This is a genomic window from Mesorhizobium ventifaucium (assembly GCF_935822925.1).
Lineage (GTDB): Bacteria > Pseudomonadota > Alphaproteobacteria > Rhizobiales > Rhizobiaceae > Mesorhizobium > Mesorhizobium ventifaucium.
In genome coordinates, this window is sequence record NZ_CAKXZS010000012.1 from 168663 (window position 1) to 225922 (window position 57260).

At 62.5% G+C, this 57260-nt stretch carries 50 protein-coding genes and 1 pseudogene (1 of these 51 only partly in view); 20 read left to right on the top strand and 31 right to left on the bottom strand.

Annotated features, from left to right (window positions below; translation table 11 throughout):
• The first annotated feature begins 129 nt into the window (after window positions 1-129).
• Window positions 130-483 carry a hypothetical protein gene (locus NMG70_RS11830; RefSeq protein ID WP_254024686.1) on the top strand — a complete coding sequence of 118 codons (354 nt, stop codon included), beginning with the start codon at window positions 130-132 and terminating at the stop codon, window positions 481-483.
• A 236-nt stretch (window positions 484-719) separates the two neighbouring features.
• On the opposite strand, the gene NMG70_RS11835 is transcribed toward NMG70_RS11830, so the two are convergent.
• Both NMG70_RS11835 and NMG70_RS11840 read right to left on the bottom strand, forming a co-directional pair.
• Window positions 720-1295, bottom strand: coding sequence for an NADPH-dependent FMN reductase (locus NMG70_RS11835; RefSeq protein WP_254022005.1), 576 nt, complete (start codon window positions 1293-1295; stop codon window positions 720-722).
• Window positions 1296-1905: 610 nt separating this feature from the next.
• Complete coding sequence (locus NMG70_RS11840) at window positions 1906-3225, bottom strand: alpha/beta hydrolase (protein ID WP_254024687.1); 1320 nt, start codon at window positions 3223-3225, stop codon at window positions 1906-1908.
• A 213-nt stretch (window positions 3226-3438) separates the two neighbouring features.
• On the opposite strand from NMG70_RS11840, the pseudogene NMG70_RS11845 reads away from it, so the two are divergent.
• A pseudogene (locus tag NMG70_RS11845) lies at window positions 3439-3900 on the top strand (VOC family protein).
• Between the two features lie 750 nt (window positions 3901-4650).
• Here the strand turns inward: NMG70_RS11845 and NMG70_RS11850 are convergent.
• The 3 genes from NMG70_RS11850 to NMG70_RS11860 form a co-directional block, all read right to left on the bottom strand.
• Window positions 4651-5685: an AbiV family abortive infection protein gene (locus NMG70_RS11850; protein WP_254024688.1), complete on the bottom strand. Its 1035-nt coding sequence runs from the start codon at window positions 5683-5685 to the stop codon at window positions 4651-4653.
• A 620-nt stretch (window positions 5686-6305) separates the two neighbouring features.
• Window positions 6306-8123, bottom strand: a complete 1818-nt coding sequence (locus NMG70_RS11855; protein WP_254024689.1) for an ATP-binding protein — start codon at window positions 8121-8123, stop codon at window positions 6306-6308.
• A gap of 70 nt (window positions 8124-8193) precedes the next feature.
• Window positions 8194-9573: a DNA sulfur modification protein DndB gene (locus tag NMG70_RS11860; RefSeq protein WP_254024690.1), complete on the bottom strand. Its 1380-nt coding sequence runs from the start codon at window positions 9571-9573 to the stop codon at window positions 8194-8196.
• On the opposite strand from NMG70_RS11860, the gene NMG70_RS33255 reads away from it, so the two are divergent.
• Together NMG70_RS33255 and NMG70_RS11870 are read left to right on the top strand one after the other, a co-directional pair.
• On the top strand, window positions 9560-10063 hold the full coding sequence (locus tag NMG70_RS33255) for a hypothetical protein (RefSeq protein WP_436798373.1): 504 nt from the start codon (window positions 9560-9562) through the stop codon (window positions 10061-10063). The two genes, NMG70_RS11860 and NMG70_RS33255, sit on opposite strands and share 14 nt — an antisense overlap.
• A gap of 242 nt (window positions 10064-10305) precedes the next feature.
• A complete protein-coding gene (locus tag NMG70_RS11870; RefSeq protein ID WP_254024691.1) occupies window positions 10306-10539 on the top strand; it encodes a hypothetical protein in 234 nt (77 codons plus the stop codon).
• A 72-nt stretch (window positions 10540-10611) separates the two neighbouring features.
• Here the strand turns inward: NMG70_RS11870 and NMG70_RS11875 are convergent, their stop codons facing one another.
• Window positions 10612-10911, bottom strand: a complete 300-nt coding sequence (locus NMG70_RS11875) for a hypothetical protein (RefSeq protein ID WP_254024827.1) — start codon at window positions 10909-10911, stop codon at window positions 10612-10614.
• Between the two features lie 205 nt (window positions 10912-11116).
• Entirely contained in the window at window positions 11117-11620 is a 504-nt protein-coding gene (locus tag NMG70_RS11880) for a MarR family winged helix-turn-helix transcriptional regulator (RefSeq protein ID WP_254024692.1), read from the bottom strand.
• A gap of 132 nt (window positions 11621-11752) precedes the next feature.
• Between NMG70_RS11880 and NMG70_RS11885 the strand changes: the two genes are divergently transcribed.
• A complete protein-coding gene (locus NMG70_RS11885; RefSeq protein WP_254024693.1) occupies window positions 11753-12235 on the top strand; it encodes a methyltransferase family protein in 483 nt (160 codons plus the stop codon).
• A gap of 26 nt (window positions 12236-12261) precedes the next feature.
• On the opposite strand, the gene NMG70_RS11890 is transcribed toward NMG70_RS11885, so the two are convergent.
• From NMG70_RS11890 to NMG70_RS11935, 10 genes are all read right to left on the bottom strand, one after another.
• Window positions 12262-14109, bottom strand: a complete 1848-nt coding sequence (locus NMG70_RS11890) for an ABC transporter ATP-binding protein (protein WP_254024694.1) — start codon at window positions 14107-14109, stop codon at window positions 12262-12264.
• Window positions 14106-15050: an acetamidase/formamidase family protein gene (locus NMG70_RS11895; protein ID WP_254024695.1), complete on the bottom strand. Its 945-nt coding sequence runs from the start codon at window positions 15048-15050 to the stop codon at window positions 14106-14108. The genes NMG70_RS11890 and NMG70_RS11895 overlap by 4 nt, the downstream gene beginning before the upstream one ends.
• Window positions 15040-16635 carry an ABC transporter substrate-binding protein gene (locus NMG70_RS11900; RefSeq protein ID WP_254024817.1) on the bottom strand — a complete coding sequence of 532 codons (1596 nt, stop codon included), beginning with the start codon at window positions 16633-16635 and terminating at the stop codon, window positions 15040-15042. Before NMG70_RS11900 ends, NMG70_RS11895 begins: the two co-directional genes overlap by 11 nt.
• Before the next feature lie 91 nt (window positions 16636-16726).
• Window positions 16727-17647 carry an ABC transporter permease gene (locus NMG70_RS11905; RefSeq protein ID WP_254024696.1) on the bottom strand — a complete coding sequence of 307 codons (921 nt, stop codon included), beginning with the start codon at window positions 17645-17647 and terminating at the stop codon, window positions 16727-16729.
• Entirely contained in the window at window positions 17644-18552 is a 909-nt protein-coding gene (locus NMG70_RS11910) for an ABC transporter permease (protein ID WP_419695393.1), read from the bottom strand. Before NMG70_RS11910 ends, NMG70_RS11905 begins: the two co-directional genes overlap by 4 nt.
• The gene (locus tag NMG70_RS11915) at window positions 18530-19129 is read right to left on the bottom strand and encodes an ANTAR domain-containing response regulator (protein WP_254024697.1); all 600 of its coding nucleotides are present in this window, start codon (window positions 19127-19129) and stop codon (window positions 18530-18532) included. Before NMG70_RS11915 ends, NMG70_RS11910 begins: the two co-directional genes overlap by 23 nt.
• Complete coding sequence (locus tag NMG70_RS11920) at window positions 19126-20253, bottom strand: transporter substrate-binding protein (RefSeq protein ID WP_254024698.1); 1128 nt, start codon at window positions 20251-20253, stop codon at window positions 19126-19128. Before NMG70_RS11920 ends, NMG70_RS11915 begins: the two co-directional genes overlap by 4 nt.
• 430 nt (window positions 20254-20683) lie before the next feature.
• On the bottom strand, window positions 20684-21460 hold the full coding sequence (locus NMG70_RS11925; protein ID WP_254024699.1) for an ABC transporter substrate-binding protein: 777 nt from the start codon (window positions 21458-21460) through the stop codon (window positions 20684-20686).
• 117 nt (window positions 21461-21577) lie between these two features.
• Window positions 21578-23323: a hydantoinase B/oxoprolinase family protein gene (locus NMG70_RS11930; RefSeq protein WP_254024700.1), complete on the bottom strand. Its 1746-nt coding sequence runs from the start codon at window positions 23321-23323 to the stop codon at window positions 21578-21580.
• A gap of 1 nt (window position 23324) precedes the next feature.
• Complete coding sequence (locus NMG70_RS11935; protein ID WP_254024701.1) at window positions 23325-25412, bottom strand: hydantoinase/oxoprolinase family protein; 2088 nt, start codon at window positions 25410-25412, stop codon at window positions 23325-23327.
• A 220-nt stretch (window positions 25413-25632) separates the two neighbouring features.
• Between NMG70_RS11935 and NMG70_RS11940 the strand changes: the two genes are divergently transcribed.
• From NMG70_RS11940 to NMG70_RS11960, 5 genes are all read left to right on the top strand, one after another.
• Window positions 25633-26460, top strand: coding sequence for a ferredoxin--NADP reductase (locus NMG70_RS11940; protein WP_254024702.1), 828 nt, complete (start codon window positions 25633-25635; stop codon window positions 26458-26460).
• A 550-nt stretch (window positions 26461-27010) separates the two neighbouring features.
• On the top strand, window positions 27011-28075 hold the full coding sequence (deoC, locus tag NMG70_RS11945) for a deoxyribose-phosphate aldolase (RefSeq protein ID WP_254024703.1): 1065 nt from the start codon (window positions 27011-27013) through the stop codon (window positions 28073-28075).
• A gap of 228 nt (window positions 28076-28303) precedes the next feature.
• Window positions 28304-30676, top strand: coding sequence for an aldehyde dehydrogenase family protein (locus NMG70_RS11950; protein ID WP_254024704.1), 2373 nt, complete (start codon window positions 28304-28306; stop codon window positions 30674-30676).
• Window positions 30677-31041: 365 nt separating this feature from the next.
• Window positions 31042-31773 carry an SDR family oxidoreductase gene (locus tag NMG70_RS11955; protein ID WP_254024705.1) on the top strand — a complete coding sequence of 244 codons (732 nt, stop codon included), beginning with the start codon at window positions 31042-31044 and terminating at the stop codon, window positions 31771-31773.
• Between the two features lie 161 nt (window positions 31774-31934).
• Window positions 31935-32780, top strand: coding sequence for a fumarylacetoacetate hydrolase family protein (locus NMG70_RS11960; RefSeq protein WP_254024706.1), 846 nt, complete (start codon window positions 31935-31937; stop codon window positions 32778-32780).
• 166 nt (window positions 32781-32946) lie between these two features.
• On the opposite strand, the gene NMG70_RS11965 is transcribed toward NMG70_RS11960, so the two are convergent.
• The 6 genes from NMG70_RS11965 to NMG70_RS11990 all read right to left on the bottom strand — a co-directional run bounded on the left by NMG70_RS11965 (window position 32947) and on the right by NMG70_RS11990 (window position 39298).
• The gene (locus tag NMG70_RS11965; protein ID WP_301555149.1) at window positions 32947-33945 is read right to left on the bottom strand and encodes an ABC transporter ATP-binding protein; all 999 of its coding nucleotides are present in this window, start codon (window positions 33943-33945) and stop codon (window positions 32947-32949) included.
• 58 nt (window positions 33946-34003) lie between these two features.
• A complete protein-coding gene (locus NMG70_RS11970) occupies window positions 34004-35065 on the bottom strand; it encodes a Gfo/Idh/MocA family protein (RefSeq protein WP_254024707.1) in 1062 nt (353 codons plus the stop codon).
• Window positions 35062-35901 (bottom strand): carbohydrate ABC transporter permease, encoded by an 840-nt coding sequence (locus NMG70_RS11975; RefSeq protein WP_254024708.1) that lies wholly within the window; start codon window positions 35899-35901, stop codon window positions 35062-35064. The genes NMG70_RS11970 and NMG70_RS11975 overlap by 4 nt, the downstream gene beginning before the upstream one ends.
• A gap of 9 nt (window positions 35902-35910) precedes the next feature.
• On the bottom strand, window positions 35911-36834 hold the full coding sequence (locus NMG70_RS11980; RefSeq protein WP_254024709.1) for a carbohydrate ABC transporter permease: 924 nt from the start codon (window positions 36832-36834) through the stop codon (window positions 35911-35913).
• Between the two features lie 245 nt (window positions 36835-37079).
• Entirely contained in the window at window positions 37080-38339 is a 1260-nt protein-coding gene (locus tag NMG70_RS11985; protein ID WP_254024710.1) for an ABC transporter substrate-binding protein, read from the bottom strand.
• 2 nt (window positions 38340-38341) lie between these two features.
• The gene (locus tag NMG70_RS11990; RefSeq protein WP_254024711.1) at window positions 38342-39298 is read right to left on the bottom strand and encodes an N-acetylmuramic acid 6-phosphate etherase; all 957 of its coding nucleotides are present in this window, start codon (window positions 39296-39298) and stop codon (window positions 38342-38344) included.
• 200 nt (window positions 39299-39498) lie between these two features.
• On the opposite strand from NMG70_RS11990, the gene NMG70_RS11995 reads away from it, so the two are divergent.
• Genes NMG70_RS11995 through nagA form a run of 4 tightly spaced genes read left to right on the top strand, consistent with a single transcriptional unit; the run spans window position 39499 to window position 43362 of the window.
• On the top strand, window positions 39499-40380 hold the full coding sequence (locus NMG70_RS11995; protein ID WP_254024712.1) for a glucosamine kinase nucleotide-binding domain-containing protein: 882 nt from the start codon (window positions 39499-39501) through the stop codon (window positions 40378-40380).
• Window positions 40377-41159 carry a GntR family transcriptional regulator gene (locus NMG70_RS12000; RefSeq protein WP_254024713.1) on the top strand — a complete coding sequence of 261 codons (783 nt, stop codon included), beginning with the start codon at window positions 40377-40379 and terminating at the stop codon, window positions 41157-41159. The genes NMG70_RS11995 and NMG70_RS12000 overlap by 4 nt, the downstream gene beginning before the upstream one ends.
• Window positions 41156-42187 carry an SIS domain-containing protein gene (locus NMG70_RS12005; RefSeq protein ID WP_254024714.1) on the top strand — a complete coding sequence of 344 codons (1032 nt, stop codon included), beginning with the start codon at window positions 41156-41158 and terminating at the stop codon, window positions 42185-42187. The genes NMG70_RS12000 and NMG70_RS12005 overlap by 4 nt, the downstream gene beginning before the upstream one ends.
• Window positions 42184-43362: an N-acetylglucosamine-6-phosphate deacetylase gene (gene nagA / locus NMG70_RS12010; RefSeq protein WP_254024715.1), complete on the top strand. Its 1179-nt coding sequence runs from the start codon at window positions 42184-42186 to the stop codon at window positions 43360-43362. The genes NMG70_RS12005 and nagA overlap by 4 nt, the downstream gene beginning before the upstream one ends.
• Before the next feature lie 144 nt (window positions 43363-43506).
• Here the strand turns inward: nagA and NMG70_RS12015 are convergent, their stop codons facing one another.
• Entirely contained in the window at window positions 43507-44886 is a 1380-nt protein-coding gene (locus tag NMG70_RS12015; protein WP_254024716.1) for a malonyl-CoA decarboxylase, read from the bottom strand.
• Between the two features lie 172 nt (window positions 44887-45058).
• Complete coding sequence (rpe, locus tag NMG70_RS12020) at window positions 45059-45736, bottom strand: ribulose-phosphate 3-epimerase (protein ID WP_254024717.1); 678 nt, start codon at window positions 45734-45736, stop codon at window positions 45059-45061.
• A gap of 366 nt (window positions 45737-46102) precedes the next feature.
• Between rpe and dnaK the strand changes: the two genes are divergently transcribed.
• The 6 genes from dnaK (at window position 46103) to NMG70_RS12050 (ending at window position 51903) form a co-directional block, all read left to right on the top strand.
• On the top strand, window positions 46103-48019 hold the full coding sequence (gene dnaK, locus NMG70_RS12025) for a molecular chaperone DnaK (protein WP_254017693.1): 1917 nt from the start codon (window positions 46103-46105) through the stop codon (window positions 48017-48019).
• A 308-nt stretch (window positions 48020-48327) separates the two neighbouring features.
• Entirely contained in the window at window positions 48328-49458 is a 1131-nt protein-coding gene (gene dnaJ, locus NMG70_RS12030) for a molecular chaperone DnaJ (RefSeq protein WP_202365162.1), read from the top strand.
• A 142-nt stretch (window positions 49459-49600) separates the two neighbouring features.
• Entirely contained in the window at window positions 49601-50206 is a 606-nt protein-coding gene (gene pmtA, locus NMG70_RS12035; protein WP_254024718.1) for a phospholipid N-methyltransferase PmtA, read from the top strand.
• Window positions 50207-50297: 91 nt separating this feature from the next.
• Window positions 50298-50894: an NADPH-dependent FMN reductase gene (locus NMG70_RS12040; protein ID WP_254024719.1), complete on the top strand. Its 597-nt coding sequence runs from the start codon at window positions 50298-50300 to the stop codon at window positions 50892-50894.
• Between the two features lie 20 nt (window positions 50895-50914).
• Window positions 50915-51598: an orotidine-5'-phosphate decarboxylase gene (pyrF, locus tag NMG70_RS12045; RefSeq protein WP_254024720.1), complete on the top strand. Its 684-nt coding sequence runs from the start codon at window positions 50915-50917 to the stop codon at window positions 51596-51598.
• A 17-nt stretch (window positions 51599-51615) separates the two neighbouring features.
• Window positions 51616-51903, top strand: coding sequence for a DUF1330 domain-containing protein (locus NMG70_RS12050; RefSeq protein WP_077374344.1), 288 nt, complete (start codon window positions 51616-51618; stop codon window positions 51901-51903).
• A gap of 23 nt (window positions 51904-51926) precedes the next feature.
• On the opposite strand, the gene NMG70_RS12055 is transcribed toward NMG70_RS12050, so the two are convergent.
• The 6 genes in view from NMG70_RS12055 to NMG70_RS12080 are tightly spaced (at most 25 nt apart) and all read right to left on the bottom strand, a layout consistent with a single transcriptional unit that may run on beyond the window.
• Complete coding sequence (locus NMG70_RS12055; protein WP_254024721.1) at window positions 51927-52280, bottom strand: cupin domain-containing protein; 354 nt, start codon at window positions 52278-52280, stop codon at window positions 51927-51929.
• A gap of 25 nt (window positions 52281-52305) precedes the next feature.
• Window positions 52306-53691: an NAD(P)/FAD-dependent oxidoreductase gene (locus NMG70_RS12060; RefSeq protein WP_254024722.1), complete on the bottom strand. Its 1386-nt coding sequence runs from the start codon at window positions 53689-53691 to the stop codon at window positions 52306-52308.
• A gap of 24 nt (window positions 53692-53715) precedes the next feature.
• Window positions 53716-54825 (bottom strand): ABC transporter ATP-binding protein, encoded by a 1110-nt coding sequence (locus tag NMG70_RS12065; protein WP_254024723.1) that lies wholly within the window; start codon window positions 54823-54825, stop codon window positions 53716-53718.
• Between the two features lies 1 nt (window position 54826).
• Window positions 54827-55612, bottom strand: a complete 786-nt coding sequence (locus NMG70_RS12070) for an ABC transporter permease (RefSeq protein WP_254024724.1) — start codon at window positions 55610-55612, stop codon at window positions 54827-54829.
• Window positions 55612-56502, bottom strand: coding sequence for an ABC transporter permease (locus NMG70_RS12075; protein ID WP_254024725.1), 891 nt, complete (start codon window positions 56500-56502; stop codon window positions 55612-55614). Before NMG70_RS12075 ends, NMG70_RS12070 begins: the two co-directional genes overlap by 1 nt.
• Before the next feature lie 10 nt (window positions 56503-56512).
• Window positions 56513-57260, bottom strand: partial view of an extracellular solute-binding protein gene (locus tag NMG70_RS12080; protein WP_254024726.1) — the 3' portion only. 323 nt of this gene lie beyond the right edge of the window; only the last 748 of its 1071 coding nucleotides appear in the window; its start codon lies beyond the right edge, outside the window — the gene reads right to left on this strand; it ends in the stop codon at window positions 56513-56515.

Sequence of the window (57260 nt, forward strand, 5' to 3'; positions counted from 1 at the left end):
AGCTGCATCTAGGCCGTGAACCTGAAAACTGACTTCGCGATATCCGGACCAATCCTCGTAAATTGCGAATCTTGGCTCTCCTCCAGCTCTGGTCCAGCGACTATAGCCGCAAGGCGAGGGAGAGCCCAGGTGATCTCAAGTGATCTCAAGTGGCAGATCGCAGCGTTCGTCGAGTATTACAACCCTGCCGAGCGCGGCGACATCATCACGCTGGAAAGGAAAGAGATCAAACGCGAAACCATCAGGAAACGCCCCTTGCTTCATCGAGAAGCGGCCGCCCCTGATGACTGCTCATCGACGGCCTCCGGGTGCCACCGCCACCGGCTCGCCCCGGTACAGGCCGGGACCGGTGATGACCAGCTCGTCGAGGAACCGGTTCGCCGAGACCAGCGCAGCGTCGGTCAGCCGGCGGGAGTGGGCGAAATCCCAGAGCGCGGGCCAGGCCACGACCAGCGCGATCGTTCCGCCGGCACCGTCGTCTAGAACTGTCTTAACGGACCGACTGGAAAGCATCAGTCTTAACTTTCGCTGCGGCACCTCAGACCCCAAACACCTTCATCACCTCGTCCCCGAATTGGGCGCATGGTCTCCGTCCAGTGATGTCACATAAAGAAGGAAGAGCCACAGCTTCGGGTCTGTCGACCTATTTCATGTGCCCGCACCGGCCCAACCGCTTTGTGCGTGCTGCAAAAACAACAGTGCTTTCCGACATCTTTTCGTCAAGCGGTGGCGCGCGGATAAACGCTGAGCACACGCCCGACGAACGTACTGAACTCGGTCATGTAGTTGCGCAAGAACTCCTCCGTTGATTTGGAACCAACCAGGCCGTCGTCGGAAATCAGGTCAGGTGTGAACTGGATGTAGGCCTCGATGGCATTCATCATAGGCGAATTGCAGAAGCTCAGAATACTCTTCAGATGCTGTTGGCCGACCGCTGTGCCGATCGCCCCTGGAGAAGTACCGATGATCCCAGAAGGTTTTCTGGTAAAGGAGTTCTGTCCCCAGGGCCGGCTCGCCCAGTCGATGGCGTTCTTTAGGCCGCCAGGGATCGAACGGTTGTATTCCGGCGTTACGAAAAGGATCGCGTCGACAGCCGCGATACTGGTCTTTAGATCCCGCGCGACCTTTGGATAGTCGGCATCGTAGTCATAGCTGTAGATCGGCAGCTCACGGAACGCGATCTCGTCCATTTTAAGCTCGGCCGGCGCTAGTCGCACCAGGGCTTTCGCTAGTTTTCGATTGAGCGACCCCTTGGCGAGGCTGCCGACAAAATACCCGACTTTGTAATTGGACAAAGTTTCCTCCTGACTTGATGACCTCAACACCCCCAGACGGACGGGGCCTCTTCACACCAGACGACCGCACGGTCCCAGCCCCATAATGCTCGTCGCTGCGCGTGCCGCGCGGCAGACCAACGTTACCGATCGCAGGATCGACTGCGGTTCCCGCCGTTGTGCCGCCTTCGAACAAGAACGGTGACGCGGCGATGCCGGGTAGCGGCCCGTCAGGTCCTCGGCGATTGCCTGCCCCAGAAAGCCGCTACTCCTGGTAATTAGTACGGTTCCCCGCGGGGCGTCTTCCATCTGCATGCATTCTCCGGCTGGGGGATCAGGACGAGCGCTCCGGGCGCTGCGGTGCTTCCTTTAGCGATAGGTCTGACAGGTCTAGTCGAGAATGCTCCAACCCGGCGTGCGAGCCTATCAAACGGTAGGATCGGTTAGACAATACCAAGGTATGGGGCGATTCTAACCCCACTTGAGGGTGCGACGGTGAGCGCTCGACCGGGTGGAGTTGGTCAGGGTCTCCGGTTTAGCTTGGAGAGCCGTTCTTGAGGCGCACGTCGCGGGACCTTTTTGAGGTCTGCACGGTTAACGAAGGCACCGCATTAGGGTCATTTTGGGACAATTATCGCGAGGCCTGCTGGACATCCGATATTCGCCAGAAAGGGCGTTTGATTTCGACGAGTTGGCGACGGGGATCGCCGGCCTTCACTCTGTCGCGGATGAGCGCAACCAAGTCCGCCTTAACAGCCGGATCCGACAAGAAATAGCTATGGCCGATGAAGCCGCCGCCGCCTGAAAACTCGATGAAATCGACCAGCCCTCCCATCTGAGACCCTGCCCATTTGGACGCCGCCTCGCTTCTGTTCTTGGGAAGCCTTGCGACAGCGAGCTGCCCCAGCCGCAAGGCGCTGCCGAAGAGCAGCGTCGATGCCCCCAACGCTTTGTCCCCGGGAGACGAGTAAACCGTGAGATGCATAGCGCCTTGAGGCGGGAACGTGCTTGGACTTGATTTGCTGCCGAAGGCAAGGTCTGGGTCCGATACCCACGCGAACAACTTGGAAGAAGCCACGTCGAGATCAATATCGGGAGCGAAAAACACCGCGTTCGCGATCTTGTAGCGCTGCCAAAGCGAGGATCGGCTAACATAGGCTTCGATGGCGAGTTGCTGGACCACACTTGCAAGCACATCGGTTCCGCGGCTATGCGCCAAGAGGTGAAGCCGCTCGACACCCTTAACTTCGGCGATGATGCGAATGGCTTTCTTGAAGTCCGCGACTGCAAACTCGCTCGACTCGCGGTCGATGTTGTAGCCAAAGAACAAGCCGCCGGAACCCCCACCAGGCCATGTCAGGACAATGCAGACAAACTGGTTCTGCAGCGACCTGCAAATCTCGCCTGTGGCGAGCGCGGCGTCGTCGAAGCCGTTGCCGTATCCGTGAATAAAGACCACGACTTCCTTACGATTGGCTATTGCGAGACGACGAGCGACTTCGGCCTGCAGCGATGCGGCAGCCTGTTCATGGGCCGCGACCGCCGTCGGCGTGCGGCGTAGCCCGTTCGCGGTCGCCACGACGCCGTAAGGTGTCGCCGGAAACCGTCCAGTCTCGGAAATAGCACCGACACGCAACTCACTTTTGCTGGTGGGAGAGTTGCGTGTCGGGGTGATCGAAACCGATCCGAAGCTCAAGAATAGGGCTCTTTCGGCACCGTAAGACAACGTGCTGTCCGAAGCAGTTACAGGTGCCCGGTCGGTAATGTAGAGGAGGTCGAAGGCTCCAGAACTCTGGCGGGACCGAATGGTCTGAGTGCTTTGCAACGCCGGCGACTCGGTAACGGGCAGCGTTGCAACCTCCGCGCGCTGCGTGGCACAGCCAGCAAGGGAGACAAGCAAGAGGAGCCCTGCCATTGCCCTACAAAAATTTATTGATCCGACCTGTCCCATGGAAGTGTCAACTTAATGAAGCATAGCGCTTCTGGAGAGCCTCTTGCCCGAATTTCGTCGCCACACGCCACTGATTTGGCTACGCCACGATTTTCCGCTTGACGAGTAGAAAGCAGCATTTCTCGACAAGTTGACAACCCCCTTCCGGTTCAGGGCTCAACTTGTGTGAGCGGCGCGATCATACTAGGTGCGACCGAAACAGGAGTGGCCAACATCCAATTGACCGGCATTCATCATCTGACGGCGATCACGGCCAATGCCCTCGCGCGCTTCGATACCGAAACGCCGGGCCTGCGTCTGGTCAAGAAGACCGTCAACCAGGACGACACAAGCGCTTATCGCCTCTTCTACGCCGACGACAGACGACGCCGGGCACCGATCTCACCTTTTTCGACTGCACGCCCGACGTGCAGGCGAGCCGCGATTGGGCCGCACGACTTTCGGAGTTCCACGTCCCCAATTCCGGCGAGATCGAGCGCTACTATTTCCGCTCGCTCTATTTCCACGAGCCTGCCGGGAGTCTTGTTCGAGATCGCGACCGGCGGCCCGGCTTTCACAGTTGACGAGTCTTTGGAAAGCCTGGGCGAGAGGAAAGCGGTTTTGCAACGGGTTGCACCAAGTTTGCCTGCCGTAAGGTTGGGGCGCTCGGCTAAGGTGCCAATTGGTGCCAAATGAACCCGCAATCCATCTACATGCAGCCCACAATTGTTCACTTTGGCACCGATTTGCGAAATGTTAGGCGCGATCTCTAGCGTCTTATCTGTTTGAGATTACTACAATTTTCTCGCAGCGCCTTAGACGTCATGGAAAGGATTCAATCCTCCGAAGGCAGAGGTCACAGGTTCGAATCCTGTCGGGTGCGCCAATAAAATCAAAAGCTTAGTTGGGTCCAAACGCACTTCATAGCGCGGCAAACTCACCAAAAACTCACCAAGAATTGGAGCGCCGCCTCGTGTTTTCGCGGGTTTTTGCGGCGGTCCACCTTGCTTAGTCAAACAACCTTACCAGATCGGCCATCGGCCGAATTAAGCACGTCGACCGATCCGGAAGGGAGAGAAGCTTTCCCGCTCGTAGAAGTTCACGCTCATCCTGGCCTCTACAGTGACGGCAATTGATCCGCTCTTGCCGCGAACCCCGATAAAGCGTGTGAATCGGCACTCAGGATTGACCCCAACCGAGAGGTGACAAGTAAATGACTTTGCTGGCGAATTCGTCGAGCCGGTGGGGTCATCATCGGCGCCGATCGTGACCCCATTAAGTTTCCGTTTCGTATTTAAAGATCAAGGGCTTATCCAACCCAGGTAGGGAGTTACCCTTCGATGCCGATTCACAAAGCGCGCCGGCTCAAGGATTTTCATTTTGCGGTGGAGGAGAAGATCAAGGATTCCTGGCCGCTGCGGAGCTGGGGCATGGGATCGAGATACGCTAGCGCCCAAGCCGACCCGTGTTGGATTCGTCAGCAGCCGATTGCCCCCGCGATGCGGGTTTGGCCGCGCTTTTGTTCCCGGGCAAGAGCAGTTCCCGGAGCTTCCTCCCAAAGCTGGCACCCACAATCTGCTTCTGGTCGGACAGGCTGATCATCAGCTTGAAGGCGTTCAGATACCGCGCGTAGTAAAGTGGCAGCGCCTCTGTCCGGTCCAGCCGATTCTTTAGCAGTTCGGCCAGCGAGATCAGCGCTTCCTTGAAATGCTTCTCTGAGACCTTTGTCTTGTATTGCGCCATGAAGTCACAAAAAGTCCCGTAGTCCGGGACATGAGAAGCGCTGAGCGCGGCAGCCTGGTAGAGTATGTCGGCCTGAACTTCAGGCACTGCGTAGTTCGTTGTCCATCGGGCAACGGATTTGCGGCCAAGAGCAAGGTCCAGGTAGTCGATGCTTCGCCGCGCCGAAACGTGCCATCCGCAAAAGCTGTCGGCCCGCTCCTGTCCGAATGTCAGCAGGTAGTCCAGGGCTGCCAAAGTTCTGTTGTCATTGCTCGGCGCATGTATCCCGTCCTGCCTCAGATCAACATAAAAGTTAGACTGTTTGAACGCGTCCAGCGCTTCCAGAACATTCTCCGGAGCGTAGTGTCGGTAGAGCCGCCGCGAAAATATCGGATCGCCATCGACCTGTTCACGGATAATTTTTCCGTACCCAAGAATAAGGGCCTGCTTGGTCTTATGCGAGCCGCCGGATTTCCAGTACGCCTTCCAGGCCTCCTTATCGACGCCGTGCTCAAAGCGCAGAAACGTGTTGACGAGCAAAGGAACCTTACCAACCTCCTCCAGGCCGAGCACGACCAGCGCGGCGGCGCGGGGAACTCTGTCGTTTCGGCAAAGAAGCAGCGCCTCCTCAAATAGGCCGAGGCCATTGCCGAGATAGGTTGTGACGGCCTCGGCCACCTCGTTTCGCGTCATGACGCCATCCCGCCGAATAGGGGCGCGCCCCTGCGAAAGCCATGCGATGATTTCTTCTTCGGTCATAAGCTACTGGTAGCAGGGTCCGCCCGGTTTCACAGCCAAATACTGGGCCTCTAACCGTCTGACTCCTTCTGGCAGCTTCAGCATCTCTGTGCATCGCATTTGGAATTATATGGAAGAAACAATCACATACGAGTGCCCAGTTTCATCCTCTCCGGCGCGCCATCTCCCGTCGGGGTCCATTCTGGACACATAGGTTACGGTTTATACCGGAGACATAGGTAACACTTTCGGCCCGAAAGGGTTTTCGAGTGGTTCGAGCCTGTATGTCTCATCGTTGGCAATCAGCTCTTACAGAGGTGAAGCATTCCGGTTCTTCGTGATGGCAACAATTATTCGAATCAGGCCTCCGCAATGATCCCGGGCCCATGCAAGATTATCACAACTCGACAAAGTGAATAAGCCACTTGTCATCCTGAAGATGAGAATGCGATCGATAAATATCTGTCCCGCGCTCAAATCGGTCTTGCCAGAAAGTAACTACAACGGTCTTTCCATCTCGGCTTCGAGGCAGACCAACTCCATCTCGCATTTACTGGATATGTCCCATATTCAGCAAAGCAGTCTGTGTGCAGGTCCATCTTTTACTCATTGTAGCCTTAACCCTCGTGAATTTTTCGAATTTAGCCGACCGCGACCACAGCAAAGTCTGCATCCTGCTTTACTGTTCTCAAAGTCTGCCCCATGCGGCGGCGAGCATTCTGTAAAGCGTCCACGAAATCATCCGCAGCAAGGCTGAGGCTTTCTGGAGATTGAGCACTCGCGATGTTCTCGGACGTCCATTCATGGTTCAGCTGTTTTGCAAGGGCGTATATTACCGCACGCCCGACTCGGCCGATCATTGTGCGCTCGGCAAGCTCCAACGCCATTTTCCGCATGAATTCAGGATCAGGCGATGCTGCGTACTCTAGCTCTAATTGGAGTCGCATAGCATCAATGGCGGGGTATCGCATGTTAACGAAAAGCTGCGACGCGTCTTGATAGAACTTTGCGGCCTTTCCCTTGAGCCCTTTTTCCTCAATCTGAGCGTCGTCGCGCAAAAGCATAATCTCGGGAGCCTGCTCAGCGTTGAGCGAAATCGATGCACGTTTGGAACCCAGGGGCACGGCCACCAAATCGTCAAGCGTCAAGCGCGGTGTCTTACTTTCATCATTCGCCTTAGTACCCTGACGATCAGGCCGAAAGCCAACACCTTCGCCCGGACCAACTTCCAGGCTTCCCCCCGGTTGAATACGAATACTTGGCGCTTTCACTCGAAGCGAGTTCAGCAATTTTTGCAGCTCGTCTCTTATCTCCTCAGTGCTCCCGGAATCTGCAGGCGCAAATGAGTTAATGATTTCGATCAACCAGGCCGGACGATGTTCTCGCGCAAGATCGCAGAAATCTCTCGCATCGACTTGTCTCTGATCACCATTCTTATATCTCAAAAACTGTCGATAAGCTTCAGGCCTAACGGGATAATCATCCGGGAGTTCGACATGAATAGAAATATGCTTTGCCCCGAAAGTCACTCCATACAAGGGAGCATCTAAGGTCCACTGCCTGCTTCTTTTCACCTCGTATGACTCGCTTTTATGTACAATAGAGCACAAACTCACATCTGACGTGATAGCGCCACTAACCGACTTGTTATGACTGGTGCCCACAAGGGGAGGGTCATAAAAGTAGTGAATTGTTACCCCTGTAGACGTGACAATACTTTCTGACTGCCCCATAGGGAAAGCTCTATCAGGAATGGTTCGAAAGGACCTTGCGCCATCAAGTTTGTGCGTCCCCGGCAAAAAGCGGACAACCAGGCCCTTCGGAAGTCGAAAAAAGCGATAATAAAGGTAATCAGCAAGCCATTGCCCTGTGACCACGGGATTTGCATCATATGGGTCCTTGACAGTATCTTGCTCCACTCGATTGCCGAACAGTACCACTTCGGTCCAGTCTGCACTCACGTCAACCGATTCAGACGTCACAACGTCGGTGACATCGATGACCTCGTCCCAAACCCCGGGAGCGCTTTCACGCCGAAGGCGCCCATATATACCCTCGCGTTCACATAGAATTACTTCGCTCACCTTCCCGGACTTGCATGACCGATATCTGAGACCAATTTTGTTGGAAGGGAGCGATGCTACTTTGGCGCCCATTCCAAAATTCTCGTCGAGACCTTTAACTTTCCCAATAGATGCGGCAAGATCGCAAACCCGATGAAGCTCCTCGCTGGACATTCCGGGCCCGGTGTTCCAGATGCAAAGTTTCTGTGCCCCACCCATGTTATAGCTTCGAATCTCGATCAGCTGAGAGCCGATGGGCGCCTGAAGCGCCGCCTCGACGGCGTTCATAAATAACTCTCGCACCATCATAGTTTTTGGACAGCGCTCAATAGTGCTGGCAACTAAGAACGGCTCGTCGGCCACTCTCAACGGCGCAACTTCCTGCAGACCTATCATCCGAGTTCCCTTCAGCTAACGCGAGGATGGATCTTGGAGGCCCCGATGCTGGGCCTCCAAAGCTAATGTCTTAAGCTGCCGCCAAAGCGATCCGAGCTTCGGCACTACGCCGAGGGGGCAACTCCAACCGCCAACGGATCATATCTCCTAGTATCGGATAGATGTCATTGTGCTTTGCACCAAAGCGCATAAATCCAAGCTGGTGACTACCAAGATCGCGATTACCGCTTTCTTCCGATGGAAGATAAGCTTCCAGCCCGTCCAAACCATTGCGCATCCGTTCCTCCGGCGTGAGGGTGTAATATTGCCACATCGGATTAGTATGGCTGAAATCAACGTCAGTCAGCCGCGTTAGCAAAACGTCGGTTAGTTCATCGCCATCAGTCGGCTTGCGGTTGCTAAAGCTAAAATCGAACACGAGCTTCGCTAGAGCTTTCAAAACAACTGGCTGAGCAGCCACGGTCTTTTCGCGAGCGCGCTCCTCCCCAAATCCCGGAATTGCCTGTATAGCAGTCCAAAATCGATATGCTAGGTCGGTTTTTCCTTCAACCATCGACGGATTAGCACCGCTAATATTTGTTCGGTTCAAAAAAAGTATAGCGTTAACACCCACGACATCTTTTCTAGGCAACCCCCCCTCGTCGTCCTCCCAGGCTTTGACGTCATTTTCAATAACTTGAAGACCAAGGGCGTCAATAAGCCTTTCTTTTATAAACAAATTAACAGGATTTGAGTTATCGAACTGTAGTGCTAGATTTGTATCAACTTTCTTTCCAAGTCGATTGAGGTCGTGAAAAAGCTGTCTCTCTTCGTCTGGGGTCAACCCGAGATGAACCTCAATAAGAATTGTACAATATGTTCTCGCAACCTCGAAGCATTCTTCCCACACTTTCGCATCATCGGCATTGAGGGCGTCCCCATCCGAAAACCCAAGGAGGTTTCCTTTCTTGGGGTACTGGCGTGTGGCGCGTACCTGCTCAAGAAAATCAAACACGATCTGCATTGCTTTACGCCGATGCTGGCCATCGATTACCCAAAGAACATGTCTCTGTGCCAAAAAGACCTTAAACGCGGCGGTTTCCTCAGTCCGTTGATCGACCATTCGATCACCGCGAATGTCCGCTCCGCGCGGATTACAATTGCGGATATTAACAACCAGCGGCTGTACGGCCATATAGGGCTGCTTACCCAATCGCCTCATCATATCGAGGAGTGGAGCGCTCGACTCCTTTTTGAGAATTTCTCGGCGTTCTATTGCTGCCGAAACTAAGCCCTTGAGGATGTATATTGCTAGCTTGTGGGCGTGTACTGGGTCCAATTTGCGCTGCGCAACCGTATCGCCATCCCGTCCGGCATCATTCGCAACTTCCGACATCGCAAAAAACTCATGCATTGGCATCTGCATCAAGAATGTTCGATTGCCGAGGTTGTGGCCGATGAACACCTTCATCGGTTTTTCCGAGGTGTCCCCCGCTTCAAGTATGTCATCGAGTGTCCCGAGAGGGGCAGGCAGGCCATTTTGCGACGGGATCATTTTTTGCTTCCTTTGCTTCCGATCCAAGCATGAATACACCGCTTCTCAGGAAAAACAATCTCCCTGGGAACTTTTTTTTTGGCTTCGGGATAAATTATCGACTTCCCAGGGGCTTTTCTCCGCAGCCAATCAGAGTGACCCGATCGCTTTCAATCAAAGATTAGCTGGGTGGGTTGATCGGGCTACGATTCTGCTTCGGCTGCAGCCGGTTGCCGTCCTCATGACCCCTCCGATACGCCGCCACAATGCCAACCGTCTGCCGTTCGGCCAGGCGTTCCAGCTTGGTGATGGCATGGCGGCCGAGGCCAGGAGGGGCTGGAACCTCCAGCTGCCCATTGCCATGTGCGGCAGGATCGACGCCGTCAAAGGCGGGAACAGATGGCGGGCGATCTGCTCGTCCTCATAGCCGACGAAGGCACCCGTAGCTCGGCTGGATAGAGTGCATCGCTCCGAAGGCAGAAGTCTGAATCCTGTCGTGTGCACCAAGCTTGCGGTGTGCCGATCCTCCTATTTCAGCCATACCTCGCAAAGCCGGACGTCGAATCCAGTCCCGCCCTCCCATAACGATCGCCTTCAATCTCATCGATGCTCTGGAACCCAATCCGCCTCAAATGACTTGTTCTTGGCTAGTTCTCAAAGGGAGAACCGATGCCCGCACCGAAGGAAATGGATGTCGTCCTCGAAAAGCTGCCTTTGAGGATCGGCGCCTACGTGCCCGACGACTTGCTGGAGGACTGGTTCGCGCCGGGAACGGGCATGAACCCGGTCAGCCCGGCAGCGCTGGCGGCCGCCAAGGCTTACGGATGGCGCTTCGAATGCGAGTTCAAGCACTATCCCGAACGGATGGAGGGCGTGTTCTGGAAGTGGGTGCCGGCGATCTGATCCGCGCAATTGCCATCGGCCCCTTGGCGCTTCGGTGATCGAGGTTGCCGCGAGATCGCTTCCTTGACCGCCTCAGCCTATCGGCGTCTTTCCGGTTCCGCCGCATTCGGGGCAGGTGCGGCCGTCGATCACGCCTGTCCCGGCGCAGCGGCGACAGAAATTCTCGCCGGCGCCAGGGATACCTGCCGGGACTTCGTCGGGATTGGCTTGACCAAATTGCTCGGGTTTGCCTTGCAGCTTGCCTCGCAACCGAGCGGCGGTCTCGTCGACTTCAAGCGGCTTGGCGCCCGGCAGGCCTTCGCCGGCTTGGCCGATGGTTTCATTGCGCCGCCGGTCGTTTGTGCCTGTCGTTATCTTTGGTTTCTGAGCCATTGCAGTACTCTTTTGCGGTGGCGCAGCTCTCAGTTCCTGCGGTTCGAACGCCTCAGCGCCGCAGAGGTTCCGGTTGGCAATCGTCGCCGGCGGGCCAGGACGGAAGTGGCAACAGCCAAGCGCATCCAGGCCGAAACGGCACGAGGCCGGGGAGGCGCTCAAGCAGGATTCCCATCAATGGAGCGGCGCCGCTTTTGCGCCAGCGCTACGACAGCTGCTCCGACCGCACTTTCACATCGTCGCTCAGCTGCCGCACGACCTCGGTGGTCTTGCGGATGTCGGCTTCGTTGAGAGCGACGTCCATGGTCGAGGCGATCGCCATCAGCTGAGCGTTCAGCTCGCCGTAGCGCGCAGCACCCTTGCGCGTCAGCTGCACAAGCTTCGAGCGCCGGTGTTTTGGATTGTCGATGAATTCGACCAGCCCCTCGGCCGCAAGCTCATCCGCCAGCCGCTGCATGCGCTGACGGCTGGTGGGTCGCATCTGGGCGATCTGCGGCACGGTGAGCGGGCCAAGCAGCGCCAGGCTTCGTATGAAGCCGAACGCACCGCCGCCCCAACTGGTAATGAGCCCTGTCTTCTGGCCGAGAGCGCGTATCCTGAAGAAGCACTGGGCGACTTCGAGCATCAGCTCGGTGATCGCCTCGGCCTTGCCGTTAACATTGGGGTCCGCCCTTGGGCCCGCCCCGATCCCGTGTCGTGCCGTCGCCATCTTTCTTGTTTCCCTTTTTCCGTGGCAACTTCTGCGATTGACACCACGGTTGTCAACTTCTAGAATGACACCTTGGTTGTCATCTTTAGGCGGCATGGGGCTTCGGGCCTCTAGGCATCTGCGGGAGCAGACATGGCAATGGACCCGGCTGGACAAACCGACACCGCAGGCGTCATCGCGAGACCGCCGCTGCTCTTTCTCGCCGCTCTGCTGATTGGCTTCGTGCTGGATCGCCTGCTGCGTTTGCCGTTCCCCAGGTATGACCAGGTCACCTGGATCACCGGCGGCTCGCTGATCGTGATCGGTTTTGCGCTTTTCGCCGCGGGCATTCGCAACTTCATGCGCGCGGAGACGCCGGTGCCGACGAATGAGCCGACGCGCGTGCTGGTGACGACCGGCATCCACGGATGGACGCGCAATCCGATCTACCTCGGCATGTTCCTCATCTATGGCGGCATCGGCGTCGCCGCGCAGAATATCTGGATCCTTGTCCTCACGCTGCCGCTTGCGATCCTGATCCGCTACGGCGTCGTCGCCCGCGAGGAGGCCTACCTCGAACGGCGTTTCGGCGATGCGTATCGCGACTACAGGCAACGCGTGAGGCGCTGGCTCTGAGCGCCGCAAAAATGCCGATCGCGGCGTCAGGAAACAGCAACGAGATGACCGTTACCAACATCCCTAAGGGCCAGTTTCGGCGGGTCCTCGCCGATTTTTCGAGTCGGGCTCGGGATCTCCTGGTCGAGACGCGCGAAACGCGGCCGGCGCCTTGCCGGATCGGGCACCGGCACGGCCTCGATCAAGCGCTTCGTGTAGGGGTGGCGCGGGTTCGAAAAGACCTGATAGCGGGTGCCCATTTCGACGATCTGGCCGAGATACATGACGGCGACACGATCGGAAATGTTCTCGACCACCGCCATGTCGTGCGAGATGAACAGATAGGCGATGGCGAATTCGCGCTGCAGTTCCTTCAGCAAGTCGAGCACGCGGGCCTGCACCGACACGTCGAGCGCCGAAACGCTTTCGTCGGCGATGATGAGCTTGGGCCTGAGCGCCAGAGCGCGCGCGATGCAGATGCGCTGGCGCTGGCCGCCCGAGAATTCGTGCGGATAAAGCTCCATCTGGTCGGCCGACAGGCCGACGCGTTCGAACAGCGCCGCCACAAGCTGGCTGCGCTCTTCCTTCGAGGCGATGCCATGGATCAACAGCGGCTCGGCAACGAGGTCGCCGACGCGCATGCGCGGGTCGAGCGAGGCATAGGGATCCTGGAAAATCATCTGCACGTCGCGGCGGACCGCCTTGCGCTGGTCACGGCCAAGGCCCGCCAGATTGCGCCCGCCGATGACGATATCGCCGTGGTAGGGCACAAGCCCGGCCAGCGCCTTGGCGGTGGTGGACTTGCCGCAGCCGGATTCGCCGACCAGCGCCAACGTCTCGTGCGGCGCGATCGAAAAGCTGACGCCTTCGACGGCGTGGACACGGCGGTTGACTTGGCCGAAGAAGCCACCGCGCAGGTCGAAGCGGACATGCAGATCGTTGACCACCGCCACGCTTCCGGGCATTTCCGCTTCGACGGATTTTTGTTCGGCGGATTTTTGGCGGCCGACGCCAGTACCAATGCGCGGCACGGCGGCGAGCAGCTCGCGCGTGTAGTCGGCTTGCGGGCGGGAAAAGATTTCGGCGGCTGTTCCCTGCTCGACCATGCGGCCGTGCCGCATGATGACGACGCGATCGGCCATTTCGGCCACCACGCCCATGTCGTGAGTGATGAGGATGATGCTGGTGCCGTGTTCTCGCTGCAGATCGCGCAACAGTTCCAGCACCTCGCCCTGCACGGTGACGTCGAGCGCCGTCGTCGGCTCGTCGGCGATCAGCACATCCGGTTTCAGCGCCAGCGCCATCGCGATCATCACGCGCTGGCGCATGCCGCCGGACAGTTCGTGCGGAAACTGTTTTAGCCGGCTTTCGGCTTCCGAGATGCGGACGGCCTTCAGCGCCTCGACGGCGCGTCGGCGCGCCTCGGCGCGGGCCAGGTCGGTATGGGCCTCGATGGACTCGACCAGCTGCCGGCCGATCGACAGCACCGGATTGAGCGATGTCATCGGCTCCTGGAAGATCATCGCGATGCGGTCGCCGCGAATGCGGCGCATCCGGCGCTCATCGAGCACCGCCAGATCGATGTAGCGCCGGTCCATATCGCCCCGACCTCTGTCATGAAGGCGGATCGTGCCGGATTCTATCCGGGCGGCGGGCTGCGGAAGCAACTGCATGATCGCCAGCGCGGTCATCGATTTGCCGGAACCGGATTCACCGGCAATGCAAAGCGTCTCGCCGCGCGCAAGCGAGAACGACAGGTCTGATACCACCGGCCGCTCGCCGTCTTCGCCGCGCACGCTGACGGTCAGGCCGGAGATGTCCAGCACCGGTCCGGCCGTGACCGAAACGGCCGGGGCAAAAGCCCCGGTCCGCTTGCTGCCTGCGCCTTTGCTCATTCGAAGACGCAGCGCGGGAAGTAGAACGACACCACCCAGTTCGGCATGTCGACGATCTCGCTGATCCGGAGATCACCGCAGACCGAAACCAGCATGTAGGCCTCGACCGGGTCCATTGCGTAGCGGCCGGCAAGCAGATCGATCATCTGCGAGACCGCTTCCCTGGCGCCCGTCATCAGGTCCGGTCCGATGCCGGTCGTCACCTCATAGCCCTTGGCGTCGAGATGGCGCGTCACCGGGCCGGGCGTGGTGAAGCGCGGTGTCTTCAATCGCGCATCTTTGACCAAGTCCAGCGTCAGCACGACATCCATCGGGCTTTCGATCGCCGTGCCGCACACTTCGCCGTCGCCCTGCGCGGCATGCGTGTCGCCGACCGAAAACAGCGCACCCGTCACCTCCACCGGCAGATAGAGCGTGGTGCCGGCCGCGAGATCGCGGATGTCGAGATTGCCACCGACGCGCCTTGGCGGCACCACCGAGTGGAGGCCCATTTCAGCCGGCGCGTTGCCGATGGTGCCGGCAAAGGGTTTCAGCGGCACGCGGGCTTGTCTGCCGAACAGCGCCGGCTCGAGCGAGGCGGCGTCGTATGTCCAGATGTTGAGCGCCGGTTTCGGGAAGTCGTCAGCGAGCAGGCCGAACCCCGGAATGTTCGCCGTCCAACCGAAGCCCGACGGCTTGAACGCCTCAACTGTGATCTTCAGGGCGTCGCCCGGCTCAGCCCCGTCGACATAGATGGGCCCGGTGACGGGGTTCACCTTAGCGAAGTCGAGCAAAGCGACGTCGGCAACGGTGCTGTCGGCCTGAAGCTGGCCACCCGACGAATCGAGGCACTGGAACTCGATCGTCGAACCGGGCGCCACCCGCTCAGTCGGGACAAAGGAATTGTCCCAGCCGAAATGGTGATGGCGCCCGTGGATGGTGTAGTCGCAGTTATTGCACATCGGTCACGTACACATAGTCGTAGTTGATCGGGATGTGGACGGGGTCGACATAGAGATTGTCGGCGCCGCCCATCCGGGGCGATTTCATGGTGAAGCGCTGCTCGTTGAAGACCGGCACCCAGGGCGCGTCTTCCATGATCTTGCGGTAGATTTCGCTCCACATCTTGGCGCGTTCGCCTGATTTGGCCGGATCGACGATCGAGTCGGCTTCCGCCGCCTTGGCGTCGAGATCCTTGTTGCAGTACCACGACCAGTTCCAGCCGCCAGGAACCGCGCCGGCGCAGCCGAGGATCGGCCCGTAGAAGTTCGACGGATCTGGGAAATCGGCGATCCAGGCCATGCCGCCGGACCAGATCATCGGCGCGCCGGCCTTGTCGCCGCCGGCGGCGATGACGTTGGCCTGCGCGAGCGACTGGATGCTGGCCTTGATGCCAACCGCCGCCAGGTCCTGCTGGATCGCCTGGGCGATGCGCGGGTTGGGATCGGTGTTCATCGCGAACAGCTGCGTTTCGAAACCATCGGGATGACCGGCCTCGGCAAGCAAAGCCTTGGCCTTGGCCACGTCATAGGGATAGCCCTTGAATTCCTTGTCGTAGCCGGGCATCGACGGCGGCAGCGGCTGGTTGGCCGGCACCGCGCGGTTGTTGATCAGCTGGACGATACGGTCCTTGTTGATCGCCATGTTGACCGCTTGCCGCACCTTCACATTGTCGAAGGGCGCCATGGTGGTGTTCATGGTGATGTAGCCGGTGTGCAACTGGCCGCCCTCGACGACACGGGCCTTCTGCTCGGGATCGGCCATCACCTCCTGGAACTTGGCCGGCGGAATGCCGTCACCGGGAATGTCGATCTCGCCCTTCTGCAGCCGCAGCAGCGCCACGATCGGCTCCTGGCCGATCTCGAAGCTGACCTTGTCGAGATACGGCAGGCCCTTGTGCCAGTAATCCGGGTTGCGCTCGAAGACGACGCGCTGGCCGAGCGTCCATTCGGCGAACTTGAAAGCCCCGGTGCCGACCGGATGCTTGCCGAAGTCCGCGCCGTATTTCTCGACCTCCTCCTTCGGCACGACATGCGAGAAGTTGATGGCCATGACATGCAGGAAGGTGGCATCGGGCCGGGTCAGTTCGAACTTGATCGTGTAGGGGTCGACGACGGTGACGCCCGCCAGGCTTTCCGCCTTGCCGGCAGCGACATCCTCATGGCCCTTGATCGAGCCGAAGAAGCCGGCACCCGGGCTCTGCGTCTTCGGATTGGTGACGCGATCGAGCGAATATTTCACGTCTTCGGCGGTCATCTCGCGGCCATTGTGGAACTTCACCCCCTGGCGCAGCTTGAAGGTGAAGGTCTTGCCGTCGGGCGCAATCTCGTAGCTCTCGCCGAGGTCGGGCCGCAGGTTGGTGGTGCCCGGCTCGTAGTCCATCAGCCCGTCGAACAGGGTCTTGATCATCGACCAGTTCTGCCAGTCGTAGCCGATGGCCGGATCGAGCGTGGCGACGTCGTCCTTGTAGGTGATGGTGATCGCGCCGCCCTGCTTGGCGTTCGGATCGACGACGTGTTCGGCGCGGGCGCTTGCCATGCCGAGCATCAGCGCGAGCGCCGATACCGCAACGGTGGAGGTCAAGAATTTCTTCATCTCATGTTCCCTTTCTCTGGTTGTTACCGGTCTTTTTTTGGCTTCATCTGAGCTTGATGCGCGGATCAATGAAAGGTGCGACGGTGTCGGCCAGGAGATTGCCGAGCACGATGGCGAAGGCCGAAACCAGGGTGACACCCATGATGATCGGAATGTCGACGCGCTGGATGGCCTGCCAGGCAAGCTGGCCGATGCCGGGCCAGCCGAACACGCTTTCGACCACCACGATGCCGCCCATGAAGATGCCGATGTCGATGCCGATCATGGCGATGACCGGCAGGATGGCGTTGGGCAGTGCATGGCGGAAAATGATGGCGCCGCGCGCAAGACCCTTGGCGCGGGCGGTCCGCATATAGTCCTGGCGCAGCACGTCGATCATCGACGAGCGCATCATTCGGGCGTACCAGCCGGCGCCGAGGATCCCCATGGTCAGCGAGGGCAGCACCAAATGGCGCCAGGTGCCGTAACCGCCGATCGGAAACCAGCCGAGCTGCACGGCGAATACATAAAGGAGCAGCAGGCCGACGACGAATTGCGGCGCCGAGACGCCGACAAAGGAAGCGACCATCAGCGTCTGGTCGGTGGCGGTGCCGCGCCTGACGGCGGCAAGCAGGCCCATCGTCAGGCCGATCGCCAGCTCGCAAAGGATGGCGCCGACCATCAGCAGCAGGCTTGCCGGCAGCCGCGAGACGATGAGCTCCGTGACCTCTGAACGCTGGATGTAGGAGCGTCCGAGATCGCCGCTGAGCAGGCTGGTCAGATAGTGCCAGTACTGGATGAAGAAGGGCTGATCGAGGCCGAGCTGCCGGCGGATGTTCTCGACCGTTTCGGGCGTGGCACTGCGGCCGGCGATCTGGCGGACGGGGTCGGCGGGCAGCAGGTAGAGCAGTGCAAAGGTGATCAATGAGACGCCGAGCAGGATGAGCACGGACTGGATAACGCGGCGGCCGAGATAGGCGATCATGCCCGGCCCCTTTGCGTCGGATCGAGGATGTCGCGCAGCGCATCGCCGATGAGGTTGAAGGCCAGCGCCAGCGCCAGGATCGCCGCACCCGGAAAGAAGACCAGCCAGGGCGCTGCCTGAAAATATGTCTGGTTCTCGAAAATGATGTTGCCCCAGGATGCGGTCGGCGGCTGCACGCCGATGCCGAGATAGCTGAGCGTTGCTTCGAGCAGCACCGTGGTCGAGATGCCGAGCGTGCCCCAGACGATGATCGTCGGCAGCAGATGCGGCAGGATATGGCGAAACAGGATGCGTGGCGCGCTCGCCCCGATGGTGCGCTCGGCGTCGATGAACTCGCGCTCGGCGAGCGAGCTGGTCTCGGTGTAGATAACCCGCGCGGTCTGCACCCAGTTCACCAGTGCGATCACCATGGCGACGATCCAAAGGCTCGGCTGGAGCACCGCCGCCAGGCAGATGGCGAGCAGCAGCGCCGGAAAGGCCATCATCAGGTCGGTGAAGCGCATCAGCGCGCCGCCGATCCAGCCGCGGAAATAACCCGCGGTGACGCCAACCAGCGTACCGATCAAAAGCGCCACGCCGTTGGCGACGATGCCGATGATCAGCGAAGTGCGCGCGCCGAAAAGGATGCGGGTCAGCAGATCGCGACCGAGCAGATCCGTGCCCAGCCAGAAGCTGGCATTCGGCGGCAAGGGCGCGCCTTCAAGCGTCAGCCCGTCGAACATCTGCTCGTTCGGATCGTAGCCGGTCAGCCACGGCGCCAGGATGGCGCCGGCCACGACGACGGCAACGATCACCAGGCCGATCAACGCCAGGGGACGCTTGACCAAGCGCCGCCAGACGCCGGCGCGTGGCTTGACCGGCATGCGCCCGGTTGCCGGAAGATCAGGCGCGATGGGATTGGTCATCGCCGCCTTCTTCCGTCATCGCCACGATCCTGCGCGCGGCCTCTTCGACACTGATCTGCCAGCTCATCGCCAGCGACCGGAGCTGCGCATAGGCGCGGCCGTCCTCGGCGCCTTTCGACAAGGCCTCCACCGCGCGCACGATGGTCTGGCGCTCCGCGACGCGCAGGCGAAGCGACGATATCTCGTTTGCCAAAAGCTTGCGCGCCTCGAAACTCTGCCGCGCGATCAACAGGGCGCTGTAGACGCCGGCATTGCCGACCGACTTCAGCAACTGGGCGTCGGCCTTGTGCGACAGCGCCCACTCGATGCGGCCCGGCGCTTCGGAGCCGATCAGCGCCACCAGCGGCATTGGCGCCTCACCCGGCGCCCATGGGAATTGTTCGTCGAAGCCGAGGTCGGCATCGAAGAAGACGAAATCCGCCGCCAGCGCCTCGGCCGGCAGTTCCGGCCAGCAGCCGACCGTCTCGAGGCCGATGGCCGACAATTGCCGCGTGATCGCCTGCACCGTCGGATGCGGACGATGCAGGACAAAGGCCCTGGCGCCGCCGAGATTCGGGATGCGCGGGACCTTGCTCACGACACCACCCTCAGGCGTGGGCGGCCGAACGTCTCGGTCCGGTCATAGCGGGACAGATAGGGATCGGGCGCCACTCCCTTGGCCAGCGTGACGGTCTTGAATGCGGTCCCCTCGATGCGCCCGATCTGCACCGGCAAGGTGGCGTGCTGGGTTTGCGGATCGATGGAGATGTCGCCGAGCGGGGTTCGAAACGAGGTTCCGGCAAAGGCCTGGGGAAGGTCCGGCCATTGTGCGCCGGGATTGCGGGCGAGGATCTCGGCAAGCGTCCGCACCGAGGCGTAGGCCGCCGCCTCGAAGGACGAGGCAGGCATGATGGAGGGCGCCGAATCGCCCTGGCGATCCGCTGCCGAGATATCGTGAAAGTACGGCCCGACGGAAAGGTGGCCATTGCCCGCCTCGTTGAGCGCCGGCAACTCGCATTCGGTCAGATTGCAGGACAGGATCGGGCAGCGCTCCGGCCTGAAATGCGGGTCGCGTTCGGCAAGTTCGGCATAGGCCGCGATGAAGGCATAGGACGAGGAGCCGATCAGATTGTTCAGGATGAAATCCGGCCGGGTCGCATGGATCTCGGCGATCAGCCTGGAGACATCGACCTCGCCGAGCGGCAGATAGCGTTCGCCCAAAACCTTGCCGCCGGCGTCGGCGATCAGGTCGCGGGCGACACGGTTGGTCTCCCAGCCCCAGATATAATTCGACCCGAGCAGAAAGCCGTTGGCGCCGAAGCGCGGCACGACATGGGCCAGCAGCGGGACGAGATGCTGGTTCGGGCAAGCGTGCATGTAGACGACATGCTCGTTCGCTTCGAAGCCCTCATAGGGGCAGGCGTACCAGAGCGTGCCGCCGGCGCGCTCGAGGATCGGGATGACCTCCTTGCGGCTCCATGACGTGATGCAGCCAATGATGTGGCGCGCACCGCTGTTGGCGAGAATGTCGGCGCAGCCCGTCGCGTAGCCATCGATGTTACCCTGCGGGTCGCGCTCCACAGGAACGAATTCGATCGGGATGGCGGGATCGGCATTGATGTCGGCGATGGCCGTCATCGCACCCGAACGGCAGGATTCGGACAGCAGGCGGTAGTTGCCCGACCGCGAGTAAAGGATGCCGATCTCGATACGCCGTCCCAAGCAAATCCCCCAGAAATAACAATGCCCCGCAGCCGCCGCCGCGGAAGGCGAGGCATACGAGGCATTTTTGCCGCCCGGCGGTCGGAGCCGGTATTTTCCCCATTAGCGTATTCGGTACGGCGGGTCAGTCAAGCGGGAAAAGCGAGGGCCGGCCCGACGATGCTGCTGTAGAAGGGGGAGCGCCGTTCGGGCATTCACCAATTGTCGATGTTGGCGCTGCCCCTCATCGCCCTGCCGGGCACTTCTCCCCGTATAGTGACGGGGAGAAGGACGCCGTCACCGAGGATTTCGCCAATCGGCAGCGGTGCAGGAAATCCCCTTCTCCCCGTCACTATACGGGGAGAAGGTGCCGGCAGGCGGATGAGGGGCAGCGCAAACCTCAAGCGATTGCCCTGGCGTTTGAACAAGCACTCCGCTCGGAGCGCCCCGCCTACTCGCCGTAGACGTCGAAGGCAAAATACTTGTCGTTGATTTCCTTGTATTTGCCGTTGGCGCGCAGCGCGTCGATCGCCGCATCGAGCTTTGCGGCCAGCTCCTTGTTGCCTTTCTGCAGCGCGATGCCGACGCCAGGGCCATGGATGGCCGGGTCGGGAGCCAGGGTGCCGAGCAGCTTGCAGCAGGCGCCCTCGGGCTTCTCAAGCCATTCGGTCAGCAGGATGGAGCCGTCCATCACCGCGTCGAGGCGGCCATTGACCATGTCGGTGCGGGCGTCGTCGCCGGTCGGATACGGTTTTATGGTCGAGCCTGCGTATTTCTGCTCGGCGAAATTCTGGTGGATCGTGGCGCTCTGCACGCCGAGCGCCTTGCCTTTCAAATCCTCGGGCGAGGTGCCTGATACGGTCGAGTCCTTCGGCACCGCGATGGCCGGCGGCGTCTGGTAGTATTTGTGGGTGAAGTCGACCTTCTCGGCCCGCTCCGGCGTGATGGTGATGTTGATGATGGCGTCGAACTTGCCGGCCTGCAGCGCCGGGATCGAGCCGTCGAAATCCTGCACGACGAACTCGCATTCGGTCTTCATTTCGGCACAAAGCGCCTTGCCGAGATCGATGTCGAAACCGCCCAGCGTGCCGTCGGCATTGGCATAGTTGAAGGGCGGATAGGCGCCCTCGGTGCCGAGCTTGAGCTTCTTGTCCTGGGCGGAGGCGGCCCCGGTGGCGAGCGCCAGGGCGACGGACGCGGCAGCCAAGAAACGAGCGAAAAGGCGCATGATCCAGATCTCCGTTGATAGGGGCAAGTCTACGGGGTTTTGTGTGCGCGGCGGAGACGGAAACGACATGCCCTGCGGCGATCACGGCGCGGCCTGGCCGATTGGAAGCTCCGTCGGTCAGCCGGCTGCTCGTGCCCGCTCGGTGGCGGCGTGGTCGATTGCCGACCCGTCCGCGGAAAAAGCGACGCCAAATTTCTCGCTGGCCTGTTCGGGCGTGTAGTAGCCCAACCTGACATCCCGCAGCACCAGTTCCGGGTCGCGCTGCAGGGGATCACCATAGCCGCCGCCGCCCGGCGTGCCGACACGTACACGATCGCCGGCCTGCAGCGCGATGTCCTGCTCCTTGGAGAGGTGCGGCGGCACATGTTCCTTGCCGTCGCGGAACACGGTCACCGTGTTGACCGCGCCGTCCTTGCCGCCGAGCGCGCCTTGTGGGCCGAACCGGCCGTGGTCCATGACGAAGGAGGCGCGGGCGTCGCCGCGCAGGATCTCGACCTCATAGGCGAGGCCGAAACCGCCGCGATGCCTGCCGGCGCCGCCCGAGCCTTCGCGCAGGGCATAATGGCGGTAGAGCACCGGAAACGCCTGCTCCATGATCTCGACCGGCGGCGATTTGGAAATGCCGATGGTCGAGCAGCCATTGGTGAGGCCGTCATGACCGGCATTGCCGCCATAGCCGCCGCCGGAGATCTGGTACATGACATAGTCGCGGCCGCGCGCCGGGTCGTTGCCGCCGAGCGCGAAATTGCCGCTGGACCCGGCCGGAGCCGCCGTCACCTTGTCCGGCAGCGCCTGCACCATCGCCGCGAACACCGCCTCGGCGATGCGCTGCGAAACCTCTGCGGCGCAGCCCGAGACCGGGCGCGGATATTTGGCGTCGAGGAAAGTGCCTTCCGGCCGCTTGACGATCAGCGGCTCGAAGGCGCCGGCGCTGATCGGCACATCGGGGAAAATATGGCGCATGGCGAGATAGACCGAGGACAAGGTCGTCGCCAGCACGCTGTTCATCGGCCCGGCGCAAGGTTTTGACGAGCCGGAAAAATCGAAGCTGAGCGTTTCGCCGTGTTTCTCCACCGCCAGCGCAATGGTCAGCGGCTCGTTCACCACCCCGTCGGAATCGACGAATGCCTTCGAGCGATAGATGCCGTCGGGAATGGCCGATATGTTGGCGCGCATCTGTTCGGCGGCGCGGCGGCGCAGTTCGGCGATCGCCTCGACGACCGTTTCGTCACCGTAACGATCCAGGATTCCATTGAGCCTATCCTGGCCAATCAGCAGTGCCGCCGCTTGCGCGCGGATATCGCCGATGCGCTGGTCGGCAACCCGGATGTTGGAGCAGATGATGGCGTAGATTTCGCGGTCGAGCACGCCCTGCTTGAACAGTTTTACCGGCGGCAGCCGCAGGCCTTCCTGCTCGACCGCCGTGGCCGAGGCAGAAAAGCCACCCGGTACCGAGCCGCCGATGTCGGGCCAGTGGCCGGTGTTCGACAGCCAGCAGAAGATTTTGCCATCGCGGTAGACCGGCATGGCGAAGCGCACATCCATCAGATGGGTGCCGCCGAGATAGGGGTCGTTGACGATGTAGATATCGCCTGGCTCGGGCGGCGGGCAGCGTCCATCAGCGATCATTTCGATCACCGTTTTGGTCGAATACTGCATGACGCCGACGAACACCGGTAGGCCTTGGCTGCCCTGCGCAATCAGCGATCCATCGACCGCCGAATAGATGCCGTCGGAGCGGTCGTTGGCCTCGGCAATGACCGGCGAGAAGGCAGCGCGCGAAAAGGTCAGGTCCATCTCGTCGCAGACCTGCTGCAGCGCCGCCTGGATGACCGAAAGCGTGATGGCGTCGAGCTTTTGCATCTCAGGCCTCAATGCCGATGTCGATGATGATGTTGCCATCGGCGTCCGAGCGCGCCCGGTCGCCGGGCTCGAGCACGGTGGTGGCGTCCATCTGCTCGAGGATCGCCGGCCCTGCGATGACGGCATCGAGCGGCAGCTTTTCCCTGCTATAGACCGGCGTGTCGTGCCAGCGCCCGCCATACCAGACCGGCCGGATTTCGCGGCGGGCGTCATCGAGCGTTCTGGCGCGGCCGGCCGGGTCGATCAGCCGCGACAGATCGATCGCCGGCCGCACGCCGGTCACCGAGGTGTTGAGGTTGACCAGATTGGCGCGGATCTCCGGCAGCTCGACCTTGAAGCGGGCGAAATAGGCCTTTTCGAACAGTTGCTGTAGCACCTCCCGCGTCACCGCGGACGACGGCAGCGGCACGTTGATGATGTGGGTCTGGCCGACGAACTGCATGTCGGCGGAATGGCTGACGCGGATCGTCTCCGGCTTTACCGCTTCCTTGCCGATCAGCTCTTGACCTTCGTTTCGGTGCCGTTCCAATATCGCGTGAAGCTGGGTTTCATCGAGACTGGCCACCGGCTGGTTGACGGTGTTGACGAAATCGTGCCTGAGATCGGCGACGACGCAACCGAGCGCATTGGTGATGCCCGGACGCGCCGGCACCAGCACTTTGGGCAGGCCGAGCTCGCGCGCCAGCGCTGTCGCATGCAGCGGCCCGGCGCCGCCGAAGGCGAACAGCGCGAAATCGCGCGGGTCGTGGCCGCGCGACACCGAGACCATGCGGATGGCGCCGGCCATCTTGATGTTTCCGAGCCGCAGCACCGCGCCCGCCGCCTCGGCGCCGGACAGGCCGGTGTGGCGGCCGATCCTGTCCTCGAAGATGCCGGTGACGTGCTCTGATGTGACCGGGTTTTCGACGGCGAGCAGTTTTTTCGGCGCCAGCCGGCCGAGCACCAGATTGGCGTCGGTGATGGTCGGTTCAACGCCGCCGCGCCCGTAGCAGATCGGGCCGGGATTGGCGCCGGCGCTTTCCGGGCCGATCTGGATCAGGCCGGCCGCGTCGACGCGGGCGATCGAGCCGCCGCCGGCACCGACCGTGTGCACCGCCACCATCGGCACGTGGATCGGCATCGCATATTCGATCTCGATCTCGTTCGACACCGCCGGTTCGGCATTGCGGATCAGCGCGACGTCGGTCGAGGTGCCGCCCATGTCGTAGGTGACCAGGTTTTCGAAGCCGGCGCGTTTTCCGGTATAGGCGGCGGCGATGACGCCGGAGGCCGGGCCCGACATCACGGTCTTGGCCGATTCACGGGTGACAAAGCGGGCCGAGATCATGCCGCCATTGCCGTTCATGATCAGGAAGTCGCGGGCGTAGCCTTTTGACCCCAATTCCTTGCGCAGCCGCTCGACATAGCGCTCGAGGATCGGCTGCACCGAGGCGTTGACCGAAGCGGTGACGCCGCGCTCGAATTCGCGCGCCTCCGACAGCAGCGCATGGCCTGACGTGATGTAGCTGTTCGGCCAAAGCTCGACGGCGATCGCGGCGGCGCGCCGCTCATGCGCCGGATTGGCGTAGGAATGCAGGAAATGGATGACGAGGGATTCGCAGCCGGCCTCGATCAATTGTGAAACCGCCGCGCGCATCTCGGCCTCGTCGAGCGGAATGCGCACCGCGCCCGAGGCTTCGACGCGCTCCGACACTTCGAGCCGCAGGTTGCGCGGAATGATCGGGACGAAGCTGCCGGTCATGCCATAGGCCTGCGGCCGTGTCCGCCGGCCAAGCTCGATGACGTCGCGAAAGCCGCGCGTGGTGATCATCCCGGTCCTGGCCAGCCGGCGCTCCAGCACTGCGTTGGTGGTGGTCGTCGTGCCGTGCACGATGAGGTCGATGCCGCGGATGGGAAAACCGGTGGTCTCAAGCGCCGAAACGACGCCGAAAGCCTGGTTGTCGATGGTGGTCGGGGTCTTGGCGATATGCACCCGGCCAGCGTGGCGGCCGTCGATCAGAAGCAGGTCGGTAAAGGTTCCGCCGACATCGATGCCGGCGACGACGCTGCCCGAGGAATCCAGCGTCTGCGCCGAAAAATTCTCTTCCATTGTCGAAACCCGAAATGTCAGGACTACAGATATGTCTCAGTTTGGAAAGGTGTTTCCCGCTGGCGTCTTGACGCAAATATCATTTGTATACTAATAAATTCCGGACACAAGAGCTTACCGCTTCGTCGTGTGCAAACGGCACGCCGGAACCTGATCGGTTCGGGCGAGCAGCAGAACGTTTGGCGTCAGCGCCCTCGGGTTGGCCAGAAGGTTAGGTTTGATGAACACCATATCAGCGCTCAACACCGCCGGCGCCCGGCCTCTGCAGTTTCCGATACCGGCCAATGTCTATGCCGAGACCGTCGTCTCGGTGAAGCACTATACCGACCGGCTGTTCTCGTTCCGCATCACCCGGCCGCAGTCGCTGCGCTTCCGCTCCGGCGAGTTCGTCATGATCGGCCTGCCCAATGCCGAAAAGCCGGTGTTCCGCGCCTATTCGATCGCCAGCCCCGCCTGGGACGACGAGCTGGAATTTTTTTCGATCAAGGTGCCGGACGGCCCGCTGACCTCGCAGCTGCAAAAAATCGAGATCGGCGACACCGTCATCATGCGGCAAAAATCGACCGGCACGCTGGTGGTCGACGCGCTGACCCCGGCCAAGCGCCTGTTCATGATCTCGACCGGCACCGGCATCGCGCCCTTCGCCAGCCTGCTGCGCGACCCCGATACCTACGAAAAATTCGAGCAGGTCGTCCTGACCCACACCTGCCGCGACAATGCCGAACTCACCTACGGCCAGGAGCTGGTCGCCGAGCTGGAGAACGACCCGCTGATCGGCGAGCTGACCGGCGGCCGCGTCACCCTCTACAATTCGACGACGCGCGAAAGCTCCGAGCGCATGGGCCGCATCACCGCGCTGATCGGCTCGGGAAAATTCTATGCCGATCTCGGCATCGACAAGCTCGACCCCGAGACCGACCGCATCATGATCTGCGGCTCGATGCATATGCTGAGGGATGTCAAGGAACTGGCCGAAAGCCTCGGCTTCGAGGAAGGCTCGCTGCATCATCCGGCAAGCTTCGTCGTCGAGCGCGCTTTCGTCGGGTAGAGCCTCGACACACTTCGGTCGAGCGCCACGACGGTGCTGAACCTTTGACGCCGGAGCGAGGCGCCCCCCTCTGTCCTGCCGGACATCTCCCCCACTTGGGGGGAGATCGGCTGTCACCACCGCTTTCGCCAATTGTCTAAGTTGCAGGATTGAGCGGAGCGGCCAAGCTGCCGATCTCCCCCCTTGTGGGGGAGATGTCCGGCAGGACAGAGGGGGGCGCCAAGGATCGCTACAGATCAGCATTTATCCTGAGCCGTTGCATTCTTCGGCTTCGGTAACGGCATGGATCCTAGGGTCTGCGCCGCGTCGCTTCGCTCCTTGCTTCGCCCTAGGATGACGAAGGCGCGGGGGCTTACGGCTAATCGCAAATGTTGCAGGCCTTTTTGATGCCCCGGGGGCGCGACGGATCACTAGTGTTTTCATTCCACGCCGCCGCGCTCTTCGGCTGATGTCACAGCAGGCTTTTTTCAACTATGACCGCCTGAAGGACTCGTGAAGCGCTGCTTCACGGGCTATCTTCGGCATAAGTCGCTGAACAAAGGGGCAGGAGATGAGCAGCACAATCCGCGAAGCCGATCTTGGTGCCGACAGGTTGGGCCCTTCGAGGATCACGCCGCTGCCGGCGCGTAGCGCCGCCAACGCGCCGACGCCGCAAGCGCACGGCATTGCCCGCAATCCCGGCATGAAGCTCGATCTCGGCTTCATGGAATCGATGCGCAGCGTCAACCGCTCGGCGCTGGAACGGCGTGTCGCCAGCCTGACCAAGCGGCGCTCGATCAAGGCCGACAACCAGGCCGCCTGGCTGCTGCGCGCCGTCGCCTGCATGGACCTGACGACGCTGAACTCGAACGACACCGACGAGCGCGTGCGCCGGCTCTGCGCCAAGGCGGTCAATCCGTTCCGCCGCGACATCGTCGAAGGCCTCGGCATTACTGGCGAAAAGATCCGCCCGGCGGCGGTCTGCGTCTATCATCCCTTCGTCGCCACTGCCGTCGATGCGCTGCGCGGCAGCGGCATCCATGTCGCCGCCGTATCCACTGCGTTCCCGCACGGCCTCACGCCACTTTCGACGCGTCTGCAGGAGATCGAAGCCTCGGTGAGCGACGGCGCCGACGAGATCGACGTCGTCATTCCGCGGGGCCTAGTTTTTGGGGCGAAATGGCAGCAGCTCTATAACGAGATCGTTGCGATGCGCGCCGCCTGCGGCGAGGCGCATCTCAAGGTCATCCTCGGCACCGGCGACCTCGCCACGCTGCGCAACGTCATGCTGGCCTCGATGGTGGCGATGATGGCGGGCGCCGATTTCATAAAAACCTCGACCGGCAAGGAAAGCGTCAACGCAACGCTGCCGGTCGGCCTCGCCATGGTGCGCGCCATCCGCGCCTATTTCGAGGAGACCGGCTACCTCATCGGCTTCAAGCCGGCCGGCGGCATTTCCACGGCCAAAGCCTCGCTCGACTGGCTGGTGCTGATCAAGGAAGAGCTGGGACGGCGGTGGCTGGAGCCGGACCTGTTCCGCTTCGGCGCGTCGAGCCTTTTGACCGACATCGAGCGCCAGCTCGAACATCATCTGACCGGTCATTACTCGGCCAATCATCGCCACGCGATGGCGTAGGGTCAGCGTTTTGAACGTGGAGTTCCTTCGCGCCCCCCTCTGTCCTGCCGGACATCTCCCCCCACTTGGGGGGAGATCGGCCTTCATCTTTGATTTCGCCAACGGCCAACCTCGAAAAAGGAGGCGCTGTCGGCGAAACAGCCAATCTCCCCCTCGTGGGGGAGATGTCCGGCAGGACAGAGGGGGGCGCCACGGAACGCCCACCAAGACGATTATCGGGAGCGCCCCATGAACATTCTCGAACGCTATCACGCCATGGACTACGGTCCGGCGCCGGAGGCCCGCAACGAGGCCGATGCCTGGCTTGCCGCGCGCGATTTTTCCAAAGCGCTGTTCATCGGCGGTGACTGGAAAGCAGCCGGCGGCGGCAAGACTTTTGATACCAGCGACCCGTCCTCGGGAAAACTGCTGGCCAAAGTCTCGGATGCCGGAGCTGCCGATATCGAGGCGGCGGTTTCGGCCGCGACAAAAGCGTTGCCGAAATGGAGCGCCAGCTCCGGCTACAGCCGAGCCAAAGTGCTCTACGCAATCGGCCGCGCCATGCAGCGCCACCAGCGGCTGTTTGCGGTGCTGGAATCGATCGACAACGGCAAGCCGATCCGCGAAAGCCGCGACATCGACGTGCCGCTGGCCATCCGCCATTTCATCCACCATGCCGGCTGGGCGCAGGCGCTGGACAGGGATTTTCCGGATCAGAAGGGCGTCGGCGTCGTCGGCCAGATCATCCCGTGGAACTTTCCGCTACTGATGCTGGCCTGGAAGATCGCGCCGGCGCTGGCGGCCGGCTGCGCGATCGTGCTCAAGCCGGCCGAGTTCACGCCGCTCACCGCCATCCTGTTCGCCGAGATTTGTGAGCGCGCCGGCGTGCCGAAGGGCGTCGTCAACATCGTCCAGGGCGGGCCGGAGGCAGGCGCGGCAATCGTCAATCATCCCGGCGTCCAGAAGATCGCCTTCACCGGTTCGTCCGAGGTCGGCAAGATCATCCGCAAGGCCACTGCCGGATCAGGGAAAAAAATATCGCTGGAACTTGGCGGCAAGTCGGCTTTCGTCGTGTTCGAGGACGCCGACCTCGACAGCGCCGTCGAGGGACTGGTCGACGGCATCTGGTTCAACCAGGGCCAGGTCTGCTGCGCCGGCTCGCGCCTTTTGGTGCAGGAAGGCGTCGCTGAAGCCTTCATCGCCAAGGTCAAGACGCGGATGAGCCGGCTGCGCGTCGGCAGCCCGCTCGACAAGAACACCGATATCGGCCCGCTGGTCGACTTGACCCAGCTCGATCGCGTCAAGGGGCTGGTCGCCGAAGGCGCCAGGCAGGGCGCCGTCTGCTGGCAGCCGGATGTGGCGCTGCCGTCCTCCGGCTATTACCACCTGCCGACGCTGGCGACAGGCGTTTCGCCGGCTAACATCCTGGCGCAGGAAGAGGTGTTCGGCCCGGTGCTGGCGACCATGACGTTTCGCAACACCGAGGAAGCGGTCGAGCTCGCCAACAACACGCGCTACGGCCTGGCCGCCTCGGTGTGGAGCGAGAACGTCAACCTCGCCCTGCACGTCGCGCCGCAATTGAAGGCCGGCGTCGTCTGGGTCAACGGCACCAACATGTTCGACGCCGCCTGCGGCTTCGGCGGTTATCGCGAGAGCGGTTTTGGCCGCGAAGGCGGGCGCGAGGGCATGTTCGAATATTTCTCGGCGAAACTGCCGCTCGGCCCGATCGTCAAGCCGGCAGCGGCTACGGCGCAGCCCGTCGAACAGGCGGAAGGCGATGCCATCGACCGCACGGCAAAACTGTTCATCGGCGGCAAGCAGGTCAGGCCGGACGGCAATTATTCGCTTGCCGTCCCCACCGCCAAGGGCAAGCTTGCCGGCGAGGTCGGGCTCGGCAGCCGCAAGGATGTCCGTGACGCCGTCGCGGCTGCACGTGCCTGCAAGGCCTGGCCGGAGGCGACAGCCTATAACCGCAGCCAGGTGCTCTACTATCTGGCCGAAAATCTGTCGGGCCGCGCGGGCGAATTTGCTGCCCGCGTGACCGAGCTTACCGGCGCCACCGCCAAGGCGGCGCGCGACGAGGTCGAGCTGTCGATCGAGCGGCTGTTCCTCTATGCCGGCCTGGCCGACAAGTTCGAGGGCCGTGTCCACCAGCCGCCGGCCCGCGCCGTCACCCTGGCGCTGCACGAGCCGGTCGGCGTCGTCGGCATCGTCGCGCCCGACAACGCGCCTCTGCTTGGCCTTATCTCGCTGGTGGCGCCGGCGCTGGCCCTGGGCAACACCGTGGTCGCGGTGCCGTCGGAAAAATATCCGCTACTTGCCACCGATCTCTACCAGGTCATCGAGTATTCCGACGTTCCGGCCGGCGCCATCAACATCGTCACCGGGCGCAGCGCCGAACTCGCCGGCGTGCTGGCCAAGCACGACGATGTCGACGGGCTCTGGCTGTTCGCCGATGCCGAGACCTGCGCCAAGGCCGAAGCCGACTCCGTCGGCAATCTCAAGCGTGTCTGGACCGGCAACGGCCGCAGCCTCGACTGGACGTCGGTCGAGGCCGCCGGCGATGCCTTCCTGCGCCGTGCCGTCGAAGTCAAGAACGTCTGGGTGCCCTACGGCGACTGAGCGTGTGTCGATTGCAACGTCGGCGCCGCCCCTCATTGCCCTGCCGGGCATTTCTCCCCGTATAGTGACGGGGAGAAAGAAGCTGGCCGCAGCCTCGGCGCATATTCTGCAACGTTGGATGTTAGCGAAACCATCGACGACAGCGCCCCTCTCCCCGTCACTATACAGTCACTATACGGGGAGAGGATGCCGGCAGGCAGGTGAGGGGCAGCGCCAATGCCCGGAAAGGGTGAGGGGTAAATTCAAACCTGAAGCGATTGCCCTGGCCCTTCCGGTCTTGACGGCAGAAAAGATGTTCTTTACCGAGAAAAAACATTTGCCGCCCCTAGGCGAATAGCACCCGGGCGGCGACAGAGGAGAACAGCATGGCGGATCTGGCAGGCAAGATCGTTGTCGTCACGGCGGCGGCGCAAGGCATCGGCCGGGCGAGCGCGCTGGCTTTCGCCAAGGCGGGCGCCGTCGTCCATGCCACCGACATCAACGAGGTGATGCTCGCCGACTTAGGCAAGACGGCGGGCATCAAGACCCGCAAGCTCGACGTGCTGAACGACGAGGCGGTGATTTCGGCCTTTGCCGAGATCGGCGCCGTCGATGTGCTGTTCAACTGCGCCGGCTTTGTCCATTCAGGCTCGATCCTCGAGATGAAGGACGCCGATCTCGACTTTGCTTTGGATCTCAACGTTCGCTCGATGATCCGCACCATCCGCGCCGCGCTGCCCGGCATGCTGGAGCGCGGCGATGGCTCGATCATCAACATGGCGTCGCTGGCCGGCTCGACCAAGGGGGTGCCCAACCGCTTCGTCTATGGGCTGACCAAGGCTGCCGTCATCGGCCTGACCAAATCGGTCGCCGCCGACTATGTCGGCAAGGGCATACGCTGCAACGCCATTTGCCCCGGCACGGTCGAAAGCCCGTCGCTGGAGGACCGCATGCATGCGCAGGGCGACTACGAGGCGGCCCGCGCCGCCTTCATCGCCCGCCAGCCAATGGGCCGCCTCGGCACGCCCGAGGAAATCGCCGACCTTGCCGTCTATCTAGCTGGAGCCACCTATACGTCGGGGCAGGCTTATAATATCGACGGTGGCTGGTCGATCTAGGAGTCTGAAAATCCTATTCTGCCGGCGCCTGACGCGGCGTCTGCGCTTGCCTAGGCTCACGTACTTTAAGTACGCTCCGCTCCGGTTCTCGAAAACCACGCCACTCGCCGCAGCGGAGCGAGTTTGCAACGGCCTCTGGTCGCAACTGGGAGAAAAATTGCATGAAACTGCTGCGCTATGGCGAAGCGGGGAGCGAACGCCCCGGCCTGCTCGATGCGGATGGGACGATCCGCGACCTCTCCGCCCATGTCACCGACATTGCCGGCGAGGCGCTCGACCCGGCATCGCTCGAAACATTGTCGAAGCTCGATCCGCAATCGCTGCCGGCGGTTTCCGGCAAGCCGCGCATCGGCGCCTGTGTTGCGGGCACTGGCAAATTCATCTGCATTGGCCTCAACTATTCCGACCATGCCGCCGAGACCGGCGCCACCGTGCCGCCGGAGCCGATCATCTTCATGAAGGCAAGCTCGGCCATCGTCGGGCCAAACGACGACGTGCTGATCCCGCGCGGCTCGGTCAAGACCGACTGGGAAGTCGAGCTTGGCGTGGTCATCGGCAGAAAAGCCAAATACGTCACCGAGGCCGAGGCGCTGGACTATGTCGCCGGCTACTGCGTCGCGCATGATGTTTCCGAACGCGCCTTTCAGGCCGAGCGCCAGGGCCAGTGGACCAAGGGCAAGTCCTGCGACACGTTCGGGCCGATCGGCCCGTGGCTGGTCACCAAGGACGAGGTCGAGGACCCGCAGAACATTCCGATGTGGCTGAAGGTCAACGGCAAGACGATGCAGAACGGCTCGACCAGGACCATGGTCTATGGCGTCGCCTACCTCGTCTCCTATCTCAGCCAGTTCATGTCGCTGCATCCGGGCGACATCATCTCGACCGGCACGCCGCCCGGGGTTGGGCTGGGCATGAAGCCGCCGGTGTTCCTGAAGCCCGGCGACGTCGTCGAGCTCGGCATCGAAGGGCTGGGCATGCAGAGGCAGACGTTCAAGGCGGACGCGTAGGCGCTTCACTTGGGCAAGTTTGCGCCGCCCCTCATCTGCCTGCCGGCATCTTCTCCCCGTATAGTGACGGGGAGAAGGACGAAGCTCCAGCGCTGACGCCCCCCTCTCCCCGTCCCTATACGGGGAGAGGGTAAGGGTGAGGGGCAGCGCCAACCTTTGCCGCGAACTACTTCAGCACCTTGCCATCCGCTCCAAACCGATAGGTCTTGGCCGGATCCGGCGTCGCGTAGAGCGTGGCTCCCGGTTCGGCGTTGTAGACGCCAAAAATGCGCACGGTGATCAGCCCGGCCTTTTCGCAGTCGAGATAAAGGTTGGTGTCGGCGCCGAGGTGCTCGGCATGGACGACCGTGCCTTTCCAGGCGCCGGATTTCGCGTCGACGGTCAGGTGCTCTGGGCGGACGCCGATGGTCTTGGCCGTCTCGCCAAGCCTGGCGCCGTCGACGAAGTTCATCTTCGGCGAGCCGATGAAGCCGGCGACGAATTCATTCGCCGGCGCATTGTACAGTTCCATCGGTCCGCCGATCTGCTCGATCTTGCCCGCGTTAAGCACGACGATCTTGTCGGCCAGCGTCATCGCCTCGACCTGGTCGTGGGTGACGTAGATCATCGTCGCCCTCAGCCGGCGATGCAGTTGCGCAATCTCCAGCCTGGTGTTGACGCGCAGTGCGGCATCGAGGTTGGACAAAGGCTCGTCGAACAGAAAAAGCTTGGGCTCACGCACCACGGCGCGGCCGATGGCGACGCGCTGGCGCTGGCCGCCCGAAAGCTCGGCCGGGCGCCTGGCGAGATAGGGCTCCAGCGACAGCATCGACGAGGCAATGCCGATGCGGCGGTCGATCTCGGCCGCCGGCGTGCCCGCCTGCTTGAGGCCGAGGCCCATATTGTTCTTCACCGTCAAATGCGGGTAAAGCGCATAGGTCTGGAACACCATGGCGATGCCGCGTTTAGCCGGCGGCGTCGCGGAGACGTCCGCGCCGTCGATGACCACCCGCCCCGAGGTCGAATCCTCCAGCCCGGCGATGACCCTCAGCAGTGTCGATTTTCCGCAGCCGGAGGGGCCGACGAAGACGACGAATTCGCCGTCGGTCACTTCGAGGTTGATGCCCTTCAGCACCTCGACCGGCCCAAAGGCCTTCTTTACATTCTCGATGTTCAGCGAGCCCACGGCATTCCTCCGGATTGGAATGTGGGCGCCAGGGCACCCCCTGACGAAAATTCCCCTGTCACAATCGCACCGCCTTCCCGCTGCGCACGCTCTCGTCGGCGGCGAGGCAGACGGCGAGCGACTTCACCGCGTCGTCCATATGGCGGGTTAGATCCAGATCCTCGCGGACGGCCTTCAGCACAAAAGCCTGTTCGAGATCGCAGAGATCCTGATGGCCGGGCTCACCCTCCATCGACAGCATCTCATCCGGCTTGGCGAACTTGCCGTCCGCGCCGGTCGCCGCGCTGTGCAGGCGGATAGTCGAGGTCTTGGTGTGGGTGTCGATGTCGTCGGATTTGACGCCCTCTTTCATGACGATCGACACGCAGCCATTGGGCGAGATCACGTCCTTCACGAAGAACGCCGTCTCCGAGATCATCGGCCCCCAGCCGGCCTCGTACCAGCCGACCGAGCCGTCGTCGAACAGCACCTGCAGGTGGCCGTAATTGTACATCGTGGGCGCAATCTCGTCGGTCAGCCTCAGCCCCATGCCGCGCACCTCGACCGGCCTGGCGTCGGTGATCTGCAGCATCACATCGAGATAGTGCACGCCGCAATCGACGATCGGCGACGTCGTCTGCATCAACTGCTTGTGCGTCTCCCAGCTATGGCCGGAGGATTGCTGGTTGAGGTTCATGCGGAACACGTAAGGGCCACCGAGCTTGCGCGCCTCGGCGATCAACCTGATCCAGGACGGGTGATGGCGCAGGATGTAGCCGATCACCAGTTTTTTGCCGTTGGCCTTGGCCGCTGCGACGACGCGTTTGGCATCCGCCACCGTCGTCGCCAGCGGCTTTTCGACAAAGACATGGCAGCCGGCTTCGAATGCTTTGACCGCATAGTCGGCGTGGCTGTCGGAATAGGTGGCGATGCAGGCGATATCAGGCCTTTCGTCGCGCAGCGCCTCGTCGAAGGAGCGCCTGATGCCATAGCCGGAAAGCCCGGCCGGCAGCGGCACGTCCGAACGGTTGACAAGTGTCGCGATCCGGAAGCCCGGATTGGTGTGATAGGCCAGCGCGTGGCTGCGGCCCATATTGCCAAGACCGGCGACGACGACGCGAAGAGGTTTATCCTTACTCACTTGACCGCTCCCGAAGTAATGCCGCGGATCAGCTGCCGCGAGAAGATGACGTAGAGGATCAGCACTGGCATGATCGCCAGCGACAGCGCCGCCAGGATGGCGTTCCAGTTGGTGACGAATTGGCCGAGGAACAGCTGGGCGCCGAGCGTCACCGTCTTGGTTTCTTCGGACGGCGCCAGGATCAGCGGAAACCACAGATCGTTCCAGATCGGGATCATGGTGAAGACGGCAACCGTCGCCATCGACGGCCGCACCAGCGGCAGCACCAGCCGGAAGAAGATGGTGTATTCGGACAGGCCGTCGATGCGTCCGGCGTTCTTTAGATCGTCGGACACCTGCTTCATGAATTCCGACAGGATGAAGACGGCGAGCGGCAGGCCTTGCGCGGTGTAGACCAGGATCAGCGCCGTCAGCGTGTTGACCAGCCCGCTCGCCACCATCAGCTGCAGGATGGCGACGGTGCCGAGGCGGATCGGGATCATGATGCCGAGCGCCAGATAAAGCCCCATCATCGAATTGCCGCGAAAACGATATTCCGACAGCGCGAAGGCGGCCATCGCGCCGAACAGCAGCACGAAGAACAGCGAGGCGACGGTGACGACAAGACTGTTCTGGAAATAGTGGATGAAATCGCCCTGCCCGATCACCGTGGTGTAGCCGATCAGGTCGAAGGTTTTCGGGGTCGGCGGCGTCAGCGGCGCGCCGAAGATGCCGGCGCGGGATTTAAACGAATTCATGATGACGATGATCACCGGAAACAGCGCGATCACCGTGTAGGTCAACAGCACCGCATGGGCGCCGATGGTGCGGGGCAGGGAGTGGGTTGCCGTGCTCATATCGGCCCCCTAGAACTGATAGCGACGCAGGCGCGTCTGGACGAGGAACAGGTAGACGCAGACGCCGCCAAGGATGATCAGGAACATCATCGTGGCGATCGCCGCGCCCATGTTGGGATCGCCGACCTGCAGCTGGAAACCGAAGAAGGCGCGGTAGAGGAAGGTGCCGAGAATATCGGTCGAATAATTCGGCCCGGCCAGCGCGCCCTGCGCGGTGTAGATCAGGTCGAAGGCGTTGAAATTGCCGACGAAGGTGAGGATCGAGATGATGCCGATCGACGGCAGGATCAGCGGCAGCTTGATCTTCCAGAACTGCGACATGCCGGTGATGCCGTCGCATTCGGCGGCTTCGATCACCTCCTCGGGGATCGACAGCAATGCCGCATAGATCAGCATCATCGGGATGCCGACGAACTGCCACACCGAGATCAGGCTGAGCGTGGTCAGCGCATATTCTTCCTTGCCGAGCCACGGCGTGAACAGGTTTTTCAGGCCGACAAGATCCATCAGGTTCGGCGCCACGCCCCACAGCGGCGACAGGATCAGCTTCCAGGCGAAGCCGACGATGACAAAGGACAGGATCGTCGGCACGAAGATCGCGGTGCGGTAGAAGGCGGAGAATCTCAGCCGCGGGCTGGACAGCAGTGCGGCCAAAAGCACGCCGATCGGATTCTGCACGATCATGTGGATGATGAAGAACCAGATGTTGTTGCGCAGTGCGTTCCAGAAATTGACCGACCAGTTGGGATCGCCGAACAGCCTGCGGAAGTTTTCCAGCCCGACGAAGATTTGGGCCTGGTCGATGTTGCGGAACAGCGAGAGCTGCAGGGTGCCGGCCAGCGGCAGGATCATGATCGCCGTATAGACCAGCACCGCCGGCGCCAGGAAGACGACGATATGCCAGCGGAACGGTCGTTTCGGTGCTGCGGCCATGCGTTCGGTCCCCGCCGATCAAGTTCTTGCGATGCTTTCGACGGCAGCGCTGCCCCTCACCCTTACCCTCTCCCCGTGAAGGACGGGGAGAGGGGGGCGTCAGCGCCGGAGCTTCTCCCTTCTCCCCGTCACTATACGGGGAGAAGGTGCCGGCAGGCGGATGAGGGGCGGCGCCGTCGGTTGCAGTCGATGCTATCGAAAAAAGCAGAGCCGTCCACTTGCGACGGCCTTGCTTCCCCTGCGCTCTACTTCGCCGGCTTATACCAGCTGTCGAGGCCGTCCTGCAGCTTCTTGGCGGCAGCTTCCGGCGTGACGGTGCCGTTGATGACGTTGGCCGATTCAACCCACGTCTCGTTCTCGAGGTTCGGCGTGCCGCGCGACAGGATCTGGTAGGTCGAGCGGATCGTCGACTTGCACTTGTCGCGCCAGGAAACGAATTCCTGGGCCAGCGGGTCTTCCATCTTCACCGGGGTGTTGTTCAGGCTGAAGAAGCCCGGCAGCGCGTTGGCGTAGATGGTGGCGAAATCCGGCGAGGCGACCCAGGTCAGGAAGGTCTTGGCCACATCCGCATTCTTCGACGCCGCATTGAGGCCCATGCCGATGTCGGTGTGGTCGGAGATGTAGCAGGTGTCGCCGGCCTTCTGCACCGGCGGCGGGAACGCGCCCATCTTGAACTGCGCCTGGGTGTTGAACAGGCCGATCTCCCACGAGCCGGCCGGGTAGATGGCGGCGCGGCCGAGGGTGAACAGGTTCTGGCTGTCCGGATAGGTCTGCGCCTCGAAGCCGTCGCCGAGATACGGCTTCCATTTGGCGAGTTCGGCAAACGGCGCAACCCATTGCGGATCGGTCAGCTTCTGCTCGCCCTTGATCAGTGCCAGACGGCCTTCCTCGCCCTTCCAGTAGTTCGGGCCGATGTTCTGGTAGCCCATGGTCGCGGCTTCCCAGAGATCCTTGGTGCCCATCGCCATCGGGATGTAGGTGCCGTCGGCCTTGATCTTGTCGAGAGCGGCGTAGAACTCCTCATTGGTCGTCGGCACCTTGATGCCGAGCTGGTCGAAGGCGTCCTTGTTGTAGATGAAGCCGTGGATGACGGAAGCCATCGGCACGCAGAAGCTCGCCTTGCCGTCGTCGGTCTGCCAGGCGGCCTTGGCGACGTCGGAAAAATTCTCCATGCCGGGCAGCGTCGAGATATCGGCAAGATTGCCCTTCTTGAACAGTTCCAGCGACTTGTCGAACGGGCGGCAGGTGATCAGGTCGCCGGCCGAGCCGGCGGCGAGCTTGGCGCCGAGCGCGGCGTCATATTCGGTCGGCGCCGACGGCGCGAACACCACCTTGATGCCCGGGTTCTTGGCCTCAAAAGCCGGGATCAGCTTGTCCTTCCAGATGGCAAGGTCGTCGCCGCGCCAGCTCTCGATGTTGAGCGTTACGTCCTGGGCATAGGCCATTCCGGCCGAGCCGAGAATGCTGGTGCCGAGAAGCAGTGCCGTCAGTAGTTTGGTTGTCATGCTCAGTCTCCCTGTTGACCTTTTTCAGGTTCGGTTTTGAGAACAGAGGCTTTCCGCCCCATGCTCCCCTCGATCGCGGAAAGCGCCGGACGCAGCTTGTGGCCGGTTCCTTCCAGTATCTTCTGCGCCGCATCGGCACTGGCGGCGCCGGCGGCGAGCAGAATGGCGGTCTTGATGACGCCGCCGCTCTTCTCGAGCAGCTGCGCCGCATCGTCCCTGTCGCGTCCGCTGATGGCGGCAACGATGCGGGCGGCGCGGCCGCGCAGCTTGATGTTGTCGGCCATGAGATTGACCATGTAGCCGTCATGGACATGGCCAAGATGGATGGCGGTCAGCGTCGACAGCATGTTGAGCGCGATCTTCTGCGCGGTGCCGGCGCCCATGCGCGTCGAGCCGGCGATCAGCTCCGGCGGTGTTTCGAGCAGGATGGCGATGTCGGCCAGCCGAAGCAGCGGCGCATCCTTGTTGTTGGCGATGGCGATGGTCGCCGCGCCCCGCCGCCGGGCATCCTCGATCGCCCTGACCGCATAGGGCGTCGAGCCGCTGGCCGAGACCGCGATCAGGCAGTCGCCCTCGCCGATGCCGGCAGCGGCAACCGCCGCAGAGGCTTCGTCGGTGTCGTCCTCCGGCCCGCCGGCCAGTGTCTTGAAGGCATCGTCGCCGCCGGCGATCAGGATGGCGATGCGGTCGCGCTGAATGCCGAATGTGCCCGGCAGCTCCAGCGCATCGGCCAGCGCCATCAGGCCCGAGCTGCCGGCCGCTGCGTAAGCGAGCTTGCCGCCGCTGTTCAGCCGGCTGGCGATGATTTCGGCTGCCTTGGCAATTGCGGGAATGGCGCCGCGCACCGCCTTGGCGGCCTCGATCTGCGCATTGGCCAAAGAGGAAAGGATGGCGTCCGGGGCCTGGATGTCCAGCCCCTCGGCATTCTGGTGAAGCGCTTCGGTGCGCGTTTCGGCCATCCGCTTTCCCTCCAATCCAGAAAACAATACCAAAAAAATACCACTTGTCCACACGCATTAGTGATTTCCCTGACCGGAAATCGTCGTTATGGGAAAATGCGCAGATTTTTCAATTAAATACGCCTTAATCTTTTCGAAACAAAAATTAATCCTTGGCTATTGGTATTTTATTGGTATTATCAGTCCGGAGGAGACATCGCGTGAATTTCGTGCTTGGCATCGATGGCGGCGGCACCAGCTGCAGGGCGGCCCTTGCAACAGTGGACGGCGCCGTCATTGGCCGCGCCAAGAGCGGTGCGGCCAACATCCGCACCGATCTCACCGGCGCCAGGGCCAACATCGTCGAGGCGGCACGGCAGGCGTTTGTCGCCGCCGGGCAAGATCCTGAGCTGATCCCACAGACCCCGGCCATTCTTGGCCTCGCCGGCGCCAATGTCGGCACCTACAGGCAGCAGCTCGAAGCGATCCTGCCGTTCAGCCAAAGCCGCGTCGAGACCGATGCCGAGATCGCGCTGGAAGGCGCGGTCGGTTCCGGTGACGGCGCCATGGCCATTCTCGGCACCGGCACCGCCTATATGGCGCGCAGACAAGGCAAGTCGCGCGCCATCGGCGGCTGGGGATTCCAGGTCGGCGACCAGGGCAGCGGCGCCCGCATTGGCCGCGACTTGCTCGAACAGACGCTGCTCGCCTATGACGGCATCCGCCAGGGCTCGCCGCTGACGCAAGCCATGCTCGCCATCTTCCGCGACAATCCCGAGGATTTGGTCGAGTTCACCACCAATGCCAAACCCGGCGATTTCGGCGGCTTCGCGCCGAAGGTCTTCGACCATGCCGAAAAAGGCGACATGGTCGCCAACTGGATCCTCGACAAGGCGGTCGCCGATGTCGAGGCAGCACTCGGCGTGCTCGATCTCGGCGACGACGATCCGCTCTGCCTGCTCGGCGGGCTGGCGCCGCTCTATGCACCACGCCTGTCGGCGCGCTACCGGGCGCTGCTGAAGCCGCCGCTCGACGACGCGCTGGGCGGCGCCGTGCAGATGGCAGTTCGTGTCTTCGCCAAAGCGGCGGAGGCGGCGCGATGAGCGAAGCCGCCGATCAGATCTTCGCCACGCTGAAACAGTCGGCGCAAAGCGGCGCGCCGCTCTATCTGCAGCTCAGGAAGAGCATCGAGGACGCGGTCAATCGCGGCCTGATCGGGCCGGGCGACGCGCTGCCGTCCGAGCGCGACATCGCCAGCAAGGCCGACATTTCGCGGGTCACCGTGCGCAAGGCGGTGCAGGATCTGGTCAAGGGCGGCATCCTTGTCCAGCGTCACGGCTCCGGCACCTTCGTCGCGCCGCGGATGGAGCGCGTCGAGCAGTCGCTGTCACGGCTGACGTCTTTCACCGAGGATATGGCGCGGCGCGGCATGGCGGTGCGTTCGGCCTGGCTCGACCGCGGCCTCTATGCGCCCTCGCCGGACGAGATGATGGTGCTCGGCCTGTCATCGAACGAGCTGGTGGCGCGGGTGGCGCGCCTGCGCATTGCCAACGATACGCCGCTGGCGATCGAGCGTGCGGCACTGTCTGCCAGCGTGCTGCCCGACCCGGCGGCGATCGGTTCGTCGCTCTACGCGGCGCTTGAAACGACCGGCCGTCGGCCAGTACGGGCGGTGCAGCGCATTTCCGCCGCCAATCTCGGCGACGACGACGCGCGCCTGCTCGAAGTGCCGCCTGGCATTGCCGGCCTGCACATCGAGCGTATTTCCTATCTGGCGAGCGGCAAGGTGATCGAATTCACTCGCTCGATCTACAGGGGCGACGCCTATGATTTCGTCGCCGAACTCCGGCTCAGCGGGCCGGGTGAAGAGGGCCGGCCATGAGCGCAACCAAAACGCATATGCGGCGCGAGATCGAGGAGATCCCGGAGGCCACCGCGCGCCTGCTCGACGGCTCGGCAGCGGTGCTGACCGAAGCCGGGCGCGGCATTCGCGAGCGCGATCCGCAGTTCATCGTCACCGTAGCGCGCGGCTCCTCCGACCATGCCGCCACCTTCATGAAGTATGCGGTGGAACTGACCGCCGGCCTTGCCGTCGCGTCGGTCGGCCCGTCGATCGCTTCGATTTATGGCGCCAGACTCAGGCTGGCCGGCTCGGCCTGCCTGGCAATCTCGCAGTCAGGCAAGAGCCCGGACATCGTCGCCATGGCGCAAGCCGCGAGAGCCGGCGGTTCGCTGACCGTCGCCATCACCAACACCGCCGATTCGCCGCTGGCGCGGGCCTGCGATTATGCGATCGACATCCTGGCCGGCCCGGAGCGCAGCGTCGCGGCGACGAAGACCTTCGTCAATTCAGCCGTCGCCGGCCTCGCCTTGATGGCGCATAGCACCGGCGACGACAAGCTGCTGGCGGCGCTCGCCCGTTTGCCGGAACATTTCCGCAAGGCGATCGCCTGCGACTGGATGGCGCTCGCCAGCGCCCTTGAGACGCCGAAGTCTCTATTCATCCTTGGTCGCGGCCCGTCCGCGGCGATCGCCAATGAGGCGGCGCTGAAATTCAAGGAAACCTGCGCCATGCACGCCGAGGCCTATAGTGCAGCCGAAGTCATGCATGGCCCGCTGGCGCTGGTCGGGCCTGACTTTCCGGTGCTGGCGCTCGCCGCCCGCGATGCTTCCGAGCCGTCGGTCGCAGAGGCCGCCGACAACCTGGCGGGCAAGCGCGCGGCCGTCTTCGTGACTTCGGACAAGGCGACAAGCGCTCAGCACCTGCCGCATGTCGCCACCGGCCATCCACTGACCGACCCGCTGGCGCTGATCGTGTCGTTCTATGGCTTCGTCGAGGCCTTTGCCCGTCATCGCGGCCTCGATCCGGACACGCCACCCAATCTTCGCAAGGTGACGGAAACCATATGAGCGACCGTTTTGCCCTGACTGGCGCCCGGATTTTTGACGGCGACGACTGGCACGACAAGGCTGCCCTTGTCGTGCGAGACGGCCTCGTCGAGGCCATCGTTGCCACCGGAGCCGTCCCGTCCGGTGTCGAGCGTATCGAAACCGGCGGCGGCATGCTTGCGCCGGGCTTTGTCGACCTGCAGGTCAATGGCGGCGGCGGCGTCATGCTCAACGACCACCCCGATGTCGCTTCGATCGAAACCATCTGCCGGGCACATGCGCCGTTCGGCACGACGGCGCTGCTGCCGACGCTGATCACCGACACGCCTGCCATCACCGCAGCGGCGGTTGCCGCCGGAGCCGAGGCCGCACGGCAAAAGGTGCCTGGCTTTTTGGGTCTGCATCTCGAAGGCCCGCATCTGTCGATCGCCCGCAAGGGCGCGCATGACCCGGCGCTGATCCGGCCGATGCTGGATGCTGACCAGGCGATGCTGATTGCGGCGCGAAAAATCCTGCCGGTGCTGCTGACCACTGTCGCGCCGGAATCCGTCGACACCGTACGCGTTTCGACGCTCGTCGAGGCCGGCATCGTCGTCAGCCTCGGCCATTCCGACACCGGCTATGCCAAGGCGCGCGCGTTCACTGAGGCCGGCGCAACAATGGTCACCCATCTGTTCAACGCCATGAGCCAGATCGGCAACCGCGAGCCGGGTCTGGCTGGTGCCGCCATCGACACAGGCACATTGTTTCCCGGCATCATCGCCGACGGCATCCATGTCGATCCCGCCACCATGGCCATCGCGCTGCGCGCCAAGCAGGGCCCGGCAAAAATTTTCCTGGTCACCGACGCGATGGCGACGATCGGCACAGATATGACGTCTTTCACGCTGAACGGCCGCACCGTCTACCGCAAGGACGGCAGCCTGCGGCTTGCCGACGGCACGCTGGCGGGCGCCGATCTCGACATGATCTCCGCCCTCCGCTTCGTCCACCGTGTCGTCGGGCTGGACCTGTCGGAGGCCCTGCGCATGGCTTCGCTCTATCCGGCGCAGGCGATCGGCCAGTCGCACCGGCTCGGACGCTTCGCCAAAGGCACCGCCGCCGATATTGTTGCGCTGTCGGACGAATTGGAGGTGAAAAGCGTCTGGATAGAAGGCGACAAGGTTTTTGAGGTCGGTCTCGCAAAGAGCGCCTAGAGCGGTTCAGCTTTTGATAGAACCGCCGAACCGCTCTAAGTATTTGTTTTTACGCAATTCCTGACGGAAAACCGCTACGCACTTTTCCTGGAATTGCTCTAAGGTATCAGCCGAGTCGCCCCGCAGCCTGAAGCGGGTGGTTGCTCATATGTCGCTCTTGTCCTCAATCTCCTGGGCTGGCACTGGAAGCCGCGGCGCGGCCGATCTCGCCGGTTTCGGCAGCAGGCGGCGTACGGCCGGCGCGGCCGCCACATCGTTCCTGGCGGCGAACAGCTCGTGGTTCTTCTCGATGTCGTCGAGCTTGTAACGATAATTGACCATCAGGCCATGCGCCTGACGCAAGGCGCGGGGCGACAGGTCGCCGAAAAGGTCGATGCGCTCGAGCCGCGCGCCATTGCCGAGATGGAACCGGGCGACCGGGTCGATCACCTTGCCGGAGGCGGTGCGGGCTTCGAGGAAGTAGAGCGCCGCAAGAGGAAGCAGGGCCTGGCCCGCGCGGTCGCGGACAGCAGCGTCCGCATGCCAGCCCTCGTTGGCGACGAGGTCCAAAACTTCGGCGGCGGAAGGGGTGGTTTCGGCCTGCTCGGCCAGCCAGCGGGCAAAGCCCGGCACCGGCGACAGCGTGACGAAATCGGTCAGGCCGGGAAGATCGCGGCGCAGGTCCTCGACCACTTGCTTGATCAAAAAATTGCCGAAGGAAATGCCGCGCAGGCCCGCCTGGCAGTTGGAGATGGAATAAAACACCGCCGTCGTCGCCTGCCGTGGTTGCACCAGCGGCCGCTCGTCGGCAAGCAGCTCGGCGATCGTCGTCGGCATCGCCCGGGTGAGCGCGACCTCGACGAAGATCAGCGGCTCGTCGCCGAGTTGCGGATGAAAGAAGGCATAGCAGAGCCGGTCGGCGGGCTCGATCCGGCGACGCAGATCGTCCCAGGTGTGGATGGCATGCACCGCCTCGTAGCGGATGATTTTTTCCAGGATGTTGGCCGGCGTCGACCAGTCGATCCGCCGCAGCACCAGGAAGCCGCGGTTGAACCATGACGACAGGAGGTGCGTGAAGTCGGCATCGACGATGGCGAGATCGGGCGATGTGGGCAGCCTGGCAAGCAGATCCTGGCGCATGCGCACCAGCGTCTCGATGCCGCCGGGCGCTAGGTTCAGGCGGCGCAGGAGCTCCTGCCTTGCCGGCTCGGCGGCGTCGTGCAGGGCAAGTGCCGAGCGATCGTCTGGCCCGGCGCGATAAGCATCCACCGCAGCGGCAAGCCTGGCGTGATCGGTGCCGAAACGATCGCGCAGCACGTGCAGGAAAGCCAGCCTGCCGTCGGCGCCGAGGGTGCGCCAGCGATCGAGAATTTCCCTTGCATAGGCGACGCCCGATGCCTCGCCCTGGCTGGAAAGCAGACGGACGCACAGACGTGCCAGGCTGTCGGCCGAAACCGGCTCGTCACCGCGCACGAGGTTCAGCATCATCCGGCCGCGGTCGGCGATGGTGTTCAGCAGGTCAGCGAAGAAAGGGCTGCGGTTCATCGATCCGACCGTCGAAGAGGAGCCTGCGGGAGAGTCCGGAGAGGCATGAGGGTGAGACAGAGAATATGGGACCGCATGTCATGAGCACAAGCGCACCGGCGTCGGCCAACGAATTCCTGACAGCCTGGGGAGAACAGCGGGTGCCGGTGATGGCGCGCCGGCAGCGGCGGCGTCAGCCGGCCACCTGGTCGGCCGCTGTCCTGATCGCCTCGATGTTCGCCCGATAGGCTTCGACGCTGCCGCCCTTGAAGATAGCCGCACCGGCGACCAGCACGCTGGCGCCGGCGGCGGTGACCAGGGGCGCGGTTTGCGGCGAGATGCCGCCGTCGATCTCGATCCGGATCGGCCGATTGCCGATCAGCGCCTTGACACGCTTCACTTTGTCGACGACCCCTGGAATGAAGGCCTGGCCGCCAAAACCCGGATTGACGGTCATGATCAGGATCAGATCGAGCCGGTCGAGCACATATTCGATCGCCGTTTCCGGTGTCGCCGGGTTGAGTGACACGCCGGCCTTCTTGCCGAGGTCCCTGATCGTCTGCAGCGAACGGTCGAGATGCGGCCCCGCCTCGGCATGAACCGTCATGCCGTCGCAGCCGGCTTCGGCAAACGCCTGCAGATAGGGATCGGCCGGCGTGATCATCAGATGGCAGTCGAAGAAGGCCTTGGTGCGGTTGCGGATCGCCTTGATCACTGGCGGACCGAAGGTGATGTTGGGAACGAAATGCCCGTCCATGACGTCGAGATGGATCCAGTCGGCGCCGGCCGCCGCCACCGCCTCGACCTCGTCGCCGAGCTTCGAAAAATCCGACGCCAGCACAGATGGCGCGATCAGGGTCTTTTGAGCCATGTCCGCTTTCCGTTCCTAAGCCCGCTCCCGCCCTACCGCATCGGCCCGAAAATGGCCAGTCGTCGTGGCGGCAGAATGACCTTGCTGCCTGGGTGTCAGTCGCGAACGGACGCGGAAAGGTTCATGGGACGCGCTGGACGGCCTGGGCTCACCGTGCCATGGCCGGAGAACCCTGGCCGGCCCGAGAAAAGGATGTTGGATGCCTTGCGCAGAATGCTTGCGCGCCGCGCGGCCTGTTCTTATATACGCGCCAAGCCGTTCGGCGCCGGAATGCCGGTTGCAGAAGCGGAATTTCTTGTGAACAGGGGCTTTCGTCGGAACGCCTGTACGGGTCCTGAGAGCCTGCTTAGCGGAGAGATTAGAAAAATGGCAAAAGTAATCGGTATCGATCTGGGGACCACCAACTCCTGCGTCGCCATCATGGACGGCAAGGAATCGAAGGTCATCGAGAATGCGGAAGGCGCGCGCACGACCCCTTCCATTGTCGCCATCAACAGCGACGGCGAGCGCCTCGTCGGCCAGCCGGCCAAGCGCCAGGCGGTCACCAATCCTGAAAACACCATCTTCGCGGTCAAGCGCCTGATCGGCCGCCGCTATGACGATCCGGTAACGGAAAAGGACAAGAAGCTTGTCCCCTACAAGATCGTCAAGGGCGACAATGGCGACGCCTGGGTCGAGGCCGGCGGCAAGAAGCAGTCGCCCAGCCAGATCTCGGCAATGATCCTGCAGAAGATGAAGGAAACGGCGGAAGCCTATCTCGGCGAGAAGGTCGAGAAGGCGGTCATCACCGTTCCGGCCTATTTCAACGACGCCCAGCGCCAGGCCACCAAGGATGCCGGCAAGATCGCCGGCCTTGAAGTGCTGCGCATCATCAACGAGCCGACCGCGGCCGCACTTGCCTACGGCCTCGACAAGAAGGAAGGCAAGACCATTGCCGTCTATGACCTTGGCGGCGGCACGTTCGACATTTCGGTGCTCGAAATCGGCGATGGCGTCTTCGAGGTGAAGTCGACCAATGGCGACACCTTCCTCGGCGGCGAGGATTTCGACATGCGGCTGGTCGAATATCTGGCGGCGGAGTTCAAGAAGGAACAGGGCATCGACCTGCGCAGCGACAAGCTCGCGCTTCAGCGCCTCAAGGAAGCGGCCGAAAAGGCCAAGATCGAGCTGTCGTCGACGACGCAGACCGAGATCAACCTGCCCTTTATCACCGCCGATGCCACCGGCCCCAAGCACCTGACGCTGAAGCTGACGCGGGCGAAGTTCGAGAGCCTGGTCGAGGATCTCGTCCAGCGCACGATCGAACCCTGCAAGGCGGCGCTCAAGGATGCCGGCCTGAAGGCCGGCGAAATCGACGAGGTCGTCCTGGTCGGCGGCATGACCCGCATGCCCAAGATCCAGGAGATCGTGAAGCAGTTCTTCGGCAAGGAGCCGCACAAGGGCGTTAATCCGGATGAGGTCGTCGCATTGGGCGCCGCCATCCAGGCCGGCGTGCTGCAGGGCGACGTCAAGGACGTGCTGTTGCTTGACGTGACGCCGCTGTCGCTCGGCATCGAGACGCTGGGTGGTGTGTTCACGCGGCTGATCGAGCGCAACACGACGATCCCGACCAAGAAGAGCCAGGTGTTCTCGACTGCCGAGGATTCACAATCGGCCGTGACCATCCGCGTCTTCCAGGGCGAGCGGGAAATGGCCGCCGACAACAAGGCGCTCGGCCAGTTCGACCTGGTCGGCATTCCGCCGGCGCCGCGTGGCGTGCCGCAGATCGAGGTCACTTTCGACATTGACGCCAATGGCATCGTCAACGTCTCGGCCAAGGACAAGGGCACCGGCAAGGAGCACCAGATCCGCATTCAGGCGTCTGGCGGCCTTTCGGACGCCGACATCGAGAAGATGGTGAAGGACGCCGAAGCCAATGCCGAGGCCGACAAGAAGCGGCGTGCGTTGGTCGAGGCCCGCAACCAGGCCGAGGCGCTGGTGCATTCCTCGGAGAAGTCGCTGAAGGAATATGGCGAGAAGGTTTCCGAGGCCGACCGCACGGCGATCGCCGATGCGATCACGGCGCTGAAGACCGCTGCCGAAGGCGACGACGTGGCCGAGATCGAAGCCAAGACGCAGGCGCTCGCCGAAACCTCGATGAAGCTCGGCCAGGCCATGTACGAGGCTTCGCAGAAGGAAGCCGCGGAAGCTGACGCCAAGGCGGACGCCGCCAAGGACAGCGACGTGGTCGATGCCGACTTCGAGGAAATCAACGAGGACGACGACAAGAAGAAGTCGGCCTGAGCGGCCTGACGGCAGGTTTAGGCGCATGACCCCGATATCGGAATCGATTTTCGGAAAGGGTCATGCGCAAAAATCAAGTGCTACAGCGCCCTTTGCGCTCCAACAGGACGCGCGGCGCTGTAGTAAGCCCGGCGCAAAGCCGGGCTTTTTTGCAACTCTGGCCGAAAAAGTGCGCGCCTGATCGAAAAAGTGCGGGCAAGCCCGTGTCAACACTGGCATCCCGGCTCCATCGCACCTAAATCGGAACAGCGTGCCGGCGAACGACGCAAAGTGCTTCAAGACGTTGAATATCCGGACTGCGGGAAAAGATGAAAGCTGATTTCTACGAAACGCTGGGCGTGCAAAAGGGGGCCGACGAGAAGGAGCTCAAGAGCGCTTTCCGCAAGCTGGCCATGCAGTTCCACCCCGATCGCAATCCCGGCGATCATGCCTGCGAGCACAAGTTCAAGGAAATCAACGAAGCCTACGAGACGTTGAAGGATCCGCAGAAGCGCGCGGCCTACGACCGTTTCGGCCACGCCGCCTTCGAACAGGGCGGCATGAACGGCGGCGCACACGGCTTCGGCGCCGGCGGTTTCGCCGACATCTTCGAGGATATTTTCGGCGACATGATGGGCGGGCGCCAGCGCCGCTCGTCAGGCGGACGCGAGCGCGGTGCCGACCTGCGCTACAATATGGAAATCACGCTGGAGGAGGCGTTTACCGGCAAGACGGCGCAGATCCACGTGCCGGCCTCGATCTCCTGCATGGAATGCTCCGGCAGCGGCGCCAAGCCCGGCACCCAGCCCGTCACCTGCTCGATGTGCAACGGCCACGGCAAGGTGCGCGCCACGCAAGGCTTCTTCTCGATCGAGCGCACGTGCCCGCAATGCCAGGGACGTGGCCAGACCATCAAGGAGCCGTGCCCGAAATGCGCCGGCCAGGGCCGCGTCACCGAGGAGCGCTCGCTGTCGGTCAACATCCCGGCCGGGATTGAGGACGGCACCCGCATCCGCCTTGCCAATGAGGGCGAGGCCGGCCTGCGCGGCGGCCCGTCGGGCGATCTGTATATTTTCCTGGCGGTCAAGCCGCATGAATTCTTCCAGCGCGACGGCGCCGATCTCTACTGCAAGGTGCCGATCTCAATGACGACGGCTGCCCTTGGCGGTTCCTTCGAGGTGACGACGTTGGACGGCACCCAGACGAAGGTCAAGGTGCCGGAAGGCACCCAGAACGGCCGCCAGTTCCGCCTCAAGGGCAAGGGCATGCCAGTGCTGCGCCAGCACAATGTCGGCGATCTCTACATCCAGACCGCGGTCGAGACGCCGCAGAACCTATCCCGCCGCCAGCGCGAGCTGCTGGAGGAGTTCGAGCAGCTTTCCTCGAAGGATAATTCGCCGCAGTCGAGCGGCTTTTTCGCCCGCATGAAGGACTTTTTCGAGACCTTCGGCGAGCGCTGATGGCGGTTCTCGCCAATCGGGTGTAGAACACAATCGAGCGGAAGCTCCCCTAGCGTCATCAACAGCTTATACCGGCGTCCGCCTTGTCTTGAAGGCCGTAGCTGCTAAGTAGCCACTCGGGGGACCGTTCTGGAGAACTTGCATGGCACATGGTCCCGGACTGCGAAAGGCGCTGGCAGAGAAGTTCGATGACGAACTGAAGTTCTTCAAGGGCTGGATCGACAAGCCGAAGGCGGTCGGTTCGATCGTGCCGACCAGTTCCATCACGGCCCGCAAGATGGCCTCCGTCGTCAACCCGAACTCGGGCCTGCCGGTCCTCGAAGTCGGGCCGGGCACCGGCGTCATCACCCGAGCCATCCTCGCCCAGGGCGTAAAGCCTGAAAATCTCTACGCAGTCGAATACTCACCCGATTTCGTGTGCCATCTGCGCCAGCTCTATCCCGGCGTCAACGTCATCGAGGGCGACGCCTTCAATCTCGATGCGACGCTCGGCAACAAGAGCGGCCTGACTTTCGATTCGGTCATCTCCGGCGTGCCATTGCTCAATTTCCCGGTCGCCCAGCGCGTCGCCTATGTCGAAAGCCTTCTCGACCGCATCCCGACAGGCCGCCCCGTCGTGCAGCTGACCTACGGCCCGCTGTCGCCGATCCCGCCCGGCCGCGGCGACTACACGGTCGAGCATTTCCATTTCGTCATCCGCAACATCCCGCCAACGCAGCTGTGGATCTACCGGCGCGGGGCGCATTAGGTGTGCCCCCAAAGATCGCTTTTCGATCTTTGGGCCGGTGCGTTGATTTGAGCGATCCTTGGCTGTACCTGTCCGGGAACAAGGGTGGCCGATGGCAGTGATCCCGAAAATTCTCGTCTTCGCGGGCTCGATTCGCGCTGGCGCCTACAGCGGCAGGACCGCCGATGTGGCGCAGAAGGAACTCGCCCTGCAGGGCGCCGAGGTGACCCGCATCTCGCTTGCCGACTATCCGCTGCCGATCTTCGACGAGGATCTGGAAAAGGAGAAAGGCATTCCCGAGAACGCCATCAAGCTTGCCCGGCAGATCGCCGCCCATGACGGGCTGCTGATCGCGACGCCCGAATATAACGGCTCGATCCCGCCGCTGCTCAAGAATACCATCGATTGGGTGAGCCGGGTGCGCACGGATGGCGGGCGGTCGTTCAGACCGTTCACCGGCAAGCCCGCCGGCCTTTGTTCGTCTTCCAAAGGACATTTCGCCGGGGTACGCTGCATCAACCATCTGCGCGCCGTGCTGGTGCGCTGCCAGATGGAGGTGGTGACGCCGGAGTGCTCTGTCCCGGAGGGCGGCAACGCCTTCGACGCGGACGGGAATTTCAGGGACGAGCGACTGCACAGATCGATGGAGCACCTATGCCGCACGCTGATCGAAACCTCGCGCCTGCTGTCGACGCGGATCGAGGCGTGATCCGGGAGCGCGCCAGCACCATGCAAGACAGGCTGATCGTCGGCCTCGACGTGCCGACGCTGAAGGACGCCGAGAAGGTGGTGCGCGAGCTCGATGCGGTCGTCTCCTTCTACAAGATCGGCTATCAGCTCGCCTTCGCCGGCGGCCTCGATTTCGCCCGCGAGCTCGCCAGCGGCGGCACCAGGATCTTCCTCGATATGAAGCTGCTCGACATCGACAACACGGTGGCCAAGGGCGTCGAGGCCATTGCCAGGATGGGCATGACCATGCTGACGCTGCACGCCTATCCGAAGGCGATGAAGGCAGCGGTCGAGGCCGCCAGGGACAGCGATCTCTGCCTGCTTGGCGTCACCGTGCTGACCTCGATGGACGAGCAGGACGTGTTCGACGCCGGCTATGAGCATGACCCGCATACGCTGGTGCTGAGGCGCTCCGAGCAGGCGCTGCATGCCGGCATGGGCGGCATCGTCTGCTCGGCCGAGGAAGCGGAAGCGGTGCGCCGGATCGTCGGCCCCAACATGGCCGTCGTCACGCCGGGGATACGGCCCAAGGGCAGCGACCATGGCGACCAGAAACGCGTGGTCACACCGGCGCAAGCGATCCGCAACGGCTCAAGCCATCTCGTCGTCGGCCGGCCGATCGTCAGCGCCGCCGACAGGCGAGCGGTCGCGGAAGCCATCCTCGATGAAATGCGCTCGGCCTAACAATTCGGAGAAGAAGCATGCCCAAGGGATACTGGATCGCCCGCGTCGATGTGCGCGATGCGGAAGGATACAAGGACTATGTCGCCGCCGCCAAGCTTGCCTTCGACCGTTTCGATGTAAAATTCCTGGCACGCGGCGGCGCACATGAAAAAGTCGAGGGGCCCGGTCGTGACCGCAACGTCATCATCGAGTTTCCGTCGTTGGCTGCGGCGCATGACTGCTACCACTCGCCGGAGTATCAGCGGGCGGTCGCGATCCGCCAGAAAGTAGCCGACGGCGAGATCGTGCTGGTCGAGGGGCTTTAGCTCAGCGGCAACCGCTGCGTCGGTCAGACCGCATGCAGGATATAAAGCTTGCGCGTTTTCTCATGGATGGTCCATTCGCCCTCCCAGCCAAGCGGCAGGACGAGCAATTCGCCGGGTCCGACATCTTTGGCTGCGCCACCAGGACCGTGCAGCGTCACGCGGCCGGACACGAGGTGGCAAATCTCGGAATTCGTATCGCGGCGCGCGGTGAACCGGCCTCGCGAACATTCCCAGACACCAACTTCGATCTTGCCATCCTCCGAAGTCCAAAGCGTGTTGGCTGCTTCCAGCTGATCGCCTTCCAGCGAGGTGGGTTTCGGCTGGGGCTCACCGAGGTCGATGTGCGCCAGGTGGGCGAAGGTCTTGAAGTCGATCATTGCTAAATCCTCGAAGTGATGCGGTTCAGTGCCCGGTGATGCGATCGGCCAGGGCGGCCAGCCGCGACGTGCGCGGCAGCCCCTTTGCTTCCCGCTCGTCGGCAATTCGATAGAGCTGATACATCGAATGGACGCCAAGCCAGCGCAGCGGCTCCGGCTCCCACTTGCGCACGGTTCGATTGACCCAGGGAAGCCGCGTCAGCTCGGTGTCGTTGCCCAGCAGCAGATCGCGCAGAGTGCGCCCCGAGAGGTTCGAGGTGGAAACGCCGAGGCCGACATAGCCGCCGGCCCAGCCTATTCCGGTCTGCCTGTCAAAGCCCACCGTCGTGCACCAGTCGCGCGGCACGCCCAGCGTTCCACACCACGCGTGGTCGAGCCTGAGCCCCTTGGTCTGCGGCAGAAGCGTCGTCAGGATTTTGTGCAGCTTGTCGATCGTCGCCTGCTGGGTGACGCCACGAACGTCGGTCTTCGAGCCGAACCGATAGGGCACCCCGCGTCCGCCCATGGCAATGCGTCCTTCCCGGGTGCGCTGGGCGTAGCAGTAAGTGTGCGCGGCGTCGCCGAGCACCTCGTAGCCATCCCAGCCGATTTCGCTCCATAGCTTGTCGGACAATGGCTCGGTGACCACGATGGCGCTGTTGAGCGCCAACCACAGTCTTTCGTGGCCGGCGATTCCCGCGGTAAAACCCTCGGTCGCCCTCACGATCTTTTCGGCTCGCACCACGCCCCGGTTGGTTGCGACCTTGCCTTTTTCGATCGACAGCACCGTCGTCTTTTCATAGATCGGAACACCGAGGCGCTCCACTGCCTTGGCGAGCCCCTGCACCAGCTTTGCGGGCTGAACCCGCGCAACTTTCTTGATGACGAAGGCGCCGCGCGCGTTGTGCACCGCTATGCGCCGGCGCATCTCGGCTGCATCGATATACCCCACACGTTCGTCGGTCAGTTCCCAGGATCTGGCATGGGCATACATCGCCTTGGCACGCTGCTCCTGCGCCTCGTTGGTTGCGACCAGCAGTTCATCGGTACGGCGAATGTCGGCGTCGATGCCTTCGGTTTCCGCAACCGATATGACCTCGTTCACCGTGCCCGTCGTTGCCGCCTGCATGGCGATGACTCCAGCGCGCGAGGTTGCCTTCTCATATTTTTCGCGTGACCATGAGAACCCGCCGGACAGCCAGCCGCCATTGCGCCCCGAAGCACCGAAGCCGGCGAACTCCTTCTCGACGATCACAATATTGAGGTGTGGGGCTGCCTGCTTCAGATAATAGGCGGTCCAAAGGCCGGTGTAGCCGGCCCCGACGATGCAGACGTCGGCCACGATATCGCCCTGCAGCGGCGGCCGATAGAAGGGCACGCCGCCGATGTCGGCATACCAGAATGAGACGTCGCCGTTCTTCTTCACGTCCATTGTCGCGATTTTCCCAGACAGGATTCAGGTCAGCGTGAAATCGGCATTTTCGTCGTCCGCCAACAGCTTCACGTCGCTGCCCGCGAATACGAGGTCGACCTCGTCGCCGATGGCGAAGGTCTCGGCGTCCAGCGTCGAGCGCACGATCGCCTTCGAGGTGTCGGCCAGCACGACCTCGTATTTGGAGCCAGATCCGAGGTAGATGGCCTCGCCGATGCGCCCGGGCAGGGTGTTTCGATCCTGTCCGCCCTTCCCCCGCCTGGCGAGACCCAGCTTCTCCGGCCGCAGCAGCATCACCGGCTTGGCGCCGTCGGGAAGGCGTTTGGCGGCGGCCACTTTCCGTCCGGCTACGTCGATGGCGGTCTCGTTCCCGGAGGTGGAGGCTGCGCCACGCAGTATCGTCGAGTCGCCGACGAACTTTCCAACGAACAACGTCTCGGGCTCGTCGTAGAGTTGGCGGCCGGTACCGATCTGCTCAATGCGCCCCTGGTTGAACACGGCGATGCGGTCCGAGAGGACCAGCGCCTCTTCCTGGTCGTGCGTAACGTAAACGAAGGTGGTGCCCAGTTCCCGGTGGATCCGTTTGATCTCGAGCTGCAGCCATTCACGCAGCTTCTTGTCGAGTGCGCCGAGGGGCTCGTCCATCAGGAGCAGCGGCGGGTCGAATACGATGGCCCGCGCCAGCGCGACGCGCTGCTGCTGCCCGCCGGAGAGCTCGCTGGGGAAGCGGTGGCCGAAATCGGCCATCTTCACCATGTCCAGCGCCTTGCGTACCCGGGCCGCGCGATCGGGATTGGCGATGCCGCGCAAGGTCAGCGGATAGGCGACGTTCCTGCTGACTGTCATGTGCGGGAACAGCGCGTAGTGCTGGAAGACCACGCCGATGTTGCGTTTATGCGCCGGTACGCCGATGACGCTCTTGCCGCCGACATCAAGCGAACCGGAGCTGACCTCGGTGAAGCCGGCGATGACGTTGAGCGTGGTCGTCTTGCCCGAACCGCTGGGTCCGAGCAGCGTCATGAACTCCCCCGGCTCGATGTGCAGCGAGACCTTATCGAGGGCGATGAAGCTGCCATAGTGCTTGCTGACGGATTTGAGATCTATGGCTGCGCCGCGGGCCGATGGTGAGGCCATTTCAACGTTTTCCCTGTCTCGAACCGATCAGCAGCCCCGCCCCGATCACCAGCGATGTCGTGATGAAGAGCAGCGTGCCCACCGCCGCAACGGTGGGGTCGGCATCCCGGGTAATGCTCGAGAATATCTGGACCGGCAGTGTCTTCAGATACGGGCTGGTGATGAACAGCGCGACGATGATCTCGTCGAATGAGGTTACGAACGCAAACAGCAGGCCCGACAGGATGCCCGGCGCGATCAGCGGCAACGTCACCGTCCTGAACGCCGTCAGCCGGGTCGCGCCGAGGCTGGCAGCAGCAGTCTCCAGCCGTTTGTCGAAGACTTCCAGGCTGGCGGAGACGGCGATGATGACGAAAGGAACGGCGAGCATCGTGTGGGCCAGCACGAAGCCGGTCATGGTGCCGACCAACCGCATATCGAGATAGACCGCGTAGATTCCGACGGCGAGCACCACCCCCGGCACGACCATTGGCGTGATCAGCAGCGCGCGCAGCACGCCGCTGACGCGGCTTTTCATGCGATCGAGGCCGAATGCCGCCAGCGTGCCGATGACGGTGGCGAACACCGCCGTGACGACGGCGACCTTGAGCGAACCGACCAGGCTCGCCGACCATTCGGGGCTGGTGAAAAAGTTCTGGTACCATTGCCAGGAAAAGCCGGATGGCGGAAAAGCCAACGATTTCTTGTCGTTGAACGACATCGGCACGACAACGATCGTCGGTGCGACCAGCCAGACCGCGACCAGCAGGCAGTACAGACCGAGCAGGATACGACCGCGCTGTTTCATCAGCGTGTCGAGCCCGTCTTGTGCGGCTGACGCGACAGCGGTGCTGCGAGCGCGAGCAGGACGAAGGTCGCGATCAACAGCACCACACCCATCGCACCGCCGCGGCCCCAGTTGAGCAGGCTGAGCACCTGGTTCTGGATTAGGGTCGACAGCATGGTCGAACGCGGACCGCCGAGCAGCGCGGGGGTGATGTAGAACCCGAGCGCAAGAATGAACACGATGATGGCGCCCGCGTAGACGCCCGGAAGCGAGAGCGGCAGATAGACCTGGGCAAAGGCGCGCGCCGGGCTCGCGCCGAGGCTTCGTGCCGCCTGCATGAGCCGCAGGTCGATCGTCTTCATTACCGAATAGAGCGGCAGGATCATGAACGGCAACAGCACCTGCGCCATACCGATCACCACGCCTGTCTGCGTGCGGATCAGCTTGACCGGGCTGAGGCCGACTGCCCGGATGACGGAGTTGATCACGCCGGAATCCTGCAACAGGATGACCCATGCCAGGGTGCGCACCACGCCGCTCACCCAGAACGGCACCAGCACGCACAGGATGAGGACGAGCCGCATCTTGGGTCCGACTGCGGTCATTACATAGGCATAGGGATAGCCGGCAATGAGACATACCAGCGTCACCCAGGCGGAGATCGCGAAAGTGCGCTGAAGCACGGTCAGGTTGACCGGTGTGCCGAAGAACCAGGCATAGTTCTGCCATCCCCATTGCGGTTCGGAAAAGCTGCGCAAGGTAACGATGGCGAGCGGCAGACCAAGGCAGATGACGAGCAGCAGCAGCGCCGGCGCGACAAGCCAAAAAGCTTGTCCACGAAACCAGCGCCGCCGGTCGTCTGCGGCGACAGCCGAAACAGTGTTCCGGCTGTCGATTGCTCTCGTTGCCACGGTGGCGGACCTAGTTGCCCGCCATCAACGCGTTCCACTTTTCGTTCGCCACCTCGAAGTTCTCCACCCAGAACTTGATGTTCTGCTGGTAGCCAAGCTTCAGCTTGTCCGGCGTGTTGGTCATGAACGCCGCGGTGACCTCGTCCACCTCGGGCTTCGCGTCCTTGTGGATAGGGGTATACGAGGTGGTTTTTGCAAGCGTCTCCTGCGCGCTCTTGCCGACATAGGCGTTGATCAGCGCATGCGCCGCGTCGGGATCCTTGACGCCCATCGGAACGGTCATCTGGTCCATCACAACCAGCCAGTCCTGCCACGCCGGCGTGTACTTCGCGCCGTTCTTGACTGCGGTCATGGCACGTCCGGTCCACATCGCGATCATGTCGGCTTCCCCGGATTCGGCGAGCTGCTGGGAATCGGCGCCGGTCTTCCAGAAGATCGTGTCCGGACCGAGCGACTTCACCTTCTCTATCGCCTTGTCGATATCGGCAACCGTCATGTTTTCGACCGACCCACCGGCTGCGAGCAGCGCCTGCTCGATCATTCCGCCGGACAGATCGCCGCTGCCATCCAACGCGCGCGAGCCTGGGAACTTCTCGATGTCGAAGAAATCCCTCCAGCTCTTGGGCGGGTTATCCTTGTATTTTTCGGTGTTGTACATCAGCACCACGCCATAGTTCATGGCCGGCACACTGCATTCGCTGATCTGGCCCTCCGGAATGTTGGACGTATCGATCTTCGAGAAGTCCAGCTTCTGGAAC

Excerpts from the sequence above, each read along its gene's own strand:
- NMG70_RS12005 (WP_254024714.1), top strand. The coding sequence starts at position 41,156 with ATGAGCGCAACCAAAACGCATATGCGGCGCGAGATCGAGGAGATCCCG.
- NMG70_RS11850 (WP_254024688.1), bottom strand. The coding sequence starts at position 5,685 with ATGACCGAAGAAGAAATCATCGCATGGCTTTCGCAGGGGCGCGCCCCT.
- NMG70_RS33255 (WP_436798373.1), top strand. The coding sequence starts at position 9,560 with ATGAACACCTTCATCGGTTTTTCCGAGGTGTCCCCCGCTTCAAGTATG.
- NMG70_RS11880 (WP_254024692.1), bottom strand. The coding sequence starts at position 11,620 with ATGGCGACGGCACGACACGGGATCGGGGCGGGCCCAAGGGCGGACCCC.
- NMG70_RS11870 (WP_254024691.1), top strand. The coding sequence starts at position 10,306 with ATGCCCGCACCGAAGGAAATGGATGTCGTCCTCGAAAAGCTGCCTTTG.
- NMG70_RS11955 (WP_254024705.1), top strand. The coding sequence starts at position 31,042 with ATGGCGGATCTGGCAGGCAAGATCGTTGTCGTCACGGCGGCGGCGCAA.
- NMG70_RS12015 (WP_254024716.1), bottom strand. The coding sequence starts at position 44,886 with ATGAACCGCAGCCCTTTCTTCGCTGACCTGCTGAACACCATCGCCGAC.
- NMG70_RS11890 (WP_254024694.1), bottom strand. The coding sequence starts at position 14,109 with ATGAGCAAAGGCGCAGGCAGCAAGCGGACCGGGGCTTTTGCCCCGGCC.
- NMG70_RS11940 (WP_254024702.1), top strand. The coding sequence starts at position 25,633 with ATGAACACCATATCAGCGCTCAACACCGCCGGCGCCCGGCCTCTGCAG.
- NMG70_RS11990 (WP_254024711.1), bottom strand. The coding sequence starts at position 39,298 with ATGGCCGAAACGCGCACCGAAGCGCTTCACCAGAATGCCGAGGGGCTG.
- NMG70_RS11855 (WP_254024689.1), bottom strand. The coding sequence starts at position 8,123 with ATGATAGGTCTGCAGGAAGTTGCGCCGTTGAGAGTGGCCGACGAGCCG.
- NMG70_RS12055 (WP_254024721.1), bottom strand. The coding sequence starts at position 52,280 with ATGATCGACTTCAAGACCTTCGCCCACCTGGCGCACATCGACCTCGGT.
- NMG70_RS11950 (WP_254024704.1), top strand. The coding sequence starts at position 28,304 with ATGAACATTCTCGAACGCTATCACGCCATGGACTACGGTCCGGCGCCG.
- NMG70_RS11860 (WP_254024690.1), bottom strand. The coding sequence starts at position 9,573 with ATGAAGGTGTTCATCGGCCACAACCTCGGCAATCGAACATTCTTGATG.
- NMG70_RS11960 (WP_254024706.1), top strand. The coding sequence starts at position 31,935 with ATGAAACTGCTGCGCTATGGCGAAGCGGGGAGCGAACGCCCCGGCCTG.
- NMG70_RS11975 (WP_254024708.1), bottom strand. The coding sequence starts at position 35,901 with ATGAGCACGGCAACCCACTCCCTGCCCCGCACCATCGGCGCCCATGCG.
- NMG70_RS11840 (WP_254024687.1), bottom strand. The coding sequence starts at position 3,225 with ATGGGACAGGTCGGATCAATAAATTTTTGTAGGGCAATGGCAGGGCTC.
- NMG70_RS11885 (WP_254024693.1), top strand. The coding sequence starts at position 11,753 with ATGGCAATGGACCCGGCTGGACAAACCGACACCGCAGGCGTCATCGCG.
- NMG70_RS11895 (WP_254024695.1), bottom strand. The coding sequence starts at position 15,050 with ATGTGCAATAACTGCGACTACACCATCCACGGGCGCCATCACCATTTC.
- NMG70_RS11900 (WP_254024817.1), bottom strand. The coding sequence starts at position 16,635 with ATGCTCGGCATGGCAAGCGCCCGCGCCGAACACGTCGTCGATCCGAAC.
- NMG70_RS12040 (WP_254024719.1), top strand. The coding sequence starts at position 50,298 with ATGGCAGTGATCCCGAAAATTCTCGTCTTCGCGGGCTCGATTCGCGCT.
- rpe (WP_254024717.1), bottom strand. The coding sequence starts at position 45,736 with ATGGCTCAAAAGACCCTGATCGCGCCATCTGTGCTGGCGTCGGATTTT.
- NMG70_RS11935 (WP_254024701.1), bottom strand. The coding sequence starts at position 25,412 with ATGGAAGAGAATTTTTCGGCGCAGACGCTGGATTCCTCGGGCAGCGTC.
- NMG70_RS11925 (WP_254024699.1), bottom strand. The coding sequence starts at position 21,460 with ATGCGCCTTTTCGCTCGTTTCTTGGCTGCCGCGTCCGTCGCCCTGGCG.
- NMG70_RS12070 (WP_254024724.1), bottom strand. The coding sequence starts at position 55,612 with ATGAAACAGCGCGGTCGTATCCTGCTCGGTCTGTACTGCCTGCTGGTC.
- NMG70_RS11910 (WP_419695393.1), bottom strand. The coding sequence starts at position 18,552 with ATGACCAATCCCATCGCGCCTGATCTTCCGGCAACCGGGCGCATGCCG.
- NMG70_RS12060 (WP_254024722.1), bottom strand. The coding sequence starts at position 53,691 with ATGGACGTGAAGAAGAACGGCGACGTCTCATTCTGGTATGCCGACATC.
- dnaJ (WP_202365162.1), top strand. The coding sequence starts at position 48,328 with ATGAAAGCTGATTTCTACGAAACGCTGGGCGTGCAAAAGGGGGCCGAC.
- pyrF (WP_254024720.1), top strand. The coding sequence starts at position 50,915 with ATGCAAGACAGGCTGATCGTCGGCCTCGACGTGCCGACGCTGAAGGAC.
- NMG70_RS12065 (WP_254024723.1), bottom strand. The coding sequence starts at position 54,825 with ATGGCCTCACCATCGGCCCGCGGCGCAGCCATAGATCTCAAATCCGTC.
- dnaK (WP_254017693.1), top strand. The coding sequence starts at position 46,103 with ATGGCAAAAGTAATCGGTATCGATCTGGGGACCACCAACTCCTGCGTC.
- pmtA (WP_254024718.1), top strand. The coding sequence starts at position 49,601 with ATGGCACATGGTCCCGGACTGCGAAAGGCGCTGGCAGAGAAGTTCGAT.
- NMG70_RS12000 (WP_254024713.1), top strand. The coding sequence starts at position 40,377 with ATGAGCGAAGCCGCCGATCAGATCTTCGCCACGCTGAAACAGTCGGCG.
- NMG70_RS11985 (WP_254024710.1), bottom strand. The coding sequence starts at position 38,339 with ATGACAACCAAACTACTGACGGCACTGCTTCTCGGCACCAGCATTCTC.
- NMG70_RS11930 (WP_254024700.1), bottom strand. The coding sequence starts at position 23,323 with ATGCAAAAGCTCGACGCCATCACGCTTTCGGTCATCCAGGCGGCGCTG.
- deoC (WP_254024703.1), top strand. The coding sequence starts at position 27,011 with ATGAGCAGCACAATCCGCGAAGCCGATCTTGGTGCCGACAGGTTGGGC.
- NMG70_RS11905 (WP_254024696.1), bottom strand. The coding sequence starts at position 17,647 with ATGATCGCCTATCTCGGCCGCCGCGTTATCCAGTCCGTGCTCATCCTG.
- nagA (WP_254024715.1), top strand. The coding sequence starts at position 42,184 with ATGAGCGACCGTTTTGCCCTGACTGGCGCCCGGATTTTTGACGGCGAC.
- NMG70_RS12050 (WP_077374344.1), top strand. The coding sequence starts at position 51,616 with ATGCCCAAGGGATACTGGATCGCCCGCGTCGATGTGCGCGATGCGGAA.
- NMG70_RS11875 (WP_254024827.1), bottom strand. The coding sequence starts at position 10,911 with ATGGCTCAGAAACCAAAGATAACGACAGGCACAAACGACCGGCGGCGC.
- NMG70_RS11980 (WP_254024709.1), bottom strand. The coding sequence starts at position 36,834 with ATGGCCGCAGCACCGAAACGACCGTTCCGCTGGCATATCGTCGTCTTC.